Origin of the sequence: Pseudoalteromonas sp. T1lg65, assembly GCF_051930985.1 — a bacterium.
Classification (GTDB): domain Bacteria; phylum Pseudomonadota; class Gammaproteobacteria; order Enterobacterales; family Alteromonadaceae; genus Pseudoalteromonas.
This window is the reverse complement of sequence record NZ_CP196837.1, coordinates 37,501-95,171: the sequence shown is the minus strand read 5'-3', so window position 1 is coordinate 95,171 and position 57,671 is coordinate 37,501. Positions and strand designations below refer to the sequence as shown.

Genomic DNA, 57,671 nt, shown 5'->3' with positions numbered 1-57,671 from the left:
GGGGTCGCTAGTGCCCTTAAGATCTTACTTGCAACATGTTCTAAGTTGTTGATACTGCCAATATCTTGCAATAACAACGCAAATTCATCACCACCTAGTCGAGCAACGGTATCAGAACTACTAACACATTCTTTCAAGCGCAGCGCGGCCTCTTTTAACAATAGATCACCGATATGGTGGCCAAGGGTATCGTTAACAATCTTAAATCGATCTAGATCAATAAAGCAGATGGCTACTCGTTCTTCGCGTTTTTGTGCTTCTTTGAGGGCGAGTTCAAACTTAGCATGATAGTGGTGTCGATTAGCCAACCCCGTTAGACTGTCAAAATTGGCTTGCTGCCACATCAGCTGTTCATTTTGCTTACGAGAGGTAATATCGCTAAATAACGCTACGTACATCTCGATGTTATTGCCTTCATCGAACACCACTGAAACCTGTAACCAGCTTGGGTAAACTTCACCATTCTTTCGCTTGTTCCAAACCTCACCTTCCCAACGCCCTCTTTCATTGAGCGCCTCATACATCTGCTCAAAGAAGATCGCATCATGACGACCGGAATTTAATAGCGCAGGCGTCTGCCCCAAAACTTCATGCTGTTCATAGCCAGTAATTTCCGAAAAAGCGCGGTTCACCATTTGAATACGGTTATCTGAATCTGCGACCAACACACCCTCACTGGTTGTAGCAAACACTGTACTAGCTAATCGCTCTTCTTTGGCCCGGGCTAACTCATCGGTAATATCATGGATCATATAGATGTAGCCTAGCTTCACTTGCGACTGACTAAAAACTGCCGAACAAGAAATCCTTACGGCTTTATTCTGTTGATGAAACACCAGCCGCCCTTCGACTTCTTCACCTTCCAATAACTGCTCCACATCAATATTTTCAAAGAGATCATAAATAAGCAGTCCGTTTAACTCTGCAAATGGCGCAATCTCATTGGTCACAGCATTGTTTACACTAACAACATGATGATTTTCATCAGTAAAAATTAGATAGGCACTAATACCGTGAAAAATAGCGCTCAGTTTCGCGCCTTGTGCTTGTGAACGCCGTTTGGCTTTTCTTAAACGGACTAATATCACCAGCATAGCGCCAATAGAAATCGTAAGCACAGCAATAATTGCCGTTAGTAGAACAGTTTGTACAGTTGTCGCTTGTTTAATTTTTTCGGTTTGTAATAACACTTGCTGCTCAAGGTTAGCTTGGTAATGCCATAATTCTTGCTGCAGTTGACGTTGTTGGCTGATGTCATTGATCACTGACCAAAGTAGCTTTTGTTGCTCGTACTGGACGGGGGTGGAATATACACTGACTGTTTTGAGCTGACCGTTAGCAAGTTGGTGCTGGAAGATAAAATAGTTACGCCCTTCATTCAGCGCGGCCTGACGCTCATTGGCAACCTGTTCTTTACTGAACTGGTTAATCGTTTGGATGGTCATCGTTTCAAGTTGAGCTTGGCTGTAACCATAGAACTTTGCGGCTGCATGATTGGCCTTGATTATGTTACCCGTTGCAGGCTCTATCATCAGCATTACGGCACTATGCTGAGAAAACGCCTGTTCGGAAAGCTCAAACCCTTTACCAAATAAAGGAAAAAGCAGTAACAAGGCCAGCGTTATTTTAGTTATTTTGTTCACATTCGCCCCCTCACACAGCGTGAGCTTCCTTGAAGAATATTGTTACAGTATAGGGCATCACCCATGCTGAAACTTCAAGGTCATAAAGCACACTCATTCCTCTTATACACGCCAATAAGTGTTGAAACAAGCACGGAGATCAAAGATAACAATGATTATTGATTAACGAGTCAAGCAGATCGTCGCACTCACTGTCAAAAAAAACCCAAGTTGATATACTGGAGCAAATGTAATTCTAGTCCGGCTTATGAAATACAACGATCTTAGAGATTTTATCGCACAACTTGAAAAGCAAGGTGAGCTGGTGAGAGTCAGTCAACCTATCTCAACTAAACTTGAGATGACTGAAATTGCCGATCGCACCCTCAGAGCAGGCGGTCCCGCTATTTTATTTGAAAACCCGATTGGGTTTGATATTCCTGTACTCGCAAACCTATTTGGAACGCCGAAACGAGTCGCTATGGGCATGGGCCAGAGCGATGTGTCAGAGCTTAGAGAGGTAGGAAAGCTACTCGCTTTTCTCAAAGAGCCTGAACCACCAAAGGGGATCAAAGAAGCGCTCGGACAAATCCCGGTGTTCAAGCAAGTACTTAACATGCCAGCCAAAGAAGTTAAAAAGGCTCCTTGCCAAGAAGTTGTACTGCGCGGTGATGACGTTGACCTCACCCGTTTACCGATTCAGCATTGCTGGCCAGGTGATGCAGCGCCGCTCATCACTTGGGGACTAACCGTTACCAAAGGTCCCTATAAAAAGAGACAAAATTTAGGCATTTACCGTCAGCAGCTACTGGGCAAAAACAAAATCATTATGCGTTGGTTATCACACCGAGGCGGCGCGTTAGACTTTCAAGAATGGTGTAAAGAACATCCGGGGGAACCTTATCCAGTTTCCGTGGCATTGGGTGCTGATCCGGCCACAATCCTAGGAGCTGTGACACCGGTCCCCGATACGCTCAGCGAGTATGCATTTGCCGGGTTACTTCGAGGTAGCAAGACCCAAGTCGTCAAATCTATTTCCAATGATCTTCAGGTGCCTGCCAGCGCAGAGATTGTACTGGAAGGATACATTCAACCCGGCGAGCTCGCACCTGAAGGGCCGTATGGCGATCATACCGGTTACTACAACGAGGTTGATGATTTCCCGGTCATGACCGTCACCCATATCACGCATCGCAAAGAGCCGATCTATCACAGCACCTATACGGGCCGTCCGCCTGACGAACCTGCTATTTTAGGTGTCGCGCTAAACGAAGTATTCGTGCCTATTTTACAAAAGCAGTTTCCTGAGATTGTGGATTTCTATTTACCACCAGAGGGCTGCTCGTATCGTATGGCCGTGGTAACGATGAAAAAGCAATATCCGGGCCATGCGAAACGCGTAATGATGGGCGTCTGGTCATTCCTTAGGCAATTTATGTACACCAAATTTGTCATTGTGTGTGATGATGATGTCAATGCCAGAGACTGGAATGATGTGATCTGGGCCATTACTACCCGCATGGATCCAGCGCGTGACACCACCATGATCGAGAATACTCCGATCGACTACTTAGATTTTGCTTCCCCTGTATCTGGTCTTGGTTCTAAAATGGGAATGGACGCGACCAATAAGTGGCCGGGTGAAACAGACCGAGAATGGGGCGAACCGATTGTCATGGATCAAGACACTAAACAGCGTATTGACGATATTTGGGACAGTTTAGGCATTATGTCTAAGTCTTAATGACAATTATCATCTAACATTGCGCACGCTGCTATGATAGAGTGCGCATACTTTAGCCAAGTGCTTAACTGAAGGTAAATCATGCAACAACTTAAAGCAGAGGTCGCATCAATTACGCCTCTCACTGAATTTGTATTTAAAGTTATTTTAAAGCCACAACATGCCGTAGAGTTTGAAGCGGGCCAATACCTACAACTGGTACTTGGCGAAAAAGATAAACGTGCATTTTCTATCGCCAGCAGTCCATCTCAGTCTGAACAATTAGAACTCCACATCGGTGCCTCTGGTGCAGACTCATACGCCATGCAATCACTTGAACATTTACGTACCGCACATGAAAATGCGCAATTAGTTGATTTAGAGGTTGGTTTAGGTGTTTCGCAGCTGCGCCCTGAACAAGCTCGTCCGCTTGTATTGTTAGCCGGCGGTACTGGCTTTTCTTATGTAAAGTCAATGGCTGACCGCCTTGCCGAAATAAACTACAGCAGCCCGGTACTATTTTACTGGGGTGTAAAAGAAGAGTCTGCGCTATACGCCAAGGCTGAAATGGAAGCATGGGCAGAAAAACAGCCTCACTTTCAGTTTATTCCTGTGGTAGAAAATGCGGGCCAAGATTGGAAAGGCCATACCGGTTATGTGCACCAAGCGGTCATGAAAGATATCGTTTCTTTGGAACCATACAGCATCTATATGGCGGGTCGTTTCGATATGATCGGGATCGTTCGTGATGACTTTATCGAACATGGCGCAAGCCGTGAGTACATGTACGCCGATGCATTTGCGTTTATAAAATAAACCTTGCTAGATTGGCAGATCACTCTGCCAATCTAAAAAAGCAATAACTTCGATTTATTTAATCCGTTTTACCAATAAACAACTCAGCTTTATTCTTTCAGTATCAAAATTAGCCAGCCATTTGATCGTTAGGAGAAGTGTATGAGTCAGCTATATATCCGCGACATCATGTCGCCCGAAGTACCTTTTATCACCCCAGACACAGAACTCACTGATGCTATTTGCTTATTACAACAATACCAGTTGATAGGTAGCCCCGTCGTCGATAATAATAAACACTTACTAGGCTTTATTTCAGAGCAGCAATTACTAAAACCACTACTACAGTCGAGTTATTTTTGTGATGGTAAGGTCACTGTGGCAGAGTTAATGTCGGAATCGGCCGTATCTGTTCAGCCAAATAACACAGTGATTGACTTGGCTGAAGCCATGTTAGGAAATAAACCGAAGGTCTACCCAGTAGTTGAGGAGAACAAAGTAATTGGACTGGTGACTCGCAGCCAGATTGTCTCAGCACTTAAGCTTTTATACTTAAGTTGTGCAAGTTAACCCTGCACAACTTTGTGTTCATGCATTCGCTGAAGGCCTGATTGTTAGCTGCCTTTTTTGTTTAGCAGAGCTTGTTTATCACCCTCGCTCAAAAAGGCGATATCCACGGCATTTCGCTGCGCTTGATAAACATCCGCTGCTGTTAATCCCGCACCGGGTGCAGCCACTTCATATTCATTGATGAGCTCAATCCCTTGCACTGCTGGATCGTCAGTATTAATGGTCGCCAAGATACCATGGGCAAGGAACTGCTTAAGCGGGTGTTGCTCAAGTGACTGAACTGTACTGGTTTGAATATTACTGGTTAAGCATGACTCAATGCCGATTTTGTGGTCACGCAGGTAATCCATCAACTTAGGATCTTCAATGGCTTTCACGCCGTGGCCAATACGCGTTGCCCCCAATTCATTAATGGCTTGCCAAATGCTGCTTGCACCTTTCGCTTCTCCGGCATGAATTGTAACACCAAGATAAGCATCTCTAACTTGATTAAAATGAGAAATAAAACGCTCACCCGGCTGGCCTATTTCATCTCCCGCCAAGTCGACCGCCACTAAACTTTCACGATGTGCCAGCAAGGCATCCAACTCATATTGGCACTTTTCTACACCAAAGGTGCGCGACATAATACCGATTAAGTTCACTTTAATGTCACGGCCTTGGCTTGCAGATTGCACACCATCAATGACAGCCTCAACCACACCTTGCGGGTGCAGGTTGTGTGCTTGCGCCATGTAATAAGGGCTAAAACGCAATTCGGTATAATCGATGCCTTGCCCGATGGCATCTTCAACATTTTCGACAGCAATGCGACGGCAGGCGTCGTAGTCGCCCAAGACTTTCACGCCCCAATCTAACTTTGCTAGAAAAGCCATTAGGTTAGGTGCGTTGTCAAGCACTTGAACATAAGGCCGAAGGCCTTCAATATCCTGTGCAGGTAACTCCATATTAAACTGCTGGCCAAGTTCTAAAATCGTACTCGCTCGTACGTTACCATCTAAGTGGCGGTGTAAATCTAGCAAAGGTAGTGTTGTATTGATCATAAGATCCTCGGCTCACAGATAAAATTTTTGGGATCATACGCACTTAAATCGATTATTCAAGGACCAATGTCTGGTTATCAAAGTACGCTGTAGTCAGTATAGCAATGGCTCTAGTAAAGGTTTAAGCCCAAAAAAGCCCGCGATTGCGGGCCTCTTTTAAGATTTTGCGATTAAATACGCTTTCTCAAACTCAGCGGTTTTTTCATAGGCAAGTTGAGCTTGCTGGCTCCACCGGTCTTGCCAACTCTGATGTGCACTTAATGAATCAAAGATTTTTGCGGCTAACGCATGATCCCCTTCCGCATTGCTTAGACAGGCAAGTGCAAATAATAGATCGGGTTGCTCTGGCTGTTTTTTCAACTGCTGTTGTACTGCCATCTTTAAGTCATTATCACTGTTTACGGTGTGTGATAGGTAATCAGACAACTGATGGTATTGCCCTTTTTTCAATAACTTCTTCAGCTCATCAGCGACTTCCGCTAATTTACCATTTGCCAGCTTGGCGTTTAGCAATGCAGGATGAACTTGGCTTTTCAAAACCTTCGGTAGCCTGTCAAACAAAGCATCGGCAGGCGCTTTTGGAGATGAGAAAATAGTGGTAAACAGTTCCTGCCACTGCGCGTCGTTCCAAGAAAGTTTTTTATGCCATTTGATCACGGTTTCAACTGCCGCTTCAGGTTGTTCACTTTGAACTTGGGCACGAATATAGCTGGCAATAACCGACTCAGCAGGCTTTTTCTGCGCCATCTTATCATCTAATAAGGTTAACGCCTGCTCACCATTATTCACCTGTAGCCACAGCGTAGAAAGTTGACTTTGGTTCGGTGCAGAAATGGTTTCTAACTCGGTGCAAGCCAATGTGTTGTCACCACGCTGCAAAGCGGCTTTGGCTTTGATCGCTTTAACAAAGTCGTCACGCGACTCAGGCTGTTTAACTTGAGCTAGCCTCGCATGGGCTTGAGTAACATCATCATTAAGCAGCGACCATAGCGCATCATGCCATGCTGCATCTGCACGCAACTGACGTTTTCTAGAAAAGTGACCTTTGGTACTAACGTAGCTGCGCCACAGCCATTTTGTCGCTTTCCAAACCAATGCGGTCACTACAAACAGCAAAAACAGCATGATAACAAACGCCACGATGGTGCCTTCTATCGTGGTTTGATTAAACGCGATCAGCACGTAGCCTTTTTCATCTATTAATAAATGACCCGCAGCCAGTGCCACTAAGATAATGACGAAAGTGAGTATTTTCGCAATCATTTCAACCACCCTTTAAGCGCTTTGGGGGTTTGTAACTCGATGTTTTCACTGCGCAGTAATTCGTTACGTTCTAGTTGTTGCAGTGTCGTAAGTGCCTCTTTTACTGCCGTATTTTGTAACTCATAGTGCTGTGTAAGCAGCTGGTGAGCACTAGAAATGGCAGCAAAAAAGATGCTCGCCTGATTATCCATTAGAGCGGTTTGTGCCTGCGTCAGATAGCTATTTAACTGTGTCCGAATAAGCTGCAACTCGGTTTCATCTAACAGTGGATCGATTACCGCTGAATCATGTCGTCTAATGCGAATAAAGTCATCAGCCAATTTCTGCCACGACCGTTGGAGGTTTGCTTTCCAATCAGCCATATCTGACGACAATGGCTCTTTAGTTTGCGCTTTCGGCTCTGGTATTTGTAACTGACGAATAGCTAAGCTTGGCGCTTGTTCCAATAAACCGTGTAGTTGCAGATAGATAACTTCCGTTTGTGGCTTGGGTAACGCCTGCAATGCCGCAATATCAGCTGCAACAGCCTGTTGCACCACTGTCACATCCGCTTCGTTTTCAAGTACTTCTGCGATTCGCTGTAAAATAGCTATCGCACCTTGATAATCTCGCTCAGCATTCACTTTAAAAGCCGCAAGGCGCTGTAAATACAGCAATTCAGACGCAAACGCACCACTGACTTGCTGTTGGTTTTTCGCTAGCGCATTCGCTAGATCATGTTTAACTTGTTGACTCTGCGCTTCTAGTTGTCCTTTAACCGTATCTAACGCTTTTTCCAGCTTACTATCCAATGTCTGAATCCGGCTGGTCGCATCACTTAGCTGGGTTCGTAATAATTGGTTTTCTGACTGAGTTGCTTTGTTGGTCAGCGCTAGTTGCGCAATAAATTGTTGCTGTTGCATGAAGACAAAACCAGCACCAACTCCGCTGCCTATTGCCAGCAATAAGGCTAGCACGGCCGTTTTACTGATTTTAGGGTCACGATAAACGACAGGTGGCTCAATTACGGGTTGTTCTACCGTTGTTTGCGCCTTAGCTTCAGGCTGAGAAGTTTGCTTTGCGTCCGTCATCTGGCTACCTTGCTGGTTAATATAATCGACAATACACTCCTGTAATGCGCGGTTATCCGCTCCTTCACTCACGGAGATATTCGACTGACTAATGTTATATTGGCTGTTTAAGTGTTCCGCGACACGTTGACTTACAACAAAAAAGTGACGAGTCGCAAGCCATTGTTGTAACGACGGCTTATCGCTTGCAAAAATGGCATCGGCGGCACTGTTACTGGTAATGACTATACCGTCAATCTGCTTACTTCGCCAGTGGTCTAACCAGACATCCGCATTTGCTTCAGAGGCATTTCGCTGATACACAATCAAGCTGTCGACAATCGCACCGTTTGCTTTTAACGTACTGGCAATTAACCCTCTTCCGCCCTTACCCTTTATCAACAGTAAGCGCTTACCCTCAACCTGTTGAAGACCAGGCAACGCAAGTAGACCTTCTGAATCTGCCTGCTTAGCAAAGATCGCCTTACGATTTAACTCAGTGTTAATTGTACTGGCTGTTTTCGCCCCAACAGCAAAAAGCGCACAGTCTTTTGAAAGGCTTGCACCACAAGCTTTAAAGTACTTTACCGCATCAGCGGAAATGAAAATGGCTATCTCGGCCTCAGGCACAACATCCAAAGCAGCTTGTGAAACCGTAACTGGCTCTAAAGTAAGCACTGGTGTTATCACGGTGCCAACATGCTGTTGCTCTAAAGTTTCAGCCAATGATTCTGATTTACCCGCAGGTCGAGTTAGCGCAATGTTCATTAGGCGTCTCGGTATACTTCTGCAAGGATAGCATCGGCGCCTTGTGACAGCAGTGATTCAGCTAATTCAATGCCTAATTGCTCAGCATTCTCAACATGACCGCGACATTCACTGGTCAATATCTTGCTACCATCAACCGCTCCAACTAGGCCTCTTAAATGTAAGGTTTCATCTTTTACTTCTGCATAAGCGCCGATTGGTACCTGACAGCCACCTTCTAAGCGCCTGTTCATGGCTCGCTCTGCTAATACCCGTACACGGGTTTCAAAGTGTTCAAGTGGTGCGAGGTACGCTTTAGTTTGCGCATCATCACTGCGGCATTCAATGCCTACTGCGCCTTGGCCATTAGCCGGCAGAGACTGTTCGGGTTCAATAAAGCTGGCGATGCGTTCGGGCATTTCTAACCTTAATAGTCCAGCTGCAGCTAGGATAATAGCGTCGAATTGCCCTTCATCTAACTTCGCTAAACGGGTATTTACATTGCCGCGCAAGTCTTTAATAACCAAGTCAGGTCTTGCCGCCTTGATCTGACATTGACGGCGTAAACTGGATGTCCCGACCACCGCGCCGCTGGGCAATTCATCTAAAGATTGAAAGTGATTGGAAACAAACGCATCTCTGGGGTCTTCTCGCTCACAGATGGTGTGCAGCTCTAGCCCTTCAGGAAAATCAACAGGAACGTCTTTCATTGAATGTACAGCGATATCCGCTCGTCCCTCTAACATGGCTTGCTCCAGCTCTTTTACAAATAGCCCTTTCCCCCCAATTTTAGCCAGCGGAGTATCGAGTATTTTGTCACCTTTAGTAGACATAGGCACGAGCTCAACGGTGAGTTCTGGATGATGTTTTTCCAATTCTGCCTTTACAAACTCTGCCTGCCACAATGCCAAAGCGCTTTTTCTTGTTGCAATTCGCAACACCGAAACTTGTTCTGTCATGATCTGCCTTTTTTCAACGCTTACTGCGTATTATCTACAATGCGAAACGATTTTTGCGCCAACAGTTGACCGCTCTCGGTCACCACTTCTACGCGCCACTCTCCTGTCTGGCTGGGAGTAATATTTTTGCTTGAGTAGGTGCGGTAACGATTCGAGTGGATCGCCAGTTCAACCTCAGCCATCAGTTGATCTTGGTGAAACCACAAGTGCGACACCACACGGTCTTGCAATAAGTGAATTTCGGTAAAAAAGTATAATTTATCTTGAAACTCGCTTTCATCAACGATGTCTTTTAGCACATTGATGGGCTCACGGTTGTCAATATCCGTGGTCAACACCGCCCTGCTCACATGTTGAGTATCGATTTGTGCACCCAGCGCGACGCTGGCAACTTGAGCACTTTCGTCGAACTGCTTTTGTTGCTCGCCATCAAGTGCAGCACTCACTTCCCCACTATTAGCCTCAGCCTCGAATTGCCTATTGACCGGCTCGGTTTCTTCCACTAACACGGAGGCTGGCTCAGCGCTTGGTTCTGGTTCCCGTGATTCTTGAGTCATGGATACACTGACGGGCTGGCTTTCTAAAACTGGCTCATTCGTTTGTGGTTCATCAACAGGTAACTGACGCGTAGGTTTGATAACCACTGGCGTCACTTCATCAGCATTGACGGTGTTAATAATCGAGTAAGCAAGTGCTGATGACACCCCCAAAAACACCAATGCTGCACCACCGATGCGACGCCAATGCCATTGATAGCGAACACCTTCGGTTTGCCCTTGCGGCACGGATGTAACTGTCGTTTTAATTACGATCTTTTGCGACATGGTTTTACTCCATTAGATGTCACGGTATTCATTAACTCAAGCGTGCTAGGAGCCATTGACGGATTGCTCTAATTTCTTCCAAGCATACCTGATGCTCCATAGGATAATCTTGCCAACTGACTTGGTACCCTTGCTGCTTTAATGCGTTATATGCAAGCTCTCCAGCAAACATAGGAACGACATTATCATGACTACCATGTGCCATAAAAATGTCTAACTCTGGTTGTTTAGCCTCGGCAGTCAACTTTTCTGGCTGGCACATGTAAGTAGACAAGGCCATCACCCCACCTAGCTTGACGGCCAATCGCGGTGCGACGTGCAGCGCAATTACGCCGCCTTGGGAAAAGCCAGCAAGAATAATCCGTTCAGCTGGAATGCCGTTATCTAGCTCCTGCTGGATTAAAGCCTCAACTGCAGTCGCCGATTCTCTCACACCGGTTTCGTCTGCTCTTTTATCCAGATCAAAAGACTTGATGTCATACCAAGCTCTCATCACCATGCCACCATTGATGGTGACAGGTTGTTCAGGCGCATGAGGGAAGATAAAGCGCACGCCCAACTCATCTGGCAATGCCAATTCAGCGGCAATCGGTAAAAAACCATTACCTGAGTCACCTAATCCATGTAACCAAATGATGCTCGATTTATGTTGCGTTTTTGCGGGATATTCTACGTATTCAAGCATCAGTCGTGCTGCCACTCAATCGTTGAGCCAGCTTGGCGCGTTGCAGCTTCTGACATAAATGACCAAAACTCTGCACCACTGCGATTGTCGATCCATTGATCTCCTCTGAGTTCAAAATGATGACCATTAAATTTGGTCGCAACCCAAACTTGATGAAGTGGTGCTTGCTTGTTGATTACAATCTTACTTTTATCCGGAAAAATGATTTCCAAAATGCCCGAAGCCGACTCATAGTCAAGGTCTGCATCGCAGTCGTCAATTTGTTCTTCAATAGTTAGCATCAATGCGTCTGCTAACTCATGATATTCATGATCGGTCATATCGTCGTTCCTTTTTGTGTTATCAACACAGAGGTAATGTTCGAATTGTGAAGCCAAGTTTTCACAGTACGCTGTGCGACAATAAATTTCACTAGGGAATAGCTGCTTTTTATATTAATTCTGTTAATCTGCGATTATAAAGGCACTAACTCGAATTATCTAATGAAAGCGACATCCTACAAAATTAGCTTGTTGATTGTGTTGTTTGCTACCACGTTATCCCTTTCTGGATGTGGGCAAAGTGGACCTCTCTACTTGCCAGAAAAACAACAGCAAAATCAACCAAAGCCAGAAACTGAAAAAACCAAGCAGACGACAAAAAAATCAACAACTTCGTCCTCTTTGGAGCCTAGCAATGGATCACTTTAATTATCAAGATGCACAATTATTTGCAGAGCAAGTCTCGATTACCGATATCGCCAATCAGTATGGTACACCTTGCTATGTGTATTCACGCAAAACATTAGAGCGCCATTATCATGCGTTTACCGATGCAGCCAAAGGTCATAAACATTTGGTTTGTTATGCAGTTAAGGCCAACTCTAATTTGGCAGTACTCAATGTGTTGGCGAAGCTTGGCTCAGGTTTTGACATCGTCTCTCAAGGTGAATTAGCACGAGTTTTAAAAGCTGGGGGCGACCCAAGCAAAGTGGTGTTCTCAGGTGTCGCCAAAACAGAACAAGAGATCCAATTTGCCCTAGAAACCGGCATAAAGTGCTTTAACGTTGAATCTATCTCAGAACTCAAACGGATCAGTCTAGTTGCGGAGCGATTAAAGCTCAATGCGCCGATCTCGCTGCGAGTCAACCCAGATATTGACGCCAAAACTCATCCATATATTTCTACTGGCTTGAAAGAGAACAAGTTTGGGGTCGATATTAACGACGCTTTTAATATTTATCAGTTAGCATATGCGTTACCCGGAATTGAAGTTGTTGGTATAGATTTTCACATTGGCTCTCAACTCGTCGAAATCAATCCTTTTTTGGCAGCTTTAGATAAAGTGCTCGCATTGGTCAAACAGCTTGAAAAAGCGGCGATAAAGCTTAAACACCTAGATATTGGTGGTGGGTTAGGCGTACCTTATGATGGCGAAAAGCCACCGCACCCAAGTGCTTATGCTGCGGAAGTGAAAAATAAGTTGGCCGACTTTCCTGATTTAGAGCTGATCTTTGAGCCAGGTCGCGCGATTGCCGCAAACGCGGGGATTTTGGTGACCAAAGTTGAGTTTATCAAGCCCACAGCCCATAAGCACTTTGCTATCGTTGATGCAGGCATGAATGACATGCTCAGACCAGCCCTCTACCAAGCGTGGCAAAGCATCATCCCTGTCGTGCAACGAGATGATGACACGCCATCGCAACTTTATGACATTGTCGGCCCAGTGTGTGAGACTGGTGATTTTCTAGGTAAAGAACGGCTGCTAAAAATTCAGCCAGGTGACTTATTAGCTCAACGTAGCGCTGGAGCTTACGGTTTTACCATGAGTTCTAACTATAACTCTCGTCCTCGTTGTGCCGAAATTATGGTCGACGATACCGAGCATCATTTAGTCCGTGCGCGTGAAACATTAGAATCGCTGTGGCAAGGAGAGCACCTGCTTCCCTAAGCTTCATATCCATGGCAAAGTATTGATAATTGTGAGACCAAGGGCAAAGCCCAAAAGAAAGTCACCTTATGTTTATTAATTTTTCAAAAATGCACGGTCTCGGAAACGATTTTGTGGTCATCGATAACGTCACCCAAAACGTGTTTTTATCTCGGGATCAAATTCGCAAACTGGCGGACAGAAATTTTGGTATTGGTTTTGATCAGCTGTTGATGGTCGAAGCGCCTTATTCTCCCGATCTCGATTTTCATTATCGCATCTTTAATGCTGATGGCACCGAAGTGGAGCAATGTGGCAATGGTGCTCGCTGCTTTGCACGATTTGTGCGAATGAAAGGGCTGACCAACAAGCACAAAGTCCAAGTGTCTACCAAAGGCGGTAACCTCACTTTGTTTATCGAAAAAGACGGCCAAGTTACTGTAAACATGGGTAAACCTAATTTTGCTCCTTCTGCAGTGCCTTTTCGCGCAAATAAGCAAGAAAATACCTATATTATAAGAGCGGATGACCACACCGTTTTTTGCAGCGCAGTGTCGATGGGCAATCCGCACGGGGTTATTGTCGTTGATGATTTGGACAACGCGAATGTAGAAACCTTAGGTCCTTTGCTTGAGCAACATGAACGCTTCCCAGAGCGTGCTAATATTGGCTTTATGCAAGTAATTTCTCCAGAACATGTGAAACTTCGAGTATGGGAGCGAGGCGCGGGAGAAACCTTAGCTTGCGGTACTGGGGCTTGCGCTGCTGCTGTCGTTGGCATCACATTGGGCAAGTTAGCGGAAACGGTTCGTGTTGATTTACCTGGGGGTAGCTTGCATATCCGCTGGGATGGCCAAGGTCAAAATGTAAAAATGACAGGCCCTGCTGAACACGTATTTGATGGACAAATAGCGATATGAAGAAACAGTTTGACGCTGAGAAAGAACAACTTGTCTGTGAGTATCTGCAACAGAACCCCGATTTTTTGTTGCGTCATCCGTATGTATTGCTGGATTTAGATCTCCATCAAAAAACCAATGGTCATCCTAATCTGGCTTTGCATCAGCAAAGGGTTTTGCGAGATGAATTACGCAAAGTTAAACAGCAGATGGCCGAAATGGCTCAGCATGCACATGCCAATGAGTTAGTCTTTAAACAGTTAAGTACTGTACAGTTGGCTGTATTAGCCTGCGAAGATCTTTCCACGCTCAATCAAATCCTCAAAGAGCGATTTGTGGCGCAGCAACATATTAACGCTTGTCGCTTACTGCCAATTGATGCAGAACTTGCTGAGTTATTGGCGAGTAAACTGCAAGACGCAAGTAGTTACTTAGGCCGACTATCACAACAACATGCAGAATCATTGTTTTCTGGTATCGCGGTAGGCTCCGTTGCTTTGTATAAACTTCACACTGCAGAACCGTGCGATTATTTACTTGCCTTCTCCAGCCCCAATGAAGATCACTTCGCGCCGAGCAATGATAATCTCTTGATCGATAGCTTTATCCAAACATTAAGTCTGAAGTTATCTGAACTTGCATGACACCAATAACGCTAAGTGACCAATGGCAACAACCTATAGACGCCTTTATGGGTTTTCTCAGACATGAGAAAAGCTATTCGCCGCACACCTTATCGCAATATCGCATTCAACTGGTACAAGCCGCCAGCTTCTTTTGTAGCGGCAGCAACTCATGGCTAGACGTTAGTCCCGAGCAGATCCGTCGTTACAGTATGAAACTACGCAGTGATGACCTCAGTCCCAGAACTATTAACTTGAAATTGAGCTGTATTCGCAGTCTGTATAAATACCTCAAGACCAAAGACGATACCATCGTTTGCGCCAATCCCGCTGAAGGAATTAAAGGGCCGAAGTTTCAAAAGCCACTGCCTAAAAATCTCGATGTTGATCAAATGGCACAGCTGCTTAACGTTGACAGCGATGAACCGCTGGCGATAAGAGACAAAGCAATGATGGAATTGATGTACTCCAGCGGGTTGCGACTCAGTGAGTTAATTAACGCCAATATCGGTGATGTCAGAGATGGCGAGATCCGTGTATTAGGTAAAGGACAAAAAGAACGTGTCGTGCCCGTTGGTGGCAAAGCGCTTATTGCTCTTGCAGCTTGGTTAACAATACGTGCTGCATGGGTCGGTGACGAGCAGCCAGCGCTATTCCTCAGTAAATTAAAACGTCGAATTAGCGCTAGGCACGTACGAGAACGCATGAAGCAATGGGGCTTAAAGCAAGGCGTGAGTACGCCTATTCACCCACATAAACTGCGCCACTCATTTGCCAGTCATATGTTAGAATCCAGTGGCGACTTACGTGCCGTGCAGGAAATGCTTGGACATGCCAGTTTATCCGCAACGCAGGTATATACCCATGTTGATTTTCAACACTTAGCCAAGGTCTATGATAAGGCACACCCAAGAGCAAAAAAGCTCAAACCTTAACAAATAACTTAGTAGTAGCGCGCCATGAGATTTAATAAAGCCATCAGCCCAATCAAAGCGATTAGCTTCGACTTAGACGATACCCTGTATGACAACCGACCGGTGATCATCGCCGCTGTTGCCGCCATGAATAACCATCTACTCAAGCATCCAGCATGGCAAAGCCAAGGTGAAGCATTTTGGAGCTTTTGCCGAAACACCGTCGCGACACAGCAACCTAACCTTTGTGAAGATGTCACGAAGTGGCGTCAGCATGCATTGTTGTTTGGTTTTCAGCAGCTTGGTTTCGACGATAGACAAAGCCAACAATTTGCCAAAGAAGCGTATCAGGCTTTTGCAGAGGCAAGAAGCCACATTGTGGTAACTGACGATGTGATAGCCTTGCTAGGCAAGCTCAGACAACGATATAAACTCGTCGCGCTCACCAATGGCAACGTTGAAGTCGAGAAATTTAATCTAGCAGGTCAGTTTGATTTAGTACTTAAGGCGGGAATAGACGGCCGCGCAAAGCCACACCCCGAAATGTATCATCGCGCGTGCCAGCAACTACAACTAGCCCCTGAGCAATTATTGCACGTTGGTGATAGCCTAGATACCGACGTACAAGGGGCGCATAGAGCAGGTTGTGCGAGTGTTTGGCTGCGCAATAACTTCACTCGCTACAGCTACTTGGGACTTGCTCACATTGAAATTGACAGTATTTTGGAGTTAAACGCACTATTACCGTGAGTATCGCACTACGGTTGCACAACAAGAGCAAATAACGTACAAATATTCTTTTCCACCATAACGATAATAATGGAAGTGAATATATGTCATCACAGGAACATCTCAGTGATCAGGGTTTTTTTGGTCATCCTACCGGGTTAAAAACCCTCTTTCTTACCGAAATGTGGGAGCGAATGAGCTACTATGGCATGCGTGCCATGTTGGTGCTCTTTATGACCGCTACACTACAAAGTGAAGGCTTGGGTTTTACCGTCGCTTCTGCCGCGGCAATTTACGGACTTTATACTGGAGCGGTTTATTTTTTGGGGCTTCCGGGAGGCTGGATTGCAGATAGGCTGATCGGTGGCCAAAAGGCGGTCTGGTATGGCGGTATTATTATTATGTGCGGACATATCGTGCTTGCTATTCCAACCCAAAGTTCATTTTTTATCGGTTTGATTTTAGTGGCTTCTGGTACTGGTTTACTCAAACCTAATATCAGCGCGATGGTTGGTCAGTTATATAGTGATGAAGACGAACGCAGAGACAGCGGATATGCCATTTATTACATGGGTATTAATCTGGGCTCGGTCATTGGTTATGCCGTATGTGGCTACTTTATGGAAAATGTGGGTTGGCACTGGGCATTTGGTGCTGCTGCAGTCGGTATGGCGCTTGGACTTGTCAATTACCGAATGACAGCATCTCACATCAGTACCGTTGGCAATCGTCCTAGTAACCCAATGTCAGATAAGGGACGCCGCACAGCTTGGAGCACGATTACAGCCCTGTTAGCAATCGCAGCAGCCGTCGTTGTAAGTGCCTACATGGGGATTATCGAAATAAATCCTGTGATTTTGGCTCAGTATGTGGCGGTCGCGTTCACAACAGTATTTTTTCTTTACTACGGCTTTATCTATTTTGCTGGTAATTTAGATGATAGCGAGAAAAAGAAAATGTGGGCGCTATTTTTAGTTTGTGTGGCATCTGCCTGCTTTTGGTCTGGGTTTGAACAAGCAGGTTCTTCACTCAACCTATTTGCCAGAGATTACACCGATCGTGTGATTGGCAGCTTTACCATTCCTACCGCTTGGTTCCAATCTACCAACTCTATTTTTATTGTTGTTCTGTCGCCATTTTTTGCCGCACTGTGGATTAACCTTGCAAAGCGAATGATCACGCCATCCTACAGCGTCAAATGTGCGATTGGTTTAATCATCATGGCCAGTGGTTTTATCGTGATGTTTTTTGCGTCTCAATACGCCGCGCAAGGCTTAAAAGTAGCGCCGATGTGGTTGATCACAACATACTTCTTACACACTGTGGGCGAACTATGTTTAAGCCCCGTCGCACTCAGTGCGGTGAGTAAGTTGTCGCCAAAGCGCTTTGCGGGTCAAATGATGGGGGTATTTGTACTGACTTACTCTATCGGGAATATTATTGCAGGGCTGCTCGCCGGTAGCTTCGACCCGAATAACGTGGAACAAATGCCCAACCTTTATCTGCAAATCAGCCTATTCAGTATTGGTATCGGTATTGCGGTGGCATTGTTTGCATTTAAATCCAAAGCTTGGGAAAACCAGTCTCAAAATGACCAACCTCAGGGAAATGGACAAACAGCTTAGTCCTTTAGGCTGGTGTGAATACACACCAGCCTCTTTCCTTACAAACTGTCATTCATCATGCTTAATCATGGTGTTTTTTCATCTTCACCAGTTTGCTGTACGATTCACTGGATAGTCGCAACACGCTTTGATAGAGTGAGGCGCAATTTATCAAATAGATGTGGATGTAGTAATGCATAAGGTAATGATCACCGGAGCAACCGGCTTGCTTGGAAGAGCAATTTATCGCACGCTTGAAAACAGCTTTTCTGTTATTGGTTGTGGTTTTAGTCGGGCTCAACCGCCGTTTTATTCTTTGAATTTAAGCGACCGTTCCGCTGTCGAAGTTTTTTTAGATACTCATCAGCCCAATGCATTAATTCATGCAGCTGCTGAACGACGTCCAGATGTGTGTGAAACTGATCATGCAGCAACACTGGCCCTGAATGTAGAAGCCACTCAATTTCTCGCCGCTTGCTGCGCTCAAAGAGGCATTCGCTTATTTTTTATTAGCACTGACTATGTTTTCGACGGTAACGATGCACCATACTCGGAACAAGCGACACCAAACCCTGTAAATTTTTACGGTCAAACCAAACTCGCAGGTGAACAACAAGTGTTGGCTGCCAGTGGTGAACATTGTGTTATCCGAGTTCCCGTTTTATACGGGCAAGTTAATGAGCTAACGGAGTCCGCTGTCACGATTATTGCTGAACATTTACAGCAAGATGCAAATTCACCGCAGGATAATTGGGCCATTCGTTATCCAACACATGTTGATGATATTGCCGCTACGTTAGGAGATATGTTGCGACTGGCAGTTAAAGGTGGCATTTATCACATTTCCGGTGATCAGGCGCTGACCAAATACCAAATGGCACAAGCCATTGCTACAGCTATCAACGTAGATGCCAAGGCTATCACAGCACAAGATTCACCAAGCAGCACCGCCACCAGACCTTATAATTGCGCGCTGAAAGACAATAAGCTACATCAACTTGGCATTAGCCACCAACGTGATTTTAACACCGCGATACAAAACGTACTGGCACCACATATCGTCGCTCAGTGCAGCTAAAACAGGTTATTTTGGCCAAATGGAACTTCTAGAGTATTGGGTGTTGTCCTAACCGGCTGCCCAATCATTTCATCATAAGCACTTTGATGGCGCAGCACCATTTGCCGATAGGACAAATGAGCAAATCGCTGCTGTATTTGTAGCGGACTTTGCGCTTGCAGCAGAGCCTTATCCCCTTCCTTAACATGATACTCGGTCCCATCAATTACCACGCTAACCTGAAACAGTGCCAAGTCTATTGAGTGAACAACTACTTTTTGCAGCGGTTGATAGGAAGCCAACGCGTTGAACTCGATAAACACAGTCCTCACCTCTTTATCGGCGTAAACAGAGACTCACAACTAAGACACGAAGCATCTCTGAGCACTTTGCGAATGTAATAGATACCGTATAATACGAGTCTGAAGAGAGTTTTGATCATGCAAGGGCCTACATGACATATCCAATGCGCTTAGCCAAATATATTGGTCACTGTGGTGTGTGCTCACGAAAACAAGCATCACGACTTATCGAGCAGGGGGATGTATCGGTTAACGGTCGTCCTGCCAACCATGTGGATCACGTGACGCCAGACGATCTGGTTGTTGTTAACGGAGTCCAGCTAACCGGCCCTGCTATTCGAGAATTATTTGCTTACCACAAACCCGTTGGTATCGATTGCAAAATAAACCCAGACGACCCCAGCAGCATCTATCATCAGTTACCCACCAATACACGAGTCTATCCAATCGGCCGATTAGATAAAGATAGCCGGGGGCTGCTGCTATTGACCAACGATGGGGCATTATGTAATCGCCTTATTCACCCTGACTTTCATCAGGAAAAAGAATACTGGGTGCGGGTGGATAAACCTTTGAGTAAGGAGTTTTGCCAGCGCATGGCTGCCGGCGTGCCTATACTCGATACCATCACTTTACCGTGCAAGGTAGAGCTGCGGTCTGAATACAGTTTCCAGATCGTGCTCAAACAAGGGTTAAATCGACAAATAAGGCGGATGGCTCAACATTTCGGCTATAAGGTCCAAGACCTATACCGTGTGCGAATAGCCCAGCTTTGCCTTTCCAATCTGCAGCTGCCTGAAGGTCAAAAAATGGCCCTGCCTGCAGACTATTTCGACTCGTTATAAGCCGCTTGCAACGACCATCGCAATTGCGCAACCAAGTCCGATTACCCACGTAATCGAGCGCAGTATATCTAGGTTTACCCAATAGAATACACAATAGAAAGCCCGCGCAATAATATGACCAATAGCCAACCACTGCACTAAAGCCGTGAATGTTTGAGAGCCAAATACGACCGCCAGCGCGACCGCAAAAACGGTTAGTGATTCGAAGCAGTTTTGATGTGCCGCAAGTGCTCGGGCGCCAAGGCCGGTCAATGTTTGCTGCTGAGCTCTTGGATATTTATTGTCATAACCACCTTGCTTTTGCATCGCTAGGGCGACTGGAACCTTGGCAAAATAAGGCAATAAGATAGCAATAATGGCGCAAATTATAAGAGTTGTCACAACGACTCCTTCAGTGATGGGTTGATTATTCCTTGTTCAGAATAATGCACCACATGACTAAAAAAAGCCATTGCGATCGTTAATGCAGTAGCTCAATTGGTGTAGACAAGAGTCTCTCTAAAAAAGCGCTTACTTCAATTTATGCTTCATTTCTACCGAATATAAATCTGTTCGTCTATCCAGTAAATTACGAACAGTCCCCTCGCTATGCAACAGCTTTAACTTATCTAAATCCAAATCACTAAACAGCAGCATTTCGGTATTTGGTGTCGCTTCATTGAGGGTTGAGTCATGTGGGAAAGAAAAATCAGAAGGCGTCAACACAGCTGATTGCGCATACTGTACGTCTAGACTTTCTACCTCGGGGAGGTTTCCAACACTACCGGCAATCACCACATAGCATTCGTTTTCAATCGCCCGAGCTTGTGCACAATGTCGTACACGTAAATAACTATTTTTAGTATCCGTCCAAAATGGCACAAATAATATCTCTACGCCCCGCTGCGCCATGATCCGAGACAGCTCAGGAAACTCCACATCATAACAAATTTGGATCCCAACACGACCAGCATCAGTATCAAAAACCGCGATTTGGTCACCACCTTTAATAACCCAGTCATAGTCTTCATGAGGCGTTATGTGTATTTTTCGTTGTTGATCGACTTTGCCACTGCGGTGACATAAATAACTGACATTATAGAGCTTATCGCCTTCTAACAAAGGCATAGAACCGGTAATAATGTTGGCGTTATATTCTATCGCCATACGCGACATTTGTTCTCTGAAATGCTCGGTATAGGTCGCCAACCAACGGATTGCTTCGGTTTGCGCTTGCTGTTCGCTCAACCCCATTAAGGGCGCATTAAAAAATTCAGGAAATAAAATAAAGTCACTTTGATAATCCGACACCGTATCAACAAAGTATTCCACTTGCTGGAGTAACTCTTCTACCGAGCCGACTTGACGCATTTGCCACTGTACCGCCCCGACTCTTACTACGGTTTTTTTACTTTCAATAACTCTATCGGTTGGTTCATACAAAATATTATTCCACTCCAACAAAGTGGCATAACCTTCTGAATCCTCATCTTCAGGTAAGTACTGCTTCAACAAACGCTTCACCTGAAAATCATTTGCAAGTTGAAAGCTCAAAATTGGGTCATGTAACTCTCGGTGATCAACTTTATTGATATACTCCATTGGCGACATCGTTTGACGATGCGTTTTATAAAGTGGTATGCGACCACCAGCGAGGATTGCTCGCAGGTTATACTGTCGGCATAGTTCCTTTCTAGCATCATAGAGCCTGCGCCCCAAACGCATACCTCGATGACTTTTGGCTATCACCACGTCCAAGCCATACAGTGCATCGCCATTGCTGTCGCTAAATATGCGGTTATGCGCATCGACAATATCATCATAGGTATGCGGATTAGAAAATGTTTGGTAGTCAACCTGTACACTCAATGCAATACCGACCAAAACCCCACCATCTTTAACGCCAATTTGCCCTTCTGGAAATTGATCTATTAAGCGAAAAATTGTGTGACTTGGCCACGCACCACCCAAATCAGGGTAGGCTTCATCCATTAAGTGCTTCACTTGCTCATAGTCTTGTTTATCAAGATTGCAAAGGCTTAACCTGGCTTTTTCGAGCGACATAGTGACTCCAAAATAATTTTGATTTTAATGAGTTACAGTGTTTAGTAAGAAAATTTTGCAAGTTAAGCATAGGCTTTTCGACTCACCTTAATCAAGCACCACAACATTTTTGTTGTATCACTCCTATACTTAGTACAAGCGAATTAAAATAAGAGGGAGCCGGTGGCACAACAACACCCTTACAGCAAACCAGACAATTCTGAAGCAGCAAAGTTTGCATTGTTGCGTAAGGTCGCTGTCTATTGTCTGTGGATCCATGCAGGGCTCATTTTAGTCTTTTGGCAGCTTGGCGTGCCTTTCCTGTCAGCGGTGAATATTGGTAGCGTTTTATTGTGGTACGCGGGTATTCGCTTGATTGATCAAGGCGCTTACTCGTTGGCTCTGCGGATTTTCTGCTTTGAAGTCGCTGCCCATGCTATATTGGTTTGTGCTATTTTGGGTATGGGTCTTGGTTTTCAATACTATCTCTGGACCGTATCCTGCCTAATGCTTTTAGACTATCAGCTGAAACTAACACGCGCAGTAAGCTATGCAATAGGTCTGATCTCGTTATTTGCGCTGCTGCAAATTTGGTTTGCAGATATTCCCTATCGCTATGCTTATCCTCAGCTCCTTCCTTACGTTCATACTATTAATGTCTTGGCTTGCGGGGTTCCTATGATTTACACCATTGCACAGATCCGAGAACTCACATTACAACAGAAAAACACCCTCGCGACCTTAGCGGCCCATGACCCATTAACTCACCTCTTTAATCGCCGCTATGCCAATGAACTAATACTGCATGCTAGAGAGAGCTGCCTATCAACAGGCTGTCCAATCTGCGTATTGATGGCTGATATTGACCATTTCAAAGATATCAACGATGAATTAGGACACGACACTGGCGATGCGGTACTTGTTCACGTCGCTGAAGTGATACAACAGCATCTTAAGCCGGCTGATATTGCTGTACGTTGGGGTGGAGAGGAGTTTTTATTTGTACTCGCCCCTTGCAATATTGACGAAGCGACGACTCGCGCCGAAGCACTGCGCAAAGCCGTTGGTATGATACATTTCGACAAGTGGCAACTGAACTTAACCATTAGCCTTGGCGTTACCCAATGGCAAGCGTCACAAAGCTTTGAAGAGGCAGTTCAAGTGGCTGATACAGCACTGTATGACAGCAAGAATAGCGGTAGAAATAAAGTGACTACCGCCATGGGAGGCGCCATTTATGCCTCACAAATTAGTTAACTGGAGTGATGATTATCTGGTGCATCCGCTCTGACGGCAACAATGGCACAGTCTCACCTGTAGCATAAGCTTCGAACCCTGCTCGGTAAAAAGGTGAGAGTGGATGACCGCTTTGACCACCAGCTACCGTCATTATCGCTTGGTCAAGATATCCAGGTTGCACAATAAAGCGCTGTGAGGCTCCACTTGCCGGTGCTTGTACCGCTGGCATGTATTTGTCACCAAACCCTGGCATCTCCGGCATGTCTAACAAATGACTCAGCCATGGAATTTGTTTTGAGAAAGGATGTTGCACTTTTAATTGATTGACTGTCCCCCACTGCCAAGCCGCCATATTTTCTCCAAATTGTTGACTGAGTTGTTGTTTGGCCGTTTGATACGAAGCCAACTGTAACGCTTGCCAAGATTCATCTTGAACCAGCCAATCCTCTGGCTGTTGTTGCAACAGTTGCCACATGGCAGGCTCTAAATACCTTTCAATATGGGATAAGGAACTATTTTGCTGTTTAAGGACATGTTCAACAGGAGAGAATATCCGATCTAACAGCGCAGCACGAAAACGCTTAACCAACGTGTAGCCCACCGAGTCACTGCACGCACAAGCTTGCCAATCAGCCAACAAACTAAGATCTTGTTGGTAAACAGTCTTGTCTCCGTGCTCTGTAAGTAATTGTGTCAGCTGTTTGTGCCACGGGCGCAAGAACCGCGCTTCGTTGTCTAATTGTAATGCGTAGAAATCACTTTCTTTAAAGCGATTCTTTTGTAACAGCCCTTCTCGTATCTGCAACGCTCTTGCACCGAGTGCATATCCACCATCACCAAACTGGATATTGTCAGAAGCAGAAACCACTCTTGAATTGGCTGTCCAAATACGACCGTGTTCTGGACTTATCAAGCTCGGGCGATGGGTTAAGTTTGTTTGCCACCCCTGATCATACCGGCTGACAGCAACGTCAGAGAGTACTGCACGATTTGGGATAGCGCCCATTAACGTCCAAGCAGCATCGCCTTGTGTATCAACAACGACTAGATTTTGGGTAGGGATCCCAACCGCACTTGCAAGCTCAACAGCGGTTGCTGCCGTTGCCGTGTTTTCTAGCATCATGAGGTTAAAATTTACCGCATAAGGTTGATGAGCGACCCAGCTCAGAGCATATCGTTGACCTGCGATCTCTGTCACAGGGCCGTATGCACTTACGGGTAATGAATATTCAACATATTCACCACTGGGTAATGCAATGCGTTCCGATTGTAAGACGACCTCATCTTCAACACCGATGCTAACCCAGTCGGCTAAATCCATGTAACTATTAGTGAATCCCCATGCAATCTTACTGTTCGTACCAACAACAATCGCTGGAGCCCCAGGCAACGATACGCCAGTCACCTGAAGTTGCTCGCTGTCTTGAAGGTAGTTTAATTGTGCTCGATACCAAATTGGTGGCACATTTAGACCAAGGTGCATGTCATCGGACAACATTGCAGAATCTGTATTTGTTAATGCTGCGGTCACCGCCCAGTTATTACTGCCGACTTCGATTTGCTCTTTGATATCATAAAGCATCGCTGTTTCTTGCTTTGGCAGACTCGGCACCGGACGCCCATACACAGGTAGCTCACTGCCATCCAAAGCAGCTTGATAACGACTCGGCTGTAACAGAAAATCCAGCATGTCTTGGCCAAATTCCTGCGCTAGTAAAACCAACGCCTGGTCCCGCTGAAAATTGCCGCTTTGCAAGTCCAAATACATGCTATAAATCACTAACAAGCTGTCTGCTGCAACCCAAGGAGCTGGCTCAGCACCCAACAAAGTGTACTCATATCCTTTCATACCGATTTGCTGGCGGCCTTCATTCACTCCTTGCACATAACGCGATAAAATGTCTCGGTGATGGTCGGATAGTGCACCTACGGCACGCTCCGCGCGCTTTCTAAATTGGTGAAACCGCATTGATTTATCCAGTTCAAGTGCGGCTTCTCCAAATAGCTGACTTAACTCGCCAGCGGCATTTCGGCGCAGTAGATCCATTTGGAAAAATCGGTCTTGTCCATGCGCGAATCCAAGACCATAAGCAGCATCAGCTCTATCTTCAGCGGTTATCACCGCTTGACCAAGCCCATCGCGAGCAATCGACACTGCATTTTTAACCGCTTTGGATGTGCCTTTTCCATCCAAAGTTGGCAAGCTCAACGTCAAAAAACCATAGACGACTGCGGTTGCAGCAAGGATTAAAATCAGCACTGACAAAAGTAGCACCTTGAACCAACGTAACATGTTGAATTCCTTTTTTTGATTTATCGTTTTAGAGCGCGTCAAAAAGTCGCAAAGTTTGATTAACCTAAAGAGGTATAGCACGAGCGTCAAAAATTATCGCTTTAATCTCTATCGTTTCCAAACATGCTCTGCAAGGCTCATTACTAACATTTAAAGTATTTATATATCAAACCGATGTTACGCTTTTTAACGACTCTGAGACGCTCAGCTAACCCATTAAAATTTCTTTGTTTGATGGAGTTTTTTTTGCTCTTTTGTGAGCTATATTTACGTTACATGGACTAAAAATCAATAAAAATGCTAGCACAATATTCTGCATCGCCACGAAAACTCCGCTCGGTTAAAGCTGGCTTTTGGTTAATGCTAAGCGTCATGGCAGTAATAGCTTGGCACGTCGACAACGTCAATTACCAACGACTTGTGGAAATAGAGCGCTCTAGAGTTGTAGAAGAAGCAAATGTTTATCGGACAAAAATAGAAGGCGTCCTTGCTAAAAACGTGCAGCTCGTTAGAGGACTAAGCGTTGTGTTAGCAAATTCCACAGATCTATCTCAAGAAAAGTTTGCGACACTTGCTCAGCCGTTATACGCCAGTAGTAAAATAGTCAGAAACTTAGGTGCAGCTCCCGATATGACTTTGAGCTACATCTACCCACTCAAAGGCAATGAACAAGCCCTAGGACTGAATTACTTAACTCATCCAGAGCAAAAATTTGCTGCCGTTCAAGCTCGGGACTCGGGTGAAATTGTGATGTCCGGTCCGCTAGAGTTGGTGCAGGGCGGAATGGCTCTCATTGCTCGCGTGCCCGTAATTCAGCAGGACAGTCGAGCTTTCTGGGGATTGCTTTCCGTGGTCATTGACGTCGATGCCTTGTTTGAGCAGGCTGAACTCCACCAGCTAGAAGAGAGCTATTATGTCTCGCTGCGCAAAGTGGATAACGATGGCATCGAGGGCGATTACTTTTATGGTTCAAAACAGATCGACAAATACTCACCTATCTCATTTTCCGTCTCTTTTCCTCAGGGGGAATGGAAACTGTATGTTGCTCCGCGTTTCGGCTGGCAGCCGATGACTTCAGCATTATGGCCATTTCGACTTTCCATGTTAGTGCTCATCATGATTTTTATCGGTGCTTTCTTTTTTATTTCTAGGTTGCTTGACCAGATCAGAGAGCAAACCGAAGCACTCACCAACATGGGAATTTTAGCTAAAGTTGGCGCGTGGGAACTCGATATCGCGAATCGGGAGATTCACTGGTCAGAGGTAACCAAAAGTATTTTCCAAGTACCGGCTGATTTCACGCTTACTTGGAGCAACGCGATCGAATTTTTTCAACTGGGAGATAGTAAAAAACGCGTACAAGAGCTACTGGATAAATTGATTCGTACAGGCCAAGAATTTGAAGCTGAGTTCCAGGTCACCACATACACAGGTAACAACCTTTGGCTCTTGATCAAAGCAAGAGCAAATCACAGAGCGGGCAGAACAAGTAAAGTCTATGGTTCAGTACAAGACATACAAGCTCGTAAACAAATGGAAATCGAGCACCGTAAAGTCGCCAAAAATAACGAGTTGTTAGCGCAGTTGAGTGCCAATGAAAGCATCCTCAACAACCACTTAAATAAAGCGATGATATTATGTGCCGACACATGCCGCGCAGGCGTGGCAGCAAACAAAGTCAGTATCTGGCAAATGAATCAAGAACAGACAATTCTCACTCCACGCTGCTTTACTAATTCAAATATCGATAACCTGCAACACTTCCCATCATGGCGAAAATCTAGTCACCCGTCACTGTTTCGAGATATCACTTCAAACCACTTGATTTTAGCAGATGTTGCCAGCCAGCACCCTGCTCTGCAAAACCTCCAAGAGCCCTATCTGGATCCATTTGATATCAAGGCAATGCTGTGTGCACCGATCCTGTATAAAAATACCGTACTTGGTATGCTATCGGTGGAATACAGCCAAACTAAACCAGAGTGGACTCAGGGCGATATTAGATTAATTAAATCCATTGCGGCCATTTTGGGTAGTTTGTTTGATAGCAATGCACGCAGACAAGAAAAAAATCAGGCGCTGATAGCCAAAGATCTCGCCGAGCAATCGGCTAAGATGAAAGCTGAATTCCTCGCTAGTATGAGCCACGAAATTCGTACTCCGCTCAATGGGGTACTTGGCATGATTGATATTGTTATGCAGTCAAAATTAAATGCCACACAAAAGCACCAACTCTCGCTGGCACAAAGCTCTGCAAACTCCTTACTGACAACGATCAATGACATTCTCGATTTTTCGAAAATAGAAGCGGGCAAATTACAAGTTGAACAGGTAGAATTTGATTTAATCCAAATACTCAGCAACACGATTGCCGAGTTTTCACAAGCTGCGTATAAGAATCACAATCAACTGAGAATCGACCTCAGCGCAATGACAATTCAAAAGGCTTCAGGTGACCCACATCGCTTAAAGCAAATCCTGAACAATTTACTGAGTAATGCCATTAAGTTTACCCAAAACGGAGATATCTGTTTAACTTGCCACACCGAGACCATTAATCATAAAACCAAGCTGTGGTGCAGCGTAGAAGATACCGGTACTGGGATCAGCAAACAAAAGCTCAGTAAAATTTTTGATTCTTTCACCCAAGCAGATCTATCCACAACAAGGCAATATGGTGGCACAGGGCTTGGGCTCAGTATTGCCAAACAACTATGCAACTTGATGGATGGTGATATTCAGGCATTCAGTAAAGAGAATATGGGCAGTAATTTCACCTTTCACATCACGCTAGCGGCGCCGATTGCAATAAAACCTTTATATCCAAATCAAAACCCTGTACTTATCATTTTCTCTGAACAAGCAAGCTGTATTGACGAACACTTTTTAAGACCTTGGTCTATCAACTGTCACTCGGCAAACACGTATCAAAAATTGGTAGACTTACTCGCTGATTCACCAATCAGCCCCACTATAGTTCTTCTTGATACCGATTCAATACTGAAGTTATCAGGATCACAGCAACAGCACTTAAAAGGCCAATTTACTCGCCACCATATTCCCTTTGGTTTACTGAGTCATTCACATACGGTTCTTACAGAGACTATCTTTTCAGAAACCATACAATTGTTTTACCCACTCACTCCGTTTACAGCACTGAAGCTGTTTCAACAATACGACAATGCAGAAGCCAGCGCTGCACAAAGTACCGAGCAACGTCTAGAACTCACCTCTCAACTGCAAGTGCTTTTGGTCGAAGACAACAAAATCAATCAGACCGTTGCACTCACTTTGCTAAAACGGTTAGGGATTGAAGCGAAATGTGTCGAAAATGGTGAACAGGCTATTACTTGGTTAAAACAGCAACCTACGTGCTATGACATTATCTTAATGGATTGCCAAATGCCGATAATGGATGGCTATCAAGCGACACAGCAAATCAGGCAGGGACAGGCTGGAAAACAGCACCAGCAAAGCCATATCATTGCACTAACCGCCAATGCAATGCAAGGAGATCGAGAGAAATGCCTAGCGGCTGGAATGAACGATTATCTCAGTAAGCCCATTGATTTTGAGTTGATGAAAGAGAAGCTATTAGCAGTCTGCCAAGACACGTTAGACATGGCACAAAATCAATAATTAACTATCTATATTTGCCTCAATTTACTGAATCGTGATATTACCAAGGTAATCTGACGACAATTTATATCAATTGTATTAATTTGATAAGCGCGTTACAGCAAAAAGCAACGTGCAACTACAAAGTCGCAACTGACTAACACGAAAGGCAGGTAATCTATACGGGCACGGTTAAGTGCAACTTAGCTATTTAACCGTGCAACGGCCTTTTTAGGGTTATTCGGTAAAATAATTGGTCTTAATCAACATAGGGAAAGCCATGCAGTTATCAGAAAAAGAACAGCGTGTGATCGGCAGCCTGATCGAAAAACAAGTTACCACGCCAGAACAGTACCCTCTGTCTTTAAACGCTCTAACAAATGCGTGTAACCAAAAATCCAATCGAGAGCCCGTAATGGAGCTATCACAAAGCGAAGTCCTAGACACGCTAGACGATCTTTTACAAAAGCGCCTAGTCACTTGTGACGAAGGTTTGTCTTCGCGCGTCAATAAATATAGCCAGCGTTTCTGCAACAGTGAATTTGGTCACCTTAAAACCAATGAGAAACAACGAGCGATTCTTTGTTTACTGCTTTTGAGAGGTCCACAGACTCCTGGAGAATTAAGAACGCGCAGCAATAGACTCGCCGAATTCAGTAGCGTGCAAGACGTTGAAACCACACTTGAGCAATTGATTGATCATGAATTTGTTACCAAGCTAGAAAGAGAACCCGGAAAGCGGGAAAGTCGATATCAGCATAACTTTGGTGATCCAACCGAACAGCTCGTTACAGAGCAAGCTTCACCACCTGCAGCCTTAGGTAATACAGAAATAGATATGCTGATGGAAGAAATTTCCGCTCTCAAAGCAGAGTTAAACAGGATTAAGCAGCATTTGGGACTTTAAAAACCAAGCCTTTGCCAACATAATAACGGTTTAAATTCTTATCTCCACCGATTGAGGAAATACAATGCGCGAAGCCATACTTGCAGAAATGAAGGTTCAATCAGAAATCGATCCTGAGTTTGAAGCAAACCGACGAATCGAATTTATCAAGTCGCGCCTACAGGCTTCTGGGTGTTTTTCCTTAGTATTAGGAATTAGCGGCGGTGTTGACTCATCCACCTGTGGTCGTTTGTGCCAATTGGCTATAGAGCAATTAAACGTTGAGCACAATACTGACGCCTATCAATTTATTGCCATGCGATTGCCTTACGGTGTGCAAGCGGATGAAGACGAAGCACAGCTGGCATTGGACTTTATCAGGCCAAGTAAACGGATGACTGTAGATATTAAACCAGCTGCAGATGCAATGCATACGCAGGCTTTGCAAGCAATGAGCTTATCGAATACCAAACTGCCAGATGCTAGCGCTGTTGATTTCATAAAAGGCAACGTAAAAGCGAGGCAACGAATGGTCGCACAATACGAAATCGCGGGTCTAACAAGAGGATTAGTGGTAGGTACAGATCACAGCGCGGAAAATATCACCGGCTTTTACACTAAGTTTGGTGATGGCGCGTGCGATTTAGCACCGTTATTTGGGCTCTCTAAACGCCAAGTTAGAGCGGTTGCAGGCTTCCTTGGCGCTCCTGAGCTGTTAATCAACAAAACACCAACAGCCGATTTGGAAACAGACCGTCCAGGACTGGCTGACGAAGAAGCACTAGGACTAAGTTACCACGAAATCGATGATTTTCTTGAAGGCAAGCCCGTCAGTGATGCCGTCAGTGAAAAGCTCATTGCTATTTATTTACGCACCCAGCACAAACGTCAGCCGATCCCAACAATATATGAATAATGCAGCCATAGTTTAAGTGCAGTGCATTAACGCACTACACTTAACTGAACCTAATCGCTTCAATAAGCGTATAAAGCACTTAAAAATAAAAAGGTTAGTAAGTTATGAGTCAAGCTAGTGTCTCAACATCCCCAATTTTGATCACTGGTGGGGCGCAGCGTATTGGACTTGCACTGGTAGAGCATTTTATTGAAGCAGGTCAATCTGTCATTATCACGTATCGCACCAGACATGATGTTATCAATGAGCTAGAGCAACGAGGCGTCATTTGTTTGGCCATTGACTTTGATAAACCGGAAGCGGTGGAATTATGTATTCAACAGGTAATGGCCCATACAGAGTCATTACGCGCGATCATTCATAATGCATCAAGTTGGGAACAAGAAGCCGACCACGCGGATTGTGCACAGTTATTTGATAACATGATGCGGATCCACGCAAAAGTCCCGTACTTGCTTAATTTGGGACTTTCGACCTTACTGAATACAGCACCACAAACTGGCGACATCATTCATATCACCGATTATGTCGTCGACAGAGGCAGCCAAAAGCATATAGCCTATGCCGCTAGCAAATCAGCATTGGATAACTTAACACGCTCTTTTGCGGCAAAGCTTGCCCCTAAAGTGAAAGTGAATAGTATCGCGCCATCACTGATTATTTTTAATCAAGATGATAGTGAAGACTATAAAGTGAGAACCTTATCGAAATCGGTAATGGGTATCGAACCAGGCAGCCATGAAATTATCAATGCTGTAGAAATGATTTTACAGAGTAATTATATGACAGGTCGCAGCATTAAGCTGGACGGCGGACGTCATCTGAAATAGAGAAAAATTATGCAGGACAAATTGAAGGCGAGTTATCAACAAATTATTGAAGCCGTAGGTGAAGATAAAGACCGCGAGGGTTTACTCGACACACCAAAACGCGCTGCTAAAGCCATGGAATATCTCACCCAAGGCTATCGCCAAACATTATCAGAGATCACCAATAACGCCGTGTTTAGCTCTGATGCTGATGACATGGTGTTAATCCAAGATATTGAGCTGTACTCAATGTGTGAGCACCACTTATTACCTTTTGTTGGCCGGTGCCATATTGCATATATCCCCAACGGTAAAGTGTTAGGCTTGTCTAAGTTCGCTCGTATCGTCGACATGTATGCCAGACGTTTTCAGATCCAAGAGCAGTTAACACACCAAATAGCCAAAGCGGTTGAAGAAGTAACAGGTGCAAAAGGCGTTGGCGTTATCATTGAGGCAAAACACATGTGCATGATGATGCGTGGTGTAGAAAAGCAAAACTCACAAATGCGAACGTCGGTGATGCTTGGTAATTTCAGGAGCGATTCTAAAACACGAAATGAGTTCTTACAGCTGTTGAAATCATAGAATACCACACCAAGATAACGGGCTCCTTCCCGTTATCTTTTCCGCCTACAACTATCGCAGTAGCTTCCTAATATAGGCCCCCACCAACACCGTTATAAAAATAATTCCGAGCATCGACTCTAACGTCACCAACATGCCCAAAACACCATGCGGTTCAATATCTTGCCACTTGCCAAAAAATGAGCTGATAAAGCTTTGTGCACTGAGGATAAGTGATTGGTGCAGGCTGTGCTTTACATCTGTCAAACAAGAAAACCACACTGCAAAACATATAATCAATAACAGTGAAGAGAAAACAATATTTTTAAGTCGTACTCCCCAACCAAAAACGCCACCAAAAATGGCTCTTTTTAAGCCGCTGGGTTCTGCAGCATCCCGCATGTGAAAGTAAGCGATATCCTCAAGCTCCAGAGCCCCCGAATCTGCATACCATTGTTTTAAAGAACACATTAACTCCTGCTTACTGGTTTGGTCCTGTGGCGTTGAGTTTTCTAATACCTTAAAAGCCTGTGGCTTCAAACCCGTTTGATACCATGGCGCTGGCTTATCTCCTAACAACAAGTTTGCCGGATAAAACAACACGCGACTGGCCACCAAGCGGTGCAGCATCGCATGCTGTAACTTGGACTCAATAAAGCAGTTCTGCGCAACTGACGTCTCGGTTAAATCTAACGTCAATTCGCCATGATTGTCGACAAACCGGAAGTGGCGTCCAATTGAGCTTTTACGCACAGCAAACATACTACCAACACAGGAATCAATAACTAAGTCCGTCGCTACAGAGATGGCATCACACTGTAACTTTGGCACTTTGGTCCGCTCAATCGACATGGCACTGACAACTAGCTGTGCGGCCTCAATATCATGACTAAACTGATAGTCAGCAATCTGTAATCGATTCGCGATGCTGGTGTTGTTAATTTCATCTTGTGCATATAACCCTACGCCGATAGAGAGACGACCAATAGAGGCGGGTTTAGGCACAGCTGCGACTTCTTGAATACCCAGTAACTGTATGCTGCTACCAAAGTGGCCTGCGATGGAAACCTCGTTTTTTATTTGCATCTCATTAAGCCAAAATAAGTCACGCGATCCTTTCACACCAAAATCCAAATAAAGGTTCTGTGCTTTAAGACCACGAAACGACGCACCGCCAGCACCTGAGAAATTACATCCTTCAAGGTGTACATCACCACCTAGCTCACTATTTTTGAGACTAAAGTGCTGTTTAAATTCGCAGTTAGGCATCCAGATATGTCGTTCAACCTGACTGCCAATGAGTCGGCAATTACCTGAAAACGAGCAATGAATAAAAACCAGTTGCGATACGTGCAATGGGGTATCGTCAATCTCAATATCATCAAAATCACAATACATGAAAATGTACTGAGTATGTCTGTCACCTAGATACTCTAGTAGCTGTTGCTGTGATATAGGAACAGATAGCATACGCCCATCTATCAGCGAGTACTGAGAGTTAAACCTAGCGTCAGGTTCAGCGGCAATATACCCAAGCGTCGAGCCTCGCTCACCAATGTGTGTTTGATGCAAATGACAACGATAAACACCATATTCTTCTAACTTTTTTAATTCAAATCCAACCAGCTCTCGCCAATGAACGAAGTGTAGTTCACCAAGCTCATCCTCAAGTATCGCAAACTGCTGATTAATCCTATCGAAATAAACACATTGCGTTGTTGTTTGGATCAAAATGGATACTCCTCACCCTGCTTTGCAAATCCCGCAAATTCACGATTCACAGTATCCAGGTGTTGCCGCCAATGATCTTCATAACTCATCAAGTACATTTTGTTGCGCTGCTCAGGGCTGTAATGGGTTAGCAACGAGTCTAATGTCGCATGAACCGGGTTATAATCACTGAGCGTGACATCATGAAAACAATAATCAAACTCTCTGGTCGCCAAAGTTTCAGGAATAGCGGTAGTATCTGAGGTGTAAACAAGCCTGTTATTCAATGCCATACCAAAGCAAGGTTTACCCGGGGTATGTTGCACAGTGAAAAGGTCATACTGGATGCCATCAAAAGTAAAGCTAGGCTGGTCCAACACCACCACATCAAAATAGTCTTCCAGACAAGCGGACCCCTCGCCTATTTTTGCCATTGAGCCCTTTAGTGTTTGCTCCCAAAGTTCTTCATATAGGCTTGAGTGCAAAAATAATTTCACCTTACGGTTATAGGTAAACTTGCTTTCATATGCGATCCGTTCAAGGCCAAAGACGTGATCACCATGCACATGGGTTATAAAAATGGCATCGATATCCGCGATAGATAGGCCAACGTCACGTAATGCGTATTTGATGGTGTAGCCGCAATCGATAAGTAACCTATACTGCTTACCAACTACCATTGCGTTATTATTGTAATGTTCCATGGCTTCAGAATGTCCGCATCCTAGCATTACTAACTTGTTCATAAACTTCTCCTTATGTGATCACTGCTAGCGCAGCATAAACCACCAACGCATAGCGCATACCTTTTCCTATTGTGACTAACAGTACAAACCAGTCAAACCGTGTTCGTAACACGCCAGCTACTAACGTTAAGGCGTCACCAATCACCGGCAGCCAAGCAAACATTAAACTCCATTTACCGAATTGGTTGAAGGCACGTGTTGCTCGTTCAAGCTGTTTGGGCTTGACCGGAAAAAATCGATGATATTGCCAACGAAGCAGATACCGACCCAGATAGTAGTTGATACAACTTCCCAATACATTGCCAGCCGTTGCGGCGGACCACAACCATAACACTTCCCCTCGACCTTCAACAATCATTGCACTTAGCACAACTTCTGAAGAGGCGGGAAATAACGTCGCAGCTATCAACGCAACAAGAAAAAGCGTGAAATAAATCATAAAGAGGAAAGTAAATAATTGCGCATTATTGCCAAAAACAAGCAGTAATAGATATTAATTCAGCAATATACTGAGTATTATCAATTGGTACAACTTATCCAAATCAACAAAATAAGAACCAACAAGGAAATAAAATGGTCTACTCTTTCAAGGTTATCTCTCTTGGTCTATTGTTCAGTGTCGGATTAACAGCCTGCAATGCCACTTCGCCTGTTCAAAATGATAAAGGATATGAAACCTATATCACCCAAGGTGAGCAATTTAAGCATACCGAGTTAATCGACATTAACGGTAATACTGTCAATATGACAGCTGATAATAAGCTGGTTATTCTCTTTGCAACTTGGTGCTCTGATTCAAGACGATTACTGACCGAACTAAAAAGCTCAACACTGCTGAACAACGATAAACTGACCATCGTCGCCATAGGCCGCGAAGAAGATCAGCAAAAATTGAGTGAGTTTAATAACGAAATGCAACTACCTATTCATTTTGTGGCCGATCCAGATAGGAAAATCTATAGCACCTATGCAAATAAAGGTATCCCGAGAGTGATCGTATTGAACAAGCAAAACCAAGTATTACAAACTCTCATTGGCGAGCAGCCAGATACGCTACAACAAATTAACTGGCAATAGTTAAGCCAAGCTGCAAATAAACGAATTTTCCGACTTTTCAGCGTAATAACTAAAAAGCCCGGTACACCGGGCTTTTGCAAACTGAGTGACACTGAATTTATCGAGTTTTTCTGCGACGCAGCAACGCCAGTGGCGCCAACAATAGACTCAACCAAGCAAGTGGCCCTGATGATCCGCTTGACTCAGGCGCTTTAGGTAACTCAGCTTCCGTATCAGGCACATTGGTTACCATTACCGTAACCGTCGCCTCATTGGACATCCGACCTAAATCATCAACAGCAATGACCACCAGTTCTATTTCATTGGAGCCAATTTCGAAATCTAGCAAGGTACTGTCTGCAACGACGACTTGACCAAGAGTATTGATTGTCACTGACTCCTGCGACTGGGCGCGCAGAACAAACTCTGTAATATCGGAAACAAAGTCTTGTTCAACCACCGAAACTTGACCAATTACTGTGCCATTTGCCGTATTTTCATCAACCGATAATGTGCTATCACTTAATACTGGCGTATTGGGCACCTTATTAAAGTCTTCAGTAGTAACAGGTGTGATCAGTTCAGACAAGTCATTCGTCATCACCGCGAACGGCGTATTCGCATCTATTATCGCGACGTCTCCAGGCGCCAGTACATCGCTAATTTCCTCTCCTTGTATATCCAGGAACCGAGCATTTGCCGTTGCGAAGGTGGCGGAACCAGAAAGCGAATCGGTTTCTGCAGCAATCCCGATAAAGAAATGGCTTTCACCCACTTTAGCTTGCACAGTAATGGTCTTTTCACCGAGATCTTCTTGTGTTAGCCCTATTGCATCCGCACAGGTGGTTAAAGTCACAGTGTCTGAACCTGAAGAATGGAACAGACTAGATGCAGGCGTAGACTCTGGATCCCACTGTGGTTGACCATCTATGATCGGGGCCGATAAAGTTAAGCTTCTACCGGGCACTTCCGCACTGCGACCAACATCATTAATGTTAGCCAGAGCAAAGTCATACACACCGTCATTGTCTATATCTAGGTTTAATTGATACCCCGCCTGACGCAGGTGAGTCAAACGGTCACGCAATTTTATCGAGCCTGTGAACAATAAGTTACTTTCACAGGCTTCTAGTTCATATTCATAAACATTGATAGAACTGGCCAGAATATTAAAGGCTTTATCTTCTTCGCTAACCGCTTGCCCTTCTGCCACAAGCTGATCAGAAACCAGCCCAACACTCGTTGTCCCTTTGTTTGCCAATGATACTTGTACTACCCCATTGACCATTTTGTACTGTTTCTCAAGTACAACCGCAGCCTTGGGTAAAATATGATAAACCAGGTGCATATCGTGGTCAGTGTCCGTATTGATATCGTCAAATATCAATGCGCCATCCATCTCAGACAAAGTGAGGGCTTCACTTCTTCTCTCTATATCGTCTGTCTCCTGCGGGTTGACCAGATCCCAAGCGGGTAATTTACTGGGTTCAATCGTTAAAGTGACATCGAAAGTGGTTGTTTGACCCGCCGCAACGTTGACTTGTGCAGGATACTGCCAGCTGAGCGCGCCACTTTGTGCATCATCTTGATATCTTGCTTCGATGCGCAGCGAATAGCTTTTCGCTACGCCAGAAAAGTTTTTAACGGTCACTTGTTTAGTCAGTGACGTCTGTTTTTCGATTGCTTGAAAGCCAAACGACAGTGCGGCCTGATTTGTATCGTATACAGGTTGCCATACCCAGGCCGCAGCTTGAGTATCAATCGCTTTTTTAACATCGACTAAACCAGCTCCAATCACACTAATAGGTGCCAGTGGCGAATTAGGGTTTGTGCTGAGCGGATCTATGGTGACATTTAAGTCCGCCGTATTCATCAAAGTGGCTTTTACTTCTTCCGCATTTAGTTCGGGTCTAGCATCTCTAACTAATGCCACCGCGCCTGCCGTGATTGGGCCGGAAAAAGACGTACCTGTGGCTGGCGCTAATCGGTTAAACGTTCCTGTAGCAGCAACCATAATATCGATACCTGGTGCGGTGATTTCTGGTTTCAGTAGACCATCCATTGATGGCCCCCGAGATGAGAACCCAGCAACAGCGCTGGCAAGGCTAAAAAACGTTGCCTTGTAATAATAGGAAGCCGCGCCACTTTGCAACTGTTCTTTTAGTGCATTACCGGAATCTAAGCTGATACCAAACGATGGGATAGTAATCGCGCTATTGCTTCCACCCATTGGTGTGGGCGAGCCATCATCAAGAGTATTGGCGATCATTACTAACTCAGCCCCTCGTTGCTGCGCATGTAGTACCTTATCTGTAAAGAGACACACACCTCTGTCAAGCAACACGGCTTGGTTGGTAAAGTCTTCATTCGCGAAGGGGTTCTCACCATTTTCTAGTGCACAGCCAAGTGAGTTACCTTCTGGATATACCAGTGCGTAGTCCTGTTCAGTCACCTCTATCGACTCTGTAGATCCAAAACTCGCGGCTTGTACCACAGCTTCTACACCTGCAATGCGCCCTTCAGCTTCAACATCAAAGGCCTTTGGGTGTGTCATAGCCCCAACCGAGAGGGCATTGGGTGTGGTGCTCGGCCCCCCAACACGGAATGGGTGGTCACCATCATTACCAGCAGAAACCACCACGTTGGTACCTAGTTTAGCAGCTTGGTGAATAAGGTACTGCGTACCACTTAGCCTCTCGGTACTACCAAACTCTCCACCAAGCGACATATTAATTACATCAACGCGATCACTGATATCACCATCACCATTGGGGTCCATCGCAGATTCAAGTGCTGCGATTTGCGCTTCAAAGGGACAATTTTCGCCACATACAGAGTAAACATAAAGCTCAACGCCTGGCGCAATACCAGTAACAGAATGAGATACTGACGTTCCATGCCCAGTAAAGCCTGGATCTGAGCCTGGAAATCTCTCGTCGTTTTCTATGGGATCGTCATCATTGCGAATGTAATCATAGCCACCATAAACTTGCCCCTGGGGCCAGGAAACAGCCGCTGGATCTTGTTGTGCTTCAATGTAAGCTTCCGCGGTTCCAGCTCCACCGAATGCTGCATGGGTATAATCAATACCAGTGTCGAGTACTGCGACCTTTTGGTCAGTGCCAGTATATCCTGCGGCGTTGACAGGGCCTGCCTTGATGTAACCATTAACGTCTGCAACTTGTAGTTCGTAATCAAACAAAGGAAGTATTTTGTCGACACTGGCATCTAGCAGCAGTTTTTCTAAGGCCTCATTATTTGCTTCAACGATTAGTGATGAAGCTAAGATTTTGGTACGACCCAACACTTTCGCTTGTTTATCTAATTGTTTTATCCGTTGTGTTAATTGGTAATGAGCTTGTTCTATGGCGAGAGGTGATGTCGTCGTTACCATTCCCATCACCCCTTGAGTAGCAAGAATTGCAGGTGTTTGCTGCTTTAACACAACTAGGTGAGCCATTCTGCGTTGCGGCATCATTTTGGCCGCTTCCAACGTGGTCTGATTTACCTGCGGGGGAGCGCTACCTTGAGTTCCACGATGCTGAGAGGCGGATGCGCCCACAGAAGCTGCTACGGCAGTCGCTATCGCCGCCGACTTAAGAATATGTCTGGCCATTATTACCTCTGGTTACCTGCTAATTGCTAATTATTGACGTTTACATGAATAAAAAATTACAACCTCCTTAAATATAGAACAAAAAGTCGCCACATAATTTTCTACACCATCAACAATCTAAATAGAAAGACTCACGGTGCTGATAAGCTTGAAAAAGAATATCCAACCAAATGTCAAAATGGCCTCAGTTCACGGGTAAAAATTAATAAAATATCGAAGTCTGGCTCAGGCACTAAACTTAACTATTAAACTTGCTATTTATAAGAAACTTACGTAGAAATTGACTCATCTTTATATAGGGAGTTTTTTAATGAAACGTTTTGTCATCGCCGCGTGCTTGAGCGCAGGTTTTATAACTAGTGTAAGTGCCAACCCAATGTTTGAGTCTGCTGAAGAAGCTATTGAATACCGTAAAGCTAATTTCCAGCTAATCCGTTATCAAATTGGTAACATGGGTGACATGTTAAAAGGCAAAGTGCCATTTGATGCTGAAGTTTTTAAGCAAAGAGCAAATAATGTCGCACAACTTTCTCAGATGCCTTGGGAAGCTTTTATCGAGGGTTCAGATAAAGGCGAGACGGATGCTTTACCTGCTATATGGACAAACCGAGCCGAGTTCGATGGCAAAGCTAAGCAATTCGCTGAATATGCTCAAGCTTTGGCTGTAGCAGCCAAATCTGGAGACAAGGATAAGATCGCACCAGCTTTCAGAAACTGGGCAAAAGGATGTAAAGATTGTCACAAATCATTCAAAGACTAAATCTTATGCCAATCCACCTAGTTACATCGTCAGTTTGAGCGGTTAATCATTAGTATCGATTGGTAGTACTGTACGAATGAAAACAGCCGCATTAGCGGCTGTTTGTCAGTCATCTAGGTAATCGAAATCGTCATCACCTAGATTTTTGCGTAATCTTTTCTGCTCCAGGTAGTCATCAAGCTTTCTCTTGATTTTGCGCTTTTGCTTATCATGTTGATTGCGCCCCAGCTTTTCAAATTCGTCATCTGCAAAGTCATCATCAAGCGCATCGTAAGAAAATGTCTTACCCACAACCCACTCCAAATATGAAATTAAATTTACCATTCGAGTCCAGAGGACTCTTAAGATCACTATTTAGCGCTAAAAAGGCAATCTGAAAAGTGAGAGTTTTTTATTGTTTCAATAAAAATTTTTAATCATTGTTCTATTAATGACTAATTTGACCAACCTTTAGTCAAAACAATCATTGTTTACTGAATCCAATCTCAGCAAGCAAAACCTAATACACTGATATATATATAAATTAACTTTGGCATTAATCTTGACTATTTTCGATTGTACTTGCGTTATTGACTAAGGAATTTATGATGAAAAATATTTTAATCGCAACAGCATTAACCTTAACTACCGCCAATACTATGGCGCATGAAGATAATCACATCACAATTAGTAGTGACAATTGTGCAGTGGAATTCCAGAATGACGTACAAATTTCCCCAGATTTAATCAACATCACCACCGCAAACCAACAGGTTGCAAGTATTTCCAATGCAGGTGTCTTAATCGTTGATGGTAAAGACATCGCACTAAGTGAATCTCAAAGAGCTCTGCTGGCGAAATACAGTGACAATGTGCGCGGTCAACTTCCTCGCGTTGCAGATATCGCCTTCGAGGGCATCGAGATTGCTAGTACCGCCCTAAATGAGGTAGCTACAACATTTAATATCGATAGCCTACAAGGATTAGATTCATTGATCGACGAACTAAAAGGTGATGTGCAAACCACCTTCTATCAAAATGGCTCTTTTGTCATGGGAAAACAAACGTTTGATGAATTTGGTGAGCACTTTGAAAGTGAGTTTGAAGAGAAAATAGAGCAGGCTGTAGAGAGCAGCATGATGCAGTCAATAGGCAGTATTCTTATGGCGATTGGCAGTGAAATAAAAGATGCTAATGGTGATATGAGCCAGTTTGAACAACGCATGGAGAGCTTTGCACAACGTATTGAACAGTCGGTTGAATCACGCGCAAAACACATTGAGCAACAAGCTGAAGGTCTATGTAACGACTTTGCACAAATCGCTTATCTTGAGCAAGATATTGTCAAATCCATCCCTGAATTAAACTCGTATCAGCTTTTCATTTTTAAATAGTTGCTTACAGAATACGGGCGCTAGGCAGTAGCTGGCTTAGCACCCGAATCGCCTTTTCCACGTCTGCTGTCCAGGGTAAGCCGTAACTTAATCGAATACAGCTTTTATATTTGTCGCTAGCACTGAATAATGTGCCCGGCGTAATACTCACACCGGATTCCATAGCGGCATGAAACAGCAAGGCAGCATCGTAGTTTTTTCCTAAGTCAAGCCACACAACGCACCCACCTTGGGGCATACTCACCCTTACCTGCTCACCAAACGCTTGCTTTACCGCAGCAATCATTTTTAGTTTATTTTCTTGCAATCGTTTGCGTACCAAGCGCAAGTGCCGATCATACTCTCCCGAACTTAAAAAATCAGCCAAAACCCATTGGTTCATTAATGATGATGAACAACTCAACGCCCGCTTTATCCGTTTCACTTTCTCGGTATATTGACCAGCCACCAGCCAGCCCACTCGATAACTCGGCGCTGCAGTTTTCGAAAATGACGAGCAAGTGATCACCAGTCCTTTTTTACTGAAGCACTGTGCGGGTTTACCACGCTGAGTCGTGAAATGTAGGTCGCCATAAACATCGTCTTCTATCAATACGATGCCTCGTTCCTCAAGCATATCGACAAGCTGCTCACGTCTATCATCCGGCATAAAACTGCCCAACGGATTGCTGATGCTAGTTGAAAAAACACAGGCTTTGATTTTGTGCTTGGAAATAGCTTTGGCCAAATCATCTAACCAAATCCCATCATCTGGACAGACGGGGATCTCAATGGCCTTTAACCCTAAGTTTTCGATGAGTTCGATAATGCCAAAGTAGCAAGGTGATTCGATGGCAACAACATCGCCGGCGGAAGTGACCGACTGCAAAGCAATGGCCAACGCTTCTTGTGCACCATTAGTGATCACTAACTCACTTAAATCAACCCCTAAGCCCATGTCTAGATAACGATGAGCGATTTGTTTTTTTAGTCTGTCAAGACCATCCATCGGACCATAATTTAACATTTCGCTGCCCGCAAGCTTCATCGCGCGGCGCATTAACTTTGCCAATATGTCTTCAGTGCTGGCAACGGCGATCGGGTTAGCAATACCCAAAGGAACAGCATGTTTTCGATGGATGCCATCATACACTTGTTCTATCAGTGCTTGCTTATTTACCACTACAGGGGTGGTAGTCATGCGAGTCCTTTTTGGCAGCGACTTTTCCTGCGCGTGATTAAGATAATAACCACTCTTTTCTTTGGCGATGATCTTTCCCTGCGCTTCCAATTGCTGATAGGCCTGCTTCACCGTCGGAATACTTACCGAAAGGTTGTTTGCCATGACTCTAAGTGACGGCAACTTCTCCCCGGGTAGGAGCACTTTCTGCTCTGCCATATTTAGCACCATGTTTATCACTTGCTGATATAAATAATTGGCATCTTGTCGTTGGATAGCTACACTCATCACTTCCAGATCTGTACAGGTCGAATTTATTAGTTTCTGTATATAGCATATACAGAAAAGCAAGGTAAACTTTCTACTCAACTTTTTATCTTGGCGCTGTACACAATGAACAACATACTACTCTATGTGATGACCGTATTAATCTGGGGCTCTACTTGGCTCGCTATTGAATTTCAGCTTGGTGATGTCAATGAGACGGTTTCACTGTTCTATCGCTTTGGTCTCGCCGCACTTTGTATGTGGTTATACGTACTTCACAAAAAGATATCGATGCGCTTTAATTTGGTAGATCACGGCTTTTTTGTACTCTTGGCCGTATGTAATTTTGGTGCAAATTATTTGCTGCTGTATTGGGCGCAAGCGCATTTAACTTCCGCGATGGCATCTATTGCATTTTCTCTGCTGCTGGTTTTCAACATCATCAATACACGCATATTCTTTGGCAAGCCAATAGCTAAACGAATTTACTTTGGTGCGACTATGGGATCTTTGGGTATTGTGAGCCTATTTTGGCACGATTTAGTGGCCTTTGACCTGCAAAGCTCCGCGTTTCTTGGTTTGTGTCTAGCATTGATTGGTACTGTCATTGCCTCGCTGGGCAACATGGTTAGCGTGAGAAACTCAAATAGAGAGATCAGCGTACTTGCCGGTAACGCTTGGGGCATGCTGTATAGTGCCATCCTACTCGCGAGTTTTATTTCTTTCAGCGAGCATTCGTTTTTCAATAGTGCACCTGCATCGTATTGGTGGTCGCTGGTTTATTTAAGTGTATTTGGCACGGTGATAGCGTTTGCAAGTTATTTTTCATTGCTAAAAAATATCGGTCCAGAAAAAGCCAGTTATTTAATCGTCTTATTTCCGTTTGTTGCTGTCATTTTGAGTACGCTGTATGAAGGCTTCGTGTGGCAAAGTAATACCTTTATCGGCTTTGTATTGGTGATTGTGGGTAATGCGGTGGTGCTCACCCCAATGCATAGAATAAGCGCTTGGTTGTCCCCGTCATTACCTCAACCCGCGGTTAGCAACGAGGCAAAACCCTAACAATTGACATAAGAAAAGCACGATCATGCTGATGGTGCTTTTTTTAGCTTTATGCGCCCTCGGTGACATTCAAATCTAGCGGGCGTCACCCCAACGATTTCACCATCAGCCTCAATAGTCAGTCCCTTGGTGGCGATAAACGTCTGCTGACAAGACTGATGTTTTATCCAGGGAGTATTAAGATGCGATTTTAGTACTAGCCTCAAAAACAGCAGGCAGCGCTGCCATTTTGAACGTGGTGTAAACCACAACTGCTCTAATCGACCACTGCTCAATGATGCCATTGCCGCAGGCTCAATGCCGGCAGCAAAAAATCGGCCATTTGCGACAAGCATCATCATGCATTGGCGTGTCTGCGAGGTGTTATCATCAACCACTATATTTGGCGCAAAAAACAATGCTTTGGCGCCAGCAAAGATATAACTAAGCTTTCCAAACCGCTTCCCGGTTTGCAGACTATCAACAACATGTGCGTTAAACCCAACTCCGGCAATATTTATAAACCAACGCTGGTTTACTCTGCCAACATCGACTTGCTCCACAGCATCAGAAAACACCGCTGCACGCCACTGCTCAGTGCCATATAAAAATTGCCGACAAAAATCATTGCCCGTGCCAGCAGGCAGTATTGCTAGCTGACAGTCAAGTTCTGCTATCGCGTTAACGACTAAATGAATCGTGCCATCTCCACCGATGACAACAACTTGTTCGGTGTGTTTTGCTAATGTACAGATCGCTTTTTTGTCTTGTTCAAAGATGCCAGAAGTAAAAAACCACCTTACAGACAGCTTTCTTTTAAGCAATTCGGCTTTCAACCACGTTTTATACAACTCTGTCTGCCGATTTTGTTCCGGCTTAACAACCACCAACATAAAAAACCCAATTAGCAAAAAATCATTTTATCTGAATAAAAAGTCAAAACTCTTTACTCTCATTCATCCAAACATTCATAAACACCTGAAAAAAATATAAAAGCATGCCTGTTTATAAAAAATCATTTATGAATAAAAATTCAAATCCAATATCTATCACAAGACTAAAAAGCACAAATGCATTAGTTTATTTTATCCGAAAACTATAATTTTTATCGTTGTTAAATTAAACAATCTGCATGCAAAATAAACATGTAATCAATAGACAAACTTAGGAGTCAGACATGCTTAATTCAGCTGCACCTTGCAGCCCTTCAACAACGACGCTTAGCGAAAACAAAGACACAAAACCTCGTTTCAACTGGTCATTATTACTGACGCGAATGGGCCAACAACTTTCGCTAAAAAACGTCGTTATGTATAAGTAAATCTGACTTGGGCATAGCGCTGCTATGCCTTTCTCTACATGGCACACCCACATCATAAGATGTTGATATTTTCGCCGTTTATGGCTTTTATTTAGCACTTCTGCAAGTCACATTTCCAGCAAAAATCTCTGCTTAGACAAAAAAAACCAAAATTTAGCGCATTTTTTAAGCAAACGATCTAAAAACGGTTTACAGCCGCAAGTTCGCTAAGTATTATCTTTGCCCATGGAGAGATGGCTGAGTGGTTGAAAGCACCGGTCTTGAAAACCGGCATACGTTAATAGCGTATCTAGGGTTCAAATCCCTATCTCTCCGCCATTTTTAAAGTTTTGCGTCGGAGAGGTGGCCGAGTGGCTGAAGGCGCTCCCCTGCTAAGGGAGTATAGGGTTTGTAGCCCTATCGAGGGTTCGAATCCCTCCCCCTCCGCCATCACTTATAGAGAAACCGCTTAATTGCGGTTTTTTTATGTCTATAATTCCCGCTTTTCTGTTGTTTCTGATGCACCAAATTCCACCTTCATCCCTAGATTTACTTCCATCAACTGGTCTGACATGTTATACCGTTTAGTGTTAAAACATTGGCTGAAGGTTTTCTCCCATGCTCAAAATCCACGAAATTGAAGGCTATATTCAAACTATATATCTGGTTGAATATACTGATAGGCTGCTGCTATTGGATGGCTGCTGCCGTGCTGATGTCGACACTATTTGCAATTTCATCCAACAACAACTCTGTCGACCACTTACGGACCTCAAACTTATCGTGGTAACACATATGCATCCAGATCATGCAGGAGGAGCTCACGTTCTCAGAAAGCGCACTCAAGCGAAAATCGCCACCGGCAATGCTCCTAGTCATTGGTATCGAGGTCTTGATGGCATGCTCATGCATTTATCAGATATGGCATTGGCGTTGTGGGTTGCCAAGCGAAAGAATAAGCCTAAAAAAAACCTTTGGTATTCAAGAAAGCTCAAACCGGATATTTATTTGCCTGACAATGCCCAACTACCCGAATTTAGCGATTGGCGAGCACTCCATACTCCTGGACATACCGACCGAGATATTAGTTTACTCCACGAGCCATCCAATAAAATTTATGTTGCCGACCTCATGGTAAAAGTAAAAGGCCAGTTAGTTGCTCCCTTCCCTGTCTTTTATCCAAGGCTTTATCGACGTTCATTAAATAGAATCGAATCCCTAGAACCTACTGCGGTGATCCTGGCACATCATGGAGAACTTACTTTCCAAAGTATCGATTTTGGCAAACTGTTAAAAAGCGCTCCTAAGCAACCAATGACACACTGGCGTTCAGTAAAAAAGAAAACCAAGCGCGCGCTTGGTTTTTGATAGCATAGTCAAATAAAGGTTGTTATTCTTCAACAACCTGTTTAACCACTGTAATAAATGCGTCAATATCCGCCGATGTGTTATAAATGTGGGGAGAAACACGAATACCCGAACTTCTCGCATCAACCGACACATTTTGTGCGTTTAGGGCTGCCAAAATATCGGTTTGTTGCGCTGCAAAATCCAAAATCGCCGTACCCGAACACAATGAAGGTGACATCGGTGAGACATAATACGCTTTCAACTCAGTCTGTAATTGAGACAATAACGCCAAGTTGTGACTGCGCACCTGCTCAATACCCAACTCTGCAAAATATCCCAGACTGTGACCAGCAAAGACAAATGGGGCGACTGAAGGCGTCCCCCCCCAAAAGCGTAATGCGCTATCGTGATAGGCAAAATGATGAATATCAAACTCGAAAGGATTCTGGTGCGAAAACCAACCCACATCTTTTACTTGGCAATAAGGTAACACCTCTGCGCTTACCCATAAAAAGCCCGCCCCTGGACCACCACAGCTCCACTTTACGCTAGAACCAATGACACAATCGACATTCCAACGCTGCAAATCAATAGGCAATACCGACAACGACTGAGCAACATCAACGATTACACGACATCCCATAGCTTTCGCATGCTGCGCAATATGTTCAACAGGCGCCTGATGACCTGTATTAGAGTACACCTGACTCACAAACACCCAGTCGATTGTTTCATCTATGTAGTGTTTCCATACCTCAACGTCCGACGGCGCTTCAGATTGGGGGATGTAAACAACCTCAATGTTATCGAGGGCTTGTTGAAATACAAACCCCATACTCGGAAAGTCATGTTCAGTCATCAACACTTTAACTTTACGCAAATTGCTTTCAGGCAGGCTCATCACCCACTTAGTTAAGGCTGAGGATAAATTGGTTTGCGGACAAAGTAACCGCGCTTCAGTATTTAGTAATCGTGCTAAGTTACCAGTGAAACGCTCAATTGCTGGTAGCCAACTTTGCCAAGGTTCTTTAACTGATTCACTCCAAGGCACCATAAAATGTTGATTAAAGTCAGCCTGCGCTGTTTTTAAACAGCGACCAACCGAGTGGCTGAGCAGATAATGCCCATGAGGCAAACAAAAGTCTGCAGCAATACTCTTAGACATTGTTACTCTCCTGATAATGCAGCGCGTAGCCGTTGTAAGTCATCATAACGCGTATAAATGTCCTCTCTTTTTGCAGCTGCTCGTCTGTCTCTTAGATTAGAAAGGTCTCTCAGCAGCACTTCTAACGGCGGACCACTGGCCGTGACCTTATCCATGTGTTGCTGCTGCATGTGCTGTGAAGGCTTAGCAATGTATTTATCCACTAATTGGTTATGATGTTGAATCGCTGTATCACCGTGTAATTTACACACTTGCACAAACAGCTTTGCTGCCTCATCAAACCACTCACCACGCGGACCTTCCAGTGCCTGCAAAAAAGCATCCATCAGGTTTGGCGTACGCATACATTCTCGCAGTGTTGCTTGATCTTCAGGCATCATATACAAGAACTTTTCAACTAGCATCTGACCATAGCTAATGTCATTTGCCGGACATAAGCCTAGCATCATATCGATCACATTAATGCCTGCAAAGTCACCGGCATTAGCACCTCGATAGACTTCTTTACCCACGCGATAAGGTTTGTAATAAGGTCTAACAACATAGAAGAATGCATCGGTATCTAGGCGAGAGAACAACGTCTGGTTAGATTCAATAACGTCCAATAGCGCACGCTTGAGCTGCTCTAATAAATCCAGAGACATTGGGTGAGAGATCCCCAGATGATGTACTTTCATCAACGCTTCAGCGCCACGCTTATAGGCTAAAATTGCTCGCGTGTTGTAGTCCACAAACAGCTTTTCAGCAGGATGAGAGGTAAAGCGTTTATAAACTCCATTTATGGCTTTATTGTGAGTCGTTAGATGCGCTGTTGCAAAGCGCGGAGTGACGCCTATCGACGCACCAATATGCATAGCTAGCGCCGAGGCATCTTGTAATGGTGAACAACGCTCTCTGCTCGGTTCGGTAATTTCGTGGCGACGACAAGCCGCCATATATAGCCCCACATTACCAAGCAAGTCAAATGCTTGCTCAAACCCTTCATCGGTGTTGCCTTCAGCGAGTAAAGCACGGATATAAGATTCTCCTTGCTCAACAAGCTCTACTTTTAATGCATCTCCTACACCTTGCACATTGGCTTTATCCTCTTGCTGCCAATATAGTGCTTCTAATTCATCGTTAATCTCAACAAAAGAAGTTCTGATCCAAGTATCAAACTGTTGCGATAAAGTACTCATGCAATGTACTCAAACTTAATCCACATTAAAGATAAGAGTAACAAACGCCAGCTAACAAAATTTGCTAAATTCTAGACTTTAATAAACAATGAATAGCAACATTCACCAAATAATCAAAAAAATAACACAGATTTCACTATGGAAAAGTTTGATTCCAAAGATATAACCTTGCTTAATGCACTTCAAGGTAATGCCAGGCTCAGCAACTCCGCCCTTGCTGAACGAGCAAATTTGTCTGACACCCCCTGCTTAAGAAGAATTAAGCGACTTGAAGAGTCAGGAGTAATCGTTGGCTATCACGCCGCTATCAATAGAGAAAAAGTGGGTCTCAATGTCTTGGTGTATGTTTTTGTGCGTTTAAATGAAAACAGCGAGAAAGCCGCTAATTTATTTGAAAGTCACGTAGAAAACTTAGCCCATGTGCTCAGTTGCTCGGTCGTGTCTGGAAGCTATGACTATTTGCTGGAAGTGATTGTCGAAGATTTGCCAAGCTACGAGCAGTTTGTAAAACACCGGTTAGGCGACTGCGGGGTAATCTCTGCCATTGAATCTACCATTGTTTTAAAGCAAACCTTTTCTCGTAATCAATTGCCAATAAAATAAGTGTTGGTAGCTAAATAATAAAAAGGATAACAAACATGGCTCGTGTACTTAATGCGCTGGTTTTAGCATTTAGTTTTAACCTACATGCGGCAGTAGACTGTCTCTCGCCCTTGATAGATCTACAATCGTTCCAAAGTCATAAAGAACAGGGTACGTATCGTTTTGCGATTGAACAAGGTCCTGCGGCTGTCAGTGTTAACGATTCTCTGCCATTTAGTGAATACCTCAAGGCAACAAAAGATCTTATTGCTCAACGTAATCCCAGGGCAACTCAGCCTTGTCCAATCGTAACCGAAATGGCTAAAGCACTTGGCTACCACAACCCTATCGTTGCGGATTTAGTCGCCCCTTTTGAGCTGCTACACGAACAAAATAGCAAAGCAGCTCTTCTTATCCATGGGCTCACTGATTCTCCTTTTACTTATCACGACCTCGCATACTCTTTGTATCAACAAGGATTTAATGTGCGAACGCTACTTCTGCCCGGACATGCAACCGCGGCTAGTGATTTAACTGAAGTGAACTATCAGCAATGGATAGACCATGTAGATTATGGTATCAGTCGCACCAGCAAAGATTTCCAGCAGATAGTGGTTGTTGGGTATTCAACTGGTGCGGCATTGGCACTAAGCTCATTAGCTAAATCACAGCCTGACAATCTAAAAGCATTGGCACTGATTTCTCCGGCGACTGAACCACATAATAAGCAAGGATGGGCAGCTAAATGGATTGACTTCATTCCATTTATTAACTGGATTGATGAAGATGCCGATGTAGATTTTGCCAAGTATGAATCGTTTCCTTGGCATGGTGCGACCTTGGCACATCAAGCAATGGCCCCATTACAAAAGCTACAAAAGCTGCCTACTGTACCAACCTTCATCGCCTTCAGTGATGTTGACGCAACCATCGACAATAGCGCAACGCAAGCTATGCTAGCCAACTGGCAAAATCAGCAGCCGAAAACTAAGCCACCACTCACTAAGCTGATTTACAGTGAGGCACATAAGCCTGCTTGGAGCAATGGTACAGACTACCGTAAAGTTAAGCGAAGCAATATTATCGATATGTCACATATCGGCTTATTACAAAGTCCAACTCACCCATACTATGGTAAAGAAGGACATTACCGTAATTGTACCAGCTACCATCTAGATAATGACAAGTATCAAGCGTGTCGTTTCAGTAAAGCTGTATATTTTGGTGAACGTCACAAGCTAAATATGAGTCAATATTTTCCGCTTGCACGGTTAACTTTTAATCCTGATTATGTGTACTTTAGCCAAGCACTTGATGCTTTTTTCACAGCAGCAACGAGCCCCTAAGCTAAGTTTTACGCAATATTAATAAGCGATTGTTAGCCGGCATAGTGTGATCGCCAATCAGCGCTAAGCCGGCTCGCTGTGCAAGTGCCACAATCCATTCTTGATCACGAATGCCACTGAATTGGCTTTTCGTCTTAAGAAAAGCATCAAATGCTGCATTACTATCGCTAGTAAACTGCCCCTGATAGTTAAAGGGTCCATAAATGACCACCAGTCCGCCTTCAACCAAATGCTGCGCGACCTCAGCAAAAAACCGTTCTACCAACGACGTTGAAACAATATGTAAAGTATTCGCGGTATAAACAAGTTGATATCGCTGCTTCACGGGCCACGTGTACTGCAAATTTAACTCTATTGGTGGCTTGATATTGGTTGCTTGGCTTTCATTCAACCACTGCAAAATTCCAGTATGGTTTTCTGCTAAATCAGCGGTTTGCCAGATTATATCTGGAAACTTTTCAGCGAAATACACTGCATGTTGACCGGTTCCAGAACCCACTTCTAATACATGATCGCCGGAACGAATAACCTGTTTGAGCTTCTCTAAAATAGGGTTCTTGTTATTTTCACATGATTGCGAAAAAGGTTTATCTGACATTGCTGCACCACGATGATCAAAATAAGTGACTTAATGATGCAATAATGAACATTCAATCTGCTAAGTCAACATGTTGTCTATTTTAACTCTTTGAAAAATTTATTAAGTTTATTTTGGTATGAGAGATGCTATGTTTAAAGTGTCGGTCACAGGAGAAGCAAGATGAAAATATCCGAAATCACACATATGCCAGCACAACAAAAAAGTTCTGGGGTTATTGATAAAAAACGAAAGAACCTACTCAAGCAGAGCCGCAAATATAAGCAAGAAATTGCTGATTTGATGGCCTCTCAAGATCAGGAAAAAGAGCACTCTGAACAGCAGTATTTGCTAGGCTACAACTAATGTTCAAGCAGCAACAATACGGCTTAGGAGATACCCTGATCTCCTAAACCGTATTGAGATTAATTGTATTGCAAACTATATACATCCCACCACGCATATATACTTGATACCATCAACTAAATTGTTTCGTTAAACAGTAAGGACAGCTCAACGCATGAATAACTTCAGAACTGAATCAGATAGCCTAGGCAGTCTACAAGTACCTAAAAACGCACTTTATAAAGCGCAAACACAACGTGCAATCAATAACTTTCAAATTAGCTCGCTTAAAATGCCAGCAAAATTTATAAATGCATTAGCACTGATAAAACAAACAGCCGCTGAAGCTAATCAGCAACTAGGACTATTAAGCGCTGAAAAAACGACAGCAATTACTATCGCAAGCCAATCAATTATCGATGGTAAGCATTATGAACATTTCCCAGTTGATGTATTTCAAACTGGCTCAGGTACCAGCAGTAACATGAATGCCAACGAGGTCATCGCAACGCTTGCAAGCCAAGCCAGTGGGGTACCAATTCATCCTAACGATGATGTTAATATGGGACAAAGCTCCAATGACGTTATTCCAACAGCGATTCATATTAGCAGCGCCATTGGTGTATTTACCGAGCTGCTACCTGCACTTGAGCATTTGGAAGAAACCATCAATAAAAAATCACGAGAGGTCGGCCACCACATTAAAACTGGTCGCACACACCTAATGGATGCCATGCCTGTGACTTTTGCACAAGTACTTAGTGGCTGGCAGTCACAAGTAAGTAGCGCCAAGAATGCAATTCAGCAAGCGACGGATCCATTGTGTGAGTTAGCACAAGGCGGCACTGCTGTAGGAACAGGAATAAACGCAGATCCTGAGTTTGCAAAGGTTTTCAATGATCTATTAAGCCATAAACTCACTTTTCCATTCAGTCCTAGTCATAATTTTTTCGCCAGTATTAGCTCACAGGACTCTGTTATTGCATTGTCAGGACAACTAAAGACACTGGCGGTGGCTCTGATGAAAATTGCCAATGATCTACGCTGGATGAATTCAGGGCCTTTGGCGGGGCTAGGTGAAATTGAGCTTGAAGCGCTTCAACCTGGTTCTTCAATCATGCCAGGGAAAGTAAACCCAGTGATCCCTGAAGCGGTAACAATGGCAAGCGCGCAAGTAATGGGCAACGATACCACCATAACCATCGCAGGCCAATCTGGTAATTTTGAGTTGAATGTCATGCTACCTGTGATTGCGTTTAATATATTACAAAGTATAGAAATACTAACCAATACGTGCAGGTCACTTGCAGATAAGGCCATCGCAACTTTCAAAGTGAGAGACGACAACATAAAGCAAGCACTCGCCAGAAACCCGATTCTAGTTACCGCCTTAAATCCCATTATTGGCTACGAGAAAGCAGCCCAGATAGCAAAACAAGCCTATGCCGAGAATAGAACAATTATTGAGGTTGCAGCAGAATGTACTGATCTCACAGAGCAAGAATTAGCTAAACTCCTTGATCCAAAAATGCTGACCCAAAGTCAAAAAAACTAGCTGGTATATCAGCCTTGCTATTCTGCAGCCATTTGCGTAACGTAAAAAAACACTCACACAACATGTAAATCACTATGAAAAAGATCGCTTTGTATTTGTTTACGATAGCTGCCTTAACGGCTTGTCAAACCGATGTCAGCTCTAATGACGAACATCAAACCTCCGCTGAGAACACTGAAAGTACAGCTAACAGTGCTGAGCAACAATCTGCAAGCAAGTTGCTGAAAGATGTATCACAAGACGATATTGGTAAGGCAATGGCAGCATTAGAACTGTTGGTTGAAAATAAACACTGTGACAATGATAACCAGTGTAAGGTGATAGCTGTGGGCAGTCGGGCTTGTGGTGGACCTTCATCTTATCACGTGTTCTCAACCCAAAATGGCAATGTTAAAGAGATCACTGCGCAAGCAGAAGCCATTACCAAGTTGGAGAGTCACTATAATGCACAAAAGCAAATGATGAGTATCTGCCAACACTTGGCTGAGCCAAGTACACAATGCTTGAATAATAAATGTGTTAAACTCGAAGGAAATCAGTCGGTTTATTAGGAGCTTCAATGAAAAAATCGGTTTTGGTTGCGTTTTCACTTGCGTGCATAATAGTACTTCCAGCATGTGAAACGTCCTTTTCAGTACCGACTAAGCAACAAGGTACACTGCAGCAATACCTGAGTAACAAAGGCTGTGATGCGAGTTTTCAGTGCCGAGTTATCGCTGTTGGGTATCAACCTAACTGTGCGAGCCCTAGAGAGTATCTAGTATATTCAACAAAACACAATGACGAAGTAAAAGTCGAAAGTCTGGCGAAATCAATCACAGATAACGAGCAACGAGCGGGCACGATTGGCAGCAGCGCATGTAGTACGCCAGTCCCTGTTCAATCACTTTGTATTGAAAATACTTGCCAGCCAGTACCTGTATATTCAAAGTAGCTCGGCTAAAGTCGAGCGCCCTCCCTCACTCATCTCAACAAAATTACTTAATTAACTCTAAAACAAGTGAGAAGAACATAATAAGTGCTGCACATATTGCCGCATTCAACATAAATCGAGATTCAACTTGTTTCTTCACCCAATAACTATAAATAAAGCGCACGAAATAAGAAGCTGCAGTTCCAAACAATGCAAAGATCACTAGCAAAAAAATAAGATATACCGACACTAAAACACCAGACCGTTTTTCTCCATAGTAACGCGTCTGGAAAAGAAGGCATAGTGCGACATGAGATCCATATCGCCACTCGACGATTAATCAAAGAAACATCGCAGCCAAATTGTCTTCCGTCGGATAGCGCTGCGCTTATACCGACCTACTTGGTGTGGTGATGAAAGTATTTTGGTAGGTTGGAAAAGCGAAGCGCCTTCCAACATGGTCAGGTTTGGTAAAGACAAAAAGCAAAAAACCCGACTCTTTCGAATCGGGTTTCTCTTATAAGGCCCTGGCGATGTTCCGTTCTTTTAAATAGAGAGCACATGGCAGCTGCCACACTATCATCAATTGCTACATTGGTTATCGTTGTTTGACGTCGGATGGCGCTGCGCTTATGCCGACCTACCAGGTGTGGTGATGAAAATATTTTGGTAGGTTGGAAAAGCAAAGCGCCTTCCAACATGGTCAGGTTTGGTAAAGACAAAAAGCAAAAAACCCGACTCTTTCGAATCGGGTTTTTCTAATAAGGCCCTGGCGATGTTCCGTTCTTTTAAATAGAGAGCACATGGCAGCTGCCACACTATCATCAATTGGTACATTGGTTATCGTTGTTTGACGTCGGATGGCGCTGCGTTTATACCGACCTACGTAATATTTTTGATAAGTGTAAACGCAAAAAAACCCGACTCTTTCGAATCGGGTTTCTCTTATAAGGCCCTGGCGATGTTCTACTTTCACATGGCAGCTGCCACACTATCATCGACGCTGTTTTGTTTCACTTCTGAGTTCGGCATGGGGTCAGGTGGTTCCAAAACGCTATGTTCACCAGGAAATTCTGTTCATCAACAAGCATCCGCTCATCGATATAAAATCTGGAAAGCTTAATTAAATTCTTCGTCTACTTCAGTTTCATCAACTTCTGTCGCTTAAACCACTTTGGCGTTGTATGGTTAAGCCTCACGGGTAATTAGTACGAGTTAGCTTAATGGCTCACACCACTTCCACATCTCGCCTATCAACGTTGTAGTCTTCAACGGCCCTTTAGTGGAGTCGAACTCCAAGTGAGAACTCATCTCGAGGCTCGCTTCCCGCTTAGATGCTTTCAGCGGTTATCGATTCCGAACGTAGCTACCGGGCAATGCAATTGGCATCACAACCCGAACACCAGCGGTTCGTCCACTCCGGTCCTCTCGTACTAGGAGCAGCCCCTCTCAATTCTCAAACGCCCACGGCAGATAGGGACCGAACTGTCTCACGACGTTCTAAACCCAGCTCGCGTACCACTTTAAATGGCGAACAGCCATACCCTTGGGACCGACTTCAGCCCCAGGATGTGATGAGCCGACATCGAGGTGCCAAACACCGCCGTCGATATGAACTCTTGGGCGGTATCAGCCTGTTATCCCCGGAGTACCTTTTATCCGTTGAGCGATGGCCCTTCCATTCAGAACCACCGGATCACTATGACCTACTTTCGTACCTGCTCGACGTGTCTGTCTCGCAGTTAAGCTTGCTTCTACCATTACACTAACCGTACGATGTCCGACCGTACTTAGCAAACCTTCGTGCTCCTCCGTTACTCTTTGGGAGGAGACCGCCCCAGTCAAACTACCCACCAGGCACTGTCCTCAACCCCGATTAGGGGCCTAAGTTAGAACATCAACACTACAAGGGTGGTATTTCAAGGTCGGCTCCACAGAAACTAGCGTCTCTGCTTCAAAGCCTCCCACCTATCCTACACATGTAGGGTCAATGTTCAGTGCCAAGCTGTAGTAAAGGTTCACGGGGTCTTTCCGTCTAGCCGCGGGTACACAGCATCTTCACTGCGATTTCAATTTCACTGAGTCTCGGGTGGAGACAGCGTGGCCATGGTTACACCATTCGTGCAGGTCGGAACTTACCCGACAAGGAATTTCGCTACCTTAGGACCGTTATAGTTACGGCCGCCGTTTACCGGGGCTTCGATCAAGAGCTTCGCATACGCTAACCCCATCAATTAACCTTCCGGCACCGGGCAGGTGTCACACCGTATACGTCATCTTACGATTTTGCACAGTGCTGTGTTTTTAATAAACAGTCCCAGCCACCTGGTCACTGCGGCTCTCGTCTGCTTACGGAGCAAGTCCTTCACAAACAAGAGCGTACCTTCTCCCGAAGTTACGGTACAATTTTGCCTAGTTCCTTCACCCGAGTTCTCTCAAGCGCCTTAGTATTCTCTACCTGACCACCTGTGTCGGTTTAGGGTACGATTCAGTATGAACTGAAGCTTAGAGGCTTTTCCTGGAAGTAGGGCATCAACAACTTCGCCACCTTAGTGACTCGTCTCGACTCTCAGCCTTAGCGACCCGGATTTTCCTAAGTCACCAGCCTACAGCCTTTCACATGGACAACCAACGCCATGCTTGCCTAGCCTGCTCCGTCCCCCCATCGCATTCATACCGAGTACGGGAATATTAACCCGTTTCCCATCGACTACGCTCTTCAGCCTCGCCTTAGGGGTCGACTCACCCTACCCTGATTAACATGGGATAGGAACCCTTGGTCTTCCGGCGGAGGAGTTTTTCACTCCTCTTGTCGTTACTCATGTCAGCATTCGCACTTCTGATATGTCCAGCATGCCTCCCGGCACACCTTCAGCCACTTACAGAACGCTCCCCTACCCCGCGAACTAAGTTCGCAGCCGTAGCTTCGGTGGTATGTTTAGCCCCGTTACATCTTCCGCGCAGGCCGACTCGACTAGTGAGCTATTACGCTTTCTTTAAAGGGTGGCTGCTTCTAAGCCAACCTCCTAGCTGTTTTAGCCTTCCCACATCGTTTCCCACTTAACATACACTTTGGGACCTTAGCTGACGGTCTGGGTTGTTTCCCTCTCCACGACGGACGTTA

General features: G+C 44.5%; 53 protein-coding genes, 2 tRNA genes and 2 rRNA genes (2 of these 57 only partly in view). 32 read left to right on the top strand and 25 right to left on the bottom strand.

The features are described 5' to 3' along the window. Positions 1 to 1,643, bottom strand: partial view of an EAL domain-containing protein gene (locus ACSLBF_RS00445; protein ID WP_440054690.1) — the 5' portion only. The gene continues 964 nt to the left of window position 1, outside the view; 1,643 of the gene's 2,607 nt are visible here — the first part of the coding sequence; its start codon is at positions 1,641 to 1,643; the stop codon falls past the left edge of the window. Positions 1,644 to 1,890: 247 nt separating this feature from the next. On the opposite strand from ACSLBF_RS00445, the gene ubiD reads away from it, so the two are divergent. From ubiD to ACSLBF_RS00430, 3 genes are all read left to right on the top strand, one after another. Next, the gene (ubiD, locus tag ACSLBF_RS00440; protein WP_440054689.1) at positions 1,891 to 3,366 is read left to right on the top strand and encodes a 4-hydroxy-3-polyprenylbenzoate decarboxylase; all 1,476 of its coding nucleotides are present in this window, start codon (positions 1,891 to 1,893) and stop codon (positions 3,364 to 3,366) included. A gap of 81 nt (positions 3,367 to 3,447) precedes the next feature. Continuing rightward, complete coding sequence (fre, locus tag ACSLBF_RS00435) at positions 3,448 to 4,161, top strand: NAD(P)H-flavin reductase (RefSeq protein WP_440054688.1); 714 nt, start codon at positions 3,448 to 3,450, stop codon at positions 4,159 to 4,161. 141 nt (positions 4,162 to 4,302) lie between these two features. Beyond that, a complete protein-coding gene (locus ACSLBF_RS00430; RefSeq protein ID WP_440054687.1) occupies positions 4,303 to 4,710 on the top strand; it encodes a CBS domain-containing protein in 408 nt (135 codons plus the stop codon). Between the two features lie 44 nt (positions 4,711 to 4,754). Here ACSLBF_RS00430 and add read toward each other — a convergent pair whose 3' ends face one another. The 7 genes from add to cyaY all read right to left on the bottom strand — a co-directional run bounded on the left by add (position 4,755) and on the right by cyaY (position 11,600). Next, on the bottom strand, positions 4,755 to 5,753 hold the full coding sequence (add, locus tag ACSLBF_RS00425; RefSeq protein WP_440054686.1) for an adenosine deaminase: 999 nt from the start codon (positions 5,751 to 5,753) through the stop codon (positions 4,755 to 4,757). A 156-nt stretch (positions 5,754 to 5,909) separates the two neighbouring features. After that, complete coding sequence (locus ACSLBF_RS00420; RefSeq protein ID WP_440054685.1) at positions 5,910 to 7,016, bottom strand: heme biosynthesis HemY N-terminal domain-containing protein; 1,107 nt, start codon at positions 7,014 to 7,016, stop codon at positions 5,910 to 5,912. After that, positions 7,013 to 8,833 (bottom strand): uroporphyrinogen-III C-methyltransferase, encoded by a 1,821-nt coding sequence (locus ACSLBF_RS00415; protein WP_440054684.1) that lies wholly within the window; start codon positions 8,831 to 8,833, stop codon positions 7,013 to 7,015. Before ACSLBF_RS00415 ends, ACSLBF_RS00420 begins: the two co-directional genes overlap by 4 nt. Further along, positions 8,833 to 9,771, bottom strand: a complete 939-nt coding sequence (gene hemC / locus ACSLBF_RS00410) for a hydroxymethylbilane synthase (RefSeq protein WP_440054683.1) — start codon at positions 9,769 to 9,771, stop codon at positions 8,833 to 8,835. The genes ACSLBF_RS00415 and hemC overlap by 1 nt, the downstream gene beginning before the upstream one ends. Positions 9,772 to 9,791: 20 nt before the next feature. Beyond that, a complete protein-coding gene (locus ACSLBF_RS00405) occupies positions 9,792 to 10,595 on the bottom strand; it encodes a DUF2914 domain-containing protein (RefSeq protein ID WP_440054682.1) in 804 nt (267 codons plus the stop codon). Between the two features lie 31 nt (positions 10,596 to 10,626). After that, positions 10,627 to 11,280, bottom strand: a complete 654-nt coding sequence (locus tag ACSLBF_RS00400) for an alpha/beta hydrolase (RefSeq protein ID WP_440054681.1) — start codon at positions 11,278 to 11,280, stop codon at positions 10,627 to 10,629. Further along, positions 11,280 to 11,600, bottom strand: a complete 321-nt coding sequence (gene cyaY, locus ACSLBF_RS00395) for an iron donor protein CyaY (RefSeq protein ID WP_440054680.1) — start codon at positions 11,598 to 11,600, stop codon at positions 11,280 to 11,282. The genes ACSLBF_RS00400 and cyaY overlap by 1 nt, the downstream gene beginning before the upstream one ends. 162 nt (positions 11,601 to 11,762) lie before the next feature. On the opposite strand from cyaY, the gene lptM reads away from it, so the two are divergent. The 8 genes from lptM to ACSLBF_RS00355 all read left to right on the top strand — a co-directional run bounded on the left by lptM (position 11,763) and on the right by ACSLBF_RS00355 (position 19,035). Next, positions 11,763 to 11,969, top strand: a complete 207-nt coding sequence (gene lptM, locus ACSLBF_RS00390) for an LPS translocon maturation chaperone LptM (protein ID WP_440054679.1) — start codon at positions 11,763 to 11,765, stop codon at positions 11,967 to 11,969. Next, positions 11,956 to 13,209: a diaminopimelate decarboxylase gene (gene lysA, locus ACSLBF_RS00385; RefSeq protein WP_440054678.1), complete on the top strand. Its 1,254-nt coding sequence runs from the start codon at positions 11,956 to 11,958 to the stop codon at positions 13,207 to 13,209. Before lptM ends, lysA begins: the two co-directional genes overlap by 14 nt. A 68-nt stretch (positions 13,210 to 13,277) precedes the next feature. After that, complete coding sequence (dapF, locus tag ACSLBF_RS00380; RefSeq protein ID WP_440054677.1) at positions 13,278 to 14,108, top strand: diaminopimelate epimerase; 831 nt, start codon at positions 13,278 to 13,280, stop codon at positions 14,106 to 14,108. Further along, a complete protein-coding gene (locus tag ACSLBF_RS00375) occupies positions 14,105 to 14,731 on the top strand; it encodes a DUF484 family protein (RefSeq protein ID WP_440054676.1) in 627 nt (208 codons plus the stop codon). The genes dapF and ACSLBF_RS00375 overlap by 4 nt, the downstream gene beginning before the upstream one ends. After that, positions 14,728 to 15,645 carry a tyrosine recombinase XerC gene (locus ACSLBF_RS00370; protein WP_440054675.1) on the top strand — a complete coding sequence of 306 codons (918 nt, stop codon included), beginning with the start codon at positions 14,728 to 14,730 and terminating at the stop codon, positions 15,643 to 15,645. Before ACSLBF_RS00375 ends, ACSLBF_RS00370 begins: the two co-directional genes overlap by 4 nt. A 24-nt stretch (positions 15,646 to 15,669) precedes the next feature. Next, positions 15,670 to 16,374, top strand: coding sequence for an HAD-IA family hydrolase (locus ACSLBF_RS00365; RefSeq protein WP_440054674.1), 705 nt, complete (start codon positions 15,670 to 15,672; stop codon positions 16,372 to 16,374). Between the two features lie 83 nt (positions 16,375 to 16,457). Next, positions 16,458 to 17,978 carry a peptide MFS transporter gene (locus tag ACSLBF_RS00360; RefSeq protein WP_440054673.1) on the top strand — a complete coding sequence of 507 codons (1,521 nt, stop codon included), beginning with the start codon at positions 16,458 to 16,460 and terminating at the stop codon, positions 17,976 to 17,978. Positions 17,979 to 18,150: 172 nt separating this feature from the next. Next, the gene (locus tag ACSLBF_RS00355; RefSeq protein ID WP_440054672.1) at positions 18,151 to 19,035 is read left to right on the top strand and encodes a dTDP-4-dehydrorhamnose reductase family protein; all 885 of its coding nucleotides are present in this window, start codon (positions 18,151 to 18,153) and stop codon (positions 19,033 to 19,035) included. Here ACSLBF_RS00355 and ACSLBF_RS00350 read toward each other — a convergent pair. After that, on the bottom strand, positions 19,032 to 19,337 hold the full coding sequence (locus ACSLBF_RS00350) for a DUF6482 family protein (RefSeq protein WP_440054671.1): 306 nt from the start codon (positions 19,335 to 19,337) through the stop codon (positions 19,032 to 19,034). The two genes, ACSLBF_RS00355 and ACSLBF_RS00350, sit on opposite strands and share 4 nt — an antisense overlap. Before the next feature lie 131 nt (positions 19,338 to 19,468). Between ACSLBF_RS00350 and ACSLBF_RS00345 the strand changes: the two genes are divergently transcribed. Further along, positions 19,469 to 20,161 (top strand): pseudouridine synthase, encoded by a 693-nt coding sequence (locus ACSLBF_RS00345; RefSeq protein WP_440054670.1) that lies wholly within the window; start codon positions 19,469 to 19,471, stop codon positions 20,159 to 20,161. Here the strand turns inward: ACSLBF_RS00345 and ACSLBF_RS00340 are convergent. Together ACSLBF_RS00340 and ACSLBF_RS00335 are read right to left on the bottom strand one after the other, a co-directional pair. After that, a complete protein-coding gene (locus ACSLBF_RS00340; RefSeq protein WP_440054669.1) occupies positions 20,156 to 20,542 on the bottom strand; it encodes an MAPEG family protein in 387 nt (128 codons plus the stop codon). The genes ACSLBF_RS00345 and ACSLBF_RS00340 overlap by 6 nt on opposite strands. Before the next feature lie 129 nt (positions 20,543 to 20,671). Then, positions 20,672 to 22,204: a GNAT family N-acetyltransferase gene (locus ACSLBF_RS00335; RefSeq protein WP_440054668.1), complete on the bottom strand. Its 1,533-nt coding sequence runs from the start codon at positions 22,202 to 22,204 to the stop codon at positions 20,672 to 20,674. 162 nt (positions 22,205 to 22,366) lie between these two features. Between ACSLBF_RS00335 and ACSLBF_RS00330 the strand changes: the two genes are divergently transcribed. Beyond that, entirely contained in the window at positions 22,367 to 23,440 is a 1,074-nt protein-coding gene (locus ACSLBF_RS00330) for a diguanylate cyclase (RefSeq protein ID WP_440054667.1), read from the top strand. On the opposite strand, the gene ACSLBF_RS00325 is transcribed toward ACSLBF_RS00330, so the two are convergent. Then, positions 23,433 to 25,715 (bottom strand): penicillin acylase family protein, encoded by a 2,283-nt coding sequence (locus tag ACSLBF_RS00325; protein ID WP_440054666.1) that lies wholly within the window; start codon positions 25,713 to 25,715, stop codon positions 23,433 to 23,435. The genes ACSLBF_RS00330 and ACSLBF_RS00325 overlap by 8 nt on opposite strands. A 297-nt stretch (positions 25,716 to 26,012) precedes the next feature. On the opposite strand from ACSLBF_RS00325, the gene ACSLBF_RS00320 reads away from it, so the two are divergent. The 5 genes from ACSLBF_RS00320 to folE all read left to right on the top strand — a co-directional run bounded on the left by ACSLBF_RS00320 (position 26,013) and on the right by folE (position 32,529). Further along, positions 26,013 to 29,354 (top strand): ATP-binding protein, encoded by a 3,342-nt coding sequence (locus tag ACSLBF_RS00320; RefSeq protein WP_440054665.1) that lies wholly within the window; start codon positions 26,013 to 26,015, stop codon positions 29,352 to 29,354. A gap of 259 nt (positions 29,355 to 29,613) precedes the next feature. Further along, complete coding sequence (locus ACSLBF_RS00315; RefSeq protein WP_440054664.1) at positions 29,614 to 30,240, top strand: YceH family protein; 627 nt, start codon at positions 29,614 to 29,616, stop codon at positions 30,238 to 30,240. A 64-nt stretch (positions 30,241 to 30,304) separates the two neighbouring features. Beyond that, complete coding sequence (gene nadE, locus ACSLBF_RS00310; protein ID WP_440054663.1) at positions 30,305 to 31,135, top strand: ammonia-dependent NAD(+) synthetase; 831 nt, start codon at positions 30,305 to 30,307, stop codon at positions 31,133 to 31,135. Positions 31,136 to 31,239: 104 nt separating this feature from the next. Beyond that, positions 31,240 to 31,965, top strand: coding sequence for a dihydromonapterin reductase (folM, locus tag ACSLBF_RS00305; protein ID WP_440054662.1), 726 nt, complete (start codon positions 31,240 to 31,242; stop codon positions 31,963 to 31,965). A 9-nt stretch (positions 31,966 to 31,974) separates the two neighbouring features. Then, positions 31,975 to 32,529 carry a GTP cyclohydrolase I FolE gene (gene folE, locus ACSLBF_RS00300; protein WP_440054661.1) on the top strand — a complete coding sequence of 185 codons (555 nt, stop codon included), beginning with the start codon at positions 31,975 to 31,977 and terminating at the stop codon, positions 32,527 to 32,529. A 51-nt stretch (positions 32,530 to 32,580) separates the two neighbouring features. Here the strand turns inward: folE and ACSLBF_RS00295 are convergent, their stop codons facing one another. The 3 genes from ACSLBF_RS00295 to ACSLBF_RS00285 are packed head-to-tail and all read right to left on the bottom strand — an operon-like array spanning position 32,581 to position 35,403. Further along, positions 32,581 to 34,239 (bottom strand): hypothetical protein, encoded by a 1,659-nt coding sequence (locus ACSLBF_RS00295; RefSeq protein ID WP_440054660.1) that lies wholly within the window; start codon positions 34,237 to 34,239, stop codon positions 32,581 to 32,583. After that, positions 34,236 to 34,964: an MBL fold metallo-hydrolase gene (locus ACSLBF_RS00290; RefSeq protein ID WP_440054659.1), complete on the bottom strand. Its 729-nt coding sequence runs from the start codon at positions 34,962 to 34,964 to the stop codon at positions 34,236 to 34,238. The genes ACSLBF_RS00295 and ACSLBF_RS00290 overlap by 4 nt, the downstream gene beginning before the upstream one ends. A 10-nt stretch (positions 34,965 to 34,974) precedes the next feature. Continuing rightward, a complete protein-coding gene (locus ACSLBF_RS00285; protein ID WP_440054658.1) occupies positions 34,975 to 35,403 on the bottom strand; it encodes a YqaA family protein in 429 nt (142 codons plus the stop codon). Between the two features lie 134 nt (positions 35,404 to 35,537). Here ACSLBF_RS00285 and ACSLBF_RS00280 point away from each other — a divergent pair, with 134 nt between their 5' ends. Then, entirely contained in the window at positions 35,538 to 36,041 is a 504-nt protein-coding gene (locus ACSLBF_RS00280; protein ID WP_440054657.1) for a TlpA family protein disulfide reductase, read from the top strand. A gap of 97 nt (positions 36,042 to 36,138) precedes the next feature. On the opposite strand, the gene ACSLBF_RS00275 is transcribed toward ACSLBF_RS00280, so the two are convergent. Beyond that, positions 36,139 to 39,636, bottom strand: coding sequence for a S8 family serine peptidase (locus ACSLBF_RS00275; protein WP_440054656.1), 3,498 nt, complete (start codon positions 39,634 to 39,636; stop codon positions 36,139 to 36,141). A gap of 310 nt (positions 39,637 to 39,946) precedes the next feature. Here ACSLBF_RS00275 and ACSLBF_RS00270 point away from each other — a divergent pair, with 310 nt between their 5' ends. After that, a complete protein-coding gene (locus ACSLBF_RS00270; RefSeq protein ID WP_440054655.1) occupies positions 39,947 to 40,396 on the top strand; it encodes a c-type cytochrome in 450 nt (149 codons plus the stop codon). Positions 40,397 to 40,501: 105 nt separating this feature from the next. On the opposite strand, the gene ACSLBF_RS00265 is transcribed toward ACSLBF_RS00270, so the two are convergent. Further along, on the bottom strand, positions 40,502 to 40,687 hold the full coding sequence (locus tag ACSLBF_RS00265; RefSeq protein WP_440054654.1) for a PA3496 family putative envelope integrity protein: 186 nt from the start codon (positions 40,685 to 40,687) through the stop codon (positions 40,502 to 40,504). A 293-nt stretch (positions 40,688 to 40,980) separates the two neighbouring features. Here ACSLBF_RS00265 and ACSLBF_RS00260 point away from each other — a divergent pair, with 293 nt between their 5' ends. Beyond that, positions 40,981 to 41,769 (top strand): YggN family protein, encoded by a 789-nt coding sequence (locus ACSLBF_RS00260; protein WP_440054653.1) that lies wholly within the window; start codon positions 40,981 to 40,983, stop codon positions 41,767 to 41,769. 4 nt (positions 41,770 to 41,773) lie between these two features. Here the strand turns inward: ACSLBF_RS00260 and ACSLBF_RS00255 are convergent, their stop codons facing one another. Further along, the gene (locus ACSLBF_RS00255; RefSeq protein WP_440054652.1) at positions 41,774 to 43,216 is read right to left on the bottom strand and encodes a PLP-dependent aminotransferase family protein; all 1,443 of its coding nucleotides are present in this window, start codon (positions 43,214 to 43,216) and stop codon (positions 41,774 to 41,776) included. 105 nt (positions 43,217 to 43,321) lie between these two features. On the opposite strand from ACSLBF_RS00255, the gene ACSLBF_RS00250 reads away from it, so the two are divergent. Beyond that, positions 43,322 to 44,257, top strand: a complete 936-nt coding sequence (locus ACSLBF_RS00250) for a DMT family transporter (protein ID WP_440054651.1) — start codon at positions 43,322 to 43,324, stop codon at positions 44,255 to 44,257. A gap of 23 nt (positions 44,258 to 44,280) precedes the next feature. On the opposite strand, the gene ACSLBF_RS00245 is transcribed toward ACSLBF_RS00250, so the two are convergent. Then, positions 44,281 to 45,129, bottom strand: coding sequence for a diacylglycerol/lipid kinase family protein (locus tag ACSLBF_RS00245; protein WP_440054650.1), 849 nt, complete (start codon positions 45,127 to 45,129; stop codon positions 44,281 to 44,283). Positions 45,130 to 45,413: 284 nt separating this feature from the next. Here ACSLBF_RS00245 and ACSLBF_RS00240 point away from each other — a divergent pair, with 284 nt between their 5' ends. The 4 genes from ACSLBF_RS00240 to ACSLBF_RS00225 all read left to right on the top strand — a co-directional run bounded on the left by ACSLBF_RS00240 (position 45,414) and on the right by ACSLBF_RS00225 (position 46,904). Next, positions 45,414 to 45,557, top strand: coding sequence for a hypothetical protein (locus ACSLBF_RS00240; RefSeq protein WP_440054649.1), 144 nt, complete (start codon positions 45,414 to 45,416; stop codon positions 45,555 to 45,557). 227 nt (positions 45,558 to 45,784) lie between these two features. Next, positions 45,785 to 45,875, top strand: a tRNA-Ser gene (locus tag ACSLBF_RS00235). An 18-nt stretch (positions 45,876 to 45,893) separates the two neighbouring features. After that, a tRNA-Ser gene (locus tag ACSLBF_RS00230) sits at positions 45,894 to 45,986 on the top strand. 168 nt (positions 45,987 to 46,154) lie between these two features. Beyond that, complete coding sequence (locus tag ACSLBF_RS00225) at positions 46,155 to 46,904, top strand: MBL fold metallo-hydrolase (RefSeq protein WP_440054648.1); 750 nt, start codon at positions 46,155 to 46,157, stop codon at positions 46,902 to 46,904. 22 nt (positions 46,905 to 46,926) lie between these two features. Here ACSLBF_RS00225 and ACSLBF_RS00220 read toward each other — a convergent pair whose 3' ends face one another. Next, positions 46,927 to 48,051 carry an aminotransferase class V-fold PLP-dependent enzyme gene (locus ACSLBF_RS00220; RefSeq protein ID WP_440054647.1) on the bottom strand — a complete coding sequence of 375 codons (1,125 nt, stop codon included), beginning with the start codon at positions 48,049 to 48,051 and terminating at the stop codon, positions 46,927 to 46,929. A gap of 2 nt (positions 48,052 to 48,053) precedes the next feature. Next, positions 48,054 to 49,229, bottom strand: a complete 1,176-nt coding sequence (locus ACSLBF_RS00215; RefSeq protein ID WP_440054646.1) for a PrnB family protein — start codon at positions 49,227 to 49,229, stop codon at positions 48,054 to 48,056. A gap of 138 nt (positions 49,230 to 49,367) precedes the next feature. Between ACSLBF_RS00215 and ACSLBF_RS00210 the strand changes: the two genes are divergently transcribed. Together ACSLBF_RS00210 and ACSLBF_RS00205 are read left to right on the top strand one after the other, a co-directional pair. Then, positions 49,368 to 49,832, top strand: a complete 465-nt coding sequence (locus ACSLBF_RS00210) for an Lrp/AsnC family transcriptional regulator (RefSeq protein ID WP_440054645.1) — start codon at positions 49,368 to 49,370, stop codon at positions 49,830 to 49,832. Positions 49,833 to 49,867: 35 nt separating this feature from the next. Further along, positions 49,868 to 51,157 (top strand): alpha/beta hydrolase, encoded by a 1,290-nt coding sequence (locus ACSLBF_RS00205; protein WP_440054644.1) that lies wholly within the window; start codon positions 49,868 to 49,870, stop codon positions 51,155 to 51,157. Position 51,158: 1 nt separating this feature from the next. Here the strand turns inward: ACSLBF_RS00205 and ACSLBF_RS00200 are convergent, their stop codons facing one another. Further along, the gene (locus ACSLBF_RS00200; protein ID WP_440054643.1) at positions 51,159 to 51,755 is read right to left on the bottom strand and encodes a DUF938 domain-containing protein; all 597 of its coding nucleotides are present in this window, start codon (positions 51,753 to 51,755) and stop codon (positions 51,159 to 51,161) included. A gap of 162 nt (positions 51,756 to 51,917) precedes the next feature. On the opposite strand from ACSLBF_RS00200, the gene ACSLBF_RS00195 reads away from it, so the two are divergent. From ACSLBF_RS00195 to ACSLBF_RS00180, 4 genes are all read left to right on the top strand, one after another. Continuing rightward, positions 51,918 to 52,100: a hypothetical protein gene (locus tag ACSLBF_RS00195; RefSeq protein ID WP_440054642.1), complete on the top strand. Its 183-nt coding sequence runs from the start codon at positions 51,918 to 51,920 to the stop codon at positions 52,098 to 52,100. A 154-nt stretch (positions 52,101 to 52,254) separates the two neighbouring features. After that, entirely contained in the window at positions 52,255 to 53,634 is a 1,380-nt protein-coding gene (locus ACSLBF_RS00190; RefSeq protein WP_440054641.1) for a class II fumarate hydratase, read from the top strand. A 74-nt stretch (positions 53,635 to 53,708) separates the two neighbouring features. Continuing rightward, positions 53,709 to 54,185, top strand: coding sequence for a hypothetical protein (locus ACSLBF_RS00185; RefSeq protein WP_440054640.1), 477 nt, complete (start codon positions 53,709 to 53,711; stop codon positions 54,183 to 54,185). A gap of 8 nt (positions 54,186 to 54,193) precedes the next feature. Then, positions 54,194 to 54,568: a hypothetical protein gene (locus ACSLBF_RS00180; RefSeq protein ID WP_440054639.1), complete on the top strand. Its 375-nt coding sequence runs from the start codon at positions 54,194 to 54,196 to the stop codon at positions 54,566 to 54,568. A 43-nt stretch (positions 54,569 to 54,611) separates the two neighbouring features. Here the strand turns inward: ACSLBF_RS00180 and ACSLBF_RS00175 are convergent, their stop codons facing one another. The 3 genes from ACSLBF_RS00175 to ACSLBF_RS00165 all read right to left on the bottom strand — a co-directional run. Next, positions 54,612 to 54,797 (bottom strand): hypothetical protein, encoded by a 186-nt coding sequence (locus tag ACSLBF_RS00175; RefSeq protein WP_440054638.1) that lies wholly within the window; start codon positions 54,795 to 54,797, stop codon positions 54,612 to 54,614. A gap of 703 nt (positions 54,798 to 55,500) precedes the next feature. Continuing rightward, a 5S ribosomal RNA gene (gene rrf, locus ACSLBF_RS00170) occupies positions 55,501 to 55,615 on the bottom strand. Between the two features lie 116 nt (positions 55,616 to 55,731). Beyond that, positions 55,732 to 57,671, bottom strand: a 23S ribosomal RNA gene (locus ACSLBF_RS00165) (it continues 942 nt past the right edge of the window).

Excerpts from the sequence above, each read along its gene's own strand:
- ubiD (WP_440054689.1), top strand. The coding sequence starts at position 1,891 with ATGAAATACAACGATCTTAGAGATTTTATCGCACAACTTGAAAAGCAA.
- fre (WP_440054688.1), top strand. The coding sequence starts at position 3,448 with ATGCAACAACTTAAAGCAGAGGTCGCATCAATTACGCCTCTCACTGAA.
- ACSLBF_RS00430 (WP_440054687.1), top strand. The coding sequence starts at position 4,303 with ATGAGTCAGCTATATATCCGCGACATCATGTCGCCCGAAGTACCTTTT.
- add (WP_440054686.1), bottom strand. The coding sequence starts at position 5,753 with ATGATCAATACAACACTACCTTTGCTAGATTTACACCGCCACTTAGAT.
- ACSLBF_RS00420 (WP_440054685.1), bottom strand. The coding sequence starts at position 7,016 with ATGATTGCGAAAATACTCACTTTCGTCATTATCTTAGTGGCACTGGCT.
- ACSLBF_RS00415 (WP_440054684.1), bottom strand. The coding sequence starts at position 8,833 with ATGAACATTGCGCTAACTCGACCTGCGGGTAAATCAGAATCATTGGCT.
- hemC (WP_440054683.1), bottom strand. The coding sequence starts at position 9,771 with ATGACAGAACAAGTTTCGGTGTTGCGAATTGCAACAAGAAAAAGCGCT.
- ACSLBF_RS00405 (WP_440054682.1), bottom strand. The coding sequence starts at position 10,595 with ATGTCGCAAAAGATCGTAATTAAAACGACAGTTACATCCGTGCCGCAA.
- ACSLBF_RS00400 (WP_440054681.1), bottom strand. The coding sequence starts at position 11,280 with ATGCTTGAATACGTAGAATATCCCGCAAAAACGCAACATAAATCGAGC.
- cyaY (WP_440054680.1), bottom strand. The coding sequence starts at position 11,600 with ATGACCGATCATGAATATCATGAGTTAGCAGACGCATTGATGCTAACT.
- lptM (WP_440054679.1), top strand. The coding sequence starts at position 11,763 with ATGAAAGCGACATCCTACAAAATTAGCTTGTTGATTGTGTTGTTTGCT.
- lysA (WP_440054678.1), top strand. The coding sequence starts at position 11,956 with ATGGATCACTTTAATTATCAAGATGCACAATTATTTGCAGAGCAAGTC.
- dapF (WP_440054677.1), top strand. The coding sequence starts at position 13,278 with ATGTTTATTAATTTTTCAAAAATGCACGGTCTCGGAAACGATTTTGTG.
- ACSLBF_RS00375 (WP_440054676.1), top strand. The coding sequence starts at position 14,105 with ATGAAGAAACAGTTTGACGCTGAGAAAGAACAACTTGTCTGTGAGTAT.
- ACSLBF_RS00370 (WP_440054675.1), top strand. The coding sequence starts at position 14,728 with ATGACACCAATAACGCTAAGTGACCAATGGCAACAACCTATAGACGCC.
- ACSLBF_RS00365 (WP_440054674.1), top strand. The coding sequence starts at position 15,670 with ATGAGATTTAATAAAGCCATCAGCCCAATCAAAGCGATTAGCTTCGAC.
- ACSLBF_RS00360 (WP_440054673.1), top strand. The coding sequence starts at position 16,458 with ATGTCATCACAGGAACATCTCAGTGATCAGGGTTTTTTTGGTCATCCT.
- ACSLBF_RS00355 (WP_440054672.1), top strand. The coding sequence starts at position 18,151 with ATGCATAAGGTAATGATCACCGGAGCAACCGGCTTGCTTGGAAGAGCA.
- ACSLBF_RS00345 (WP_440054670.1), top strand. The coding sequence starts at position 19,469 with ATGACATATCCAATGCGCTTAGCCAAATATATTGGTCACTGTGGTGTG.
- ACSLBF_RS00335 (WP_440054668.1), bottom strand. The coding sequence starts at position 22,204 with ATGTCGCTCGAAAAAGCCAGGTTAAGCCTTTGCAATCTTGATAAACAA.
- ACSLBF_RS00325 (WP_440054666.1), bottom strand. The coding sequence starts at position 25,715 with ATGTTACGTTGGTTCAAGGTGCTACTTTTGTCAGTGCTGATTTTAATC.
- ACSLBF_RS00320 (WP_440054665.1), top strand. The coding sequence starts at position 26,013 with ATGCTAGCACAATATTCTGCATCGCCACGAAAACTCCGCTCGGTTAAA.
- ACSLBF_RS00315 (WP_440054664.1), top strand. The coding sequence starts at position 29,614 with ATGCAGTTATCAGAAAAAGAACAGCGTGTGATCGGCAGCCTGATCGAA.
- nadE (WP_440054663.1), top strand. The coding sequence starts at position 30,305 with ATGCGCGAAGCCATACTTGCAGAAATGAAGGTTCAATCAGAAATCGAT.
- folM (WP_440054662.1), top strand. The coding sequence starts at position 31,240 with ATGAGTCAAGCTAGTGTCTCAACATCCCCAATTTTGATCACTGGTGGG.
- folE (WP_440054661.1), top strand. The coding sequence starts at position 31,975 with ATGCAGGACAAATTGAAGGCGAGTTATCAACAAATTATTGAAGCCGTA.
- ACSLBF_RS00290 (WP_440054659.1), bottom strand. The coding sequence starts at position 34,964 with ATGAACAAGTTAGTAATGCTAGGATGCGGACATTCTGAAGCCATGGAA.
- ACSLBF_RS00285 (WP_440054658.1), bottom strand. The coding sequence starts at position 35,403 with ATGATTTATTTCACGCTTTTTCTTGTTGCGTTGATAGCTGCGACGTTA.
- ACSLBF_RS00280 (WP_440054657.1), top strand. The coding sequence starts at position 35,538 with ATGGTCTACTCTTTCAAGGTTATCTCTCTTGGTCTATTGTTCAGTGTC.
- ACSLBF_RS00275 (WP_440054656.1), bottom strand. The coding sequence starts at position 39,636 with ATGGCCAGACATATTCTTAAGTCGGCGGCGATAGCGACTGCCGTAGCA.
- ACSLBF_RS00270 (WP_440054655.1), top strand. The coding sequence starts at position 39,947 with ATGAAACGTTTTGTCATCGCCGCGTGCTTGAGCGCAGGTTTTATAACT.
- ACSLBF_RS00260 (WP_440054653.1), top strand. The coding sequence starts at position 40,981 with ATGATGAAAAATATTTTAATCGCAACAGCATTAACCTTAACTACCGCC.
- ACSLBF_RS00255 (WP_440054652.1), bottom strand. The coding sequence starts at position 43,216 with ATGAGTGTAGCTATCCAACGACAAGATGCCAATTATTTATATCAGCAA.
- ACSLBF_RS00250 (WP_440054651.1), top strand. The coding sequence starts at position 43,322 with ATGAACAACATACTACTCTATGTGATGACCGTATTAATCTGGGGCTCT.
- ACSLBF_RS00245 (WP_440054650.1), bottom strand. The coding sequence starts at position 45,129 with ATGTTGGTGGTTGTTAAGCCGGAACAAAATCGGCAGACAGAGTTGTAT.
- ACSLBF_RS00240 (WP_440054649.1), top strand. The coding sequence starts at position 45,414 with ATGCTTAATTCAGCTGCACCTTGCAGCCCTTCAACAACGACGCTTAGC.
- ACSLBF_RS00225 (WP_440054648.1), top strand. The coding sequence starts at position 46,155 with ATGCTCAAAATCCACGAAATTGAAGGCTATATTCAAACTATATATCTG.
- ACSLBF_RS00220 (WP_440054647.1), bottom strand. The coding sequence starts at position 48,051 with ATGTCTAAGAGTATTGCTGCAGACTTTTGTTTGCCTCATGGGCATTAT.
- ACSLBF_RS00215 (WP_440054646.1), bottom strand. The coding sequence starts at position 49,229 with ATGAGTACTTTATCGCAACAGTTTGATACTTGGATCAGAACTTCTTTT.
- ACSLBF_RS00210 (WP_440054645.1), top strand. The coding sequence starts at position 49,368 with ATGGAAAAGTTTGATTCCAAAGATATAACCTTGCTTAATGCACTTCAA.
- ACSLBF_RS00205 (WP_440054644.1), top strand. The coding sequence starts at position 49,868 with ATGGCTCGTGTACTTAATGCGCTGGTTTTAGCATTTAGTTTTAACCTA.
- ACSLBF_RS00200 (WP_440054643.1), bottom strand. The coding sequence starts at position 51,755 with ATGTCAGATAAACCTTTTTCGCAATCATGTGAAAATAACAAGAACCCT.
- ACSLBF_RS00195 (WP_440054642.1), top strand. The coding sequence starts at position 51,918 with ATGAAAATATCCGAAATCACACATATGCCAGCACAACAAAAAAGTTCT.
- ACSLBF_RS00190 (WP_440054641.1), top strand. The coding sequence starts at position 52,255 with ATGAATAACTTCAGAACTGAATCAGATAGCCTAGGCAGTCTACAAGTA.
- ACSLBF_RS00185 (WP_440054640.1), top strand. The coding sequence starts at position 53,709 with ATGAAAAAGATCGCTTTGTATTTGTTTACGATAGCTGCCTTAACGGCT.
- ACSLBF_RS00180 (WP_440054639.1), top strand. The coding sequence starts at position 54,194 with ATGAAAAAATCGGTTTTGGTTGCGTTTTCACTTGCGTGCATAATAGTA.